This is a genomic window from Rhizobium sp. 3T7 (assembly GCF_020166565.1).
Classification (GTDB): Bacteria; Pseudomonadota; Alphaproteobacteria; order Rhizobiales; family Rhizobiaceae; genus Rhizobium.
In genome coordinates, this window is the sequence record NZ_JAIQXS010000014.1 from 57,062 (window position 1) to 112,923 (window position 55,862).

General features: G+C 60.0%; 54 protein-coding genes and 1 riboswitch (1 of these 55 cut by a window edge). Of the genes, 30 read left to right on the plus strand and 24 right to left on the minus strand.

Features of this window, described 5'->3' with window-relative positions; genetic code table 11:
* The first annotated feature begins 410 nt into the window (after positions 1-410).
* Positions 411-1,166: an adenylate/guanylate cyclase domain-containing protein gene (locus K9B32_RS19245; RefSeq protein WP_224565071.1), complete on the plus strand. Its 756-nt coding sequence runs from the start codon at positions 411-413 to the stop codon at positions 1,164-1,166.
* Positions 1,167-1,421: 255 nt separating this feature from the next.
* Here K9B32_RS19245 and K9B32_RS19250 read toward each other — a convergent pair whose 3' ends face one another.
* Positions 1,422-1,682 carry a YMGG-like glycine zipper-containing protein gene (locus K9B32_RS19250; protein ID WP_007791316.1) on the minus strand — a complete coding sequence of 87 codons (261 nt, stop codon included), beginning with the start codon at positions 1,680-1,682 and terminating at the stop codon, positions 1,422-1,424.
* A 185-nt stretch (positions 1,683-1,867) separates the two neighbouring features.
* Between K9B32_RS19250 and K9B32_RS19255 the strand changes: the two genes are divergently transcribed.
* Positions 1,868-2,167 (plus strand): DUF2934 domain-containing protein, encoded by a 300-nt coding sequence (locus K9B32_RS19255; RefSeq protein WP_007791319.1) that lies wholly within the window; start codon positions 1,868-1,870, stop codon positions 2,165-2,167.
* Positions 2,168-2,297: 130 nt separating this feature from the next.
* Here K9B32_RS19255 and K9B32_RS19260 read toward each other — a convergent pair whose 3' ends face one another.
* The 3 genes from K9B32_RS19260 to rpsU all read right to left on the minus strand — a co-directional run bounded on the left by K9B32_RS19260 (position 2,298) and on the right by rpsU (position 3,173).
* The gene (locus K9B32_RS19260; protein WP_007791322.1) at positions 2,298-2,555 is read right to left on the minus strand and encodes a DUF982 domain-containing protein; all 258 of its coding nucleotides are present in this window, start codon (positions 2,553-2,555) and stop codon (positions 2,298-2,300) included.
* Between the two features lie 123 nt (positions 2,556-2,678).
* Positions 2,679-2,873: a hypothetical protein gene (locus K9B32_RS19265; RefSeq protein WP_007791326.1), complete on the minus strand. Its 195-nt coding sequence runs from the start codon at positions 2,871-2,873 to the stop codon at positions 2,679-2,681.
* 63 nt (positions 2,874-2,936) lie between these two features.
* Positions 2,937-3,173 carry a 30S ribosomal protein S21 gene (gene rpsU, locus K9B32_RS19270; protein ID WP_007791329.1) on the minus strand — a complete coding sequence of 79 codons (237 nt, stop codon included), beginning with the start codon at positions 3,171-3,173 and terminating at the stop codon, positions 2,937-2,939.
* Positions 3,174-4,047: 874 nt separating this feature from the next.
* On the opposite strand from rpsU, the gene K9B32_RS19275 reads away from it, so the two are divergent.
* Positions 4,048-5,136 carry a DUF3095 family protein gene (locus K9B32_RS19275; protein WP_224565073.1) on the plus strand — a complete coding sequence of 363 codons (1,089 nt, stop codon included), beginning with the start codon at positions 4,048-4,050 and terminating at the stop codon, positions 5,134-5,136.
* Positions 5,137-5,419: 283 nt separating this feature from the next.
* Here the strand turns inward: K9B32_RS19275 and K9B32_RS19280 are convergent, their stop codons facing one another.
* Together K9B32_RS19280 and K9B32_RS19285 are read right to left on the minus strand one after the other, a co-directional pair.
* A complete protein-coding gene (locus tag K9B32_RS19280) occupies positions 5,420-6,553 on the minus strand; it encodes an FAD-dependent oxidoreductase (protein WP_224565075.1) in 1,134 nt (377 codons plus the stop codon).
* Between the two features lie 536 nt (positions 6,554-7,089).
* Positions 7,090-7,596: a MarR family winged helix-turn-helix transcriptional regulator gene (locus tag K9B32_RS19285; RefSeq protein WP_224565077.1), complete on the minus strand. Its 507-nt coding sequence runs from the start codon at positions 7,594-7,596 to the stop codon at positions 7,090-7,092.
* 150 nt (positions 7,597-7,746) lie between these two features.
* On the opposite strand from K9B32_RS19285, the gene K9B32_RS19290 reads away from it, so the two are divergent.
* The 11 genes from K9B32_RS19290 to fabI all read left to right on the plus strand — a co-directional run bounded on the left by K9B32_RS19290 (position 7,747) and on the right by fabI (position 19,553).
* Positions 7,747-8,142, plus strand: a complete 396-nt coding sequence (locus K9B32_RS19290) for an organic hydroperoxide resistance protein (protein WP_132593015.1) — start codon at positions 7,747-7,749, stop codon at positions 8,140-8,142.
* Between the two features lie 128 nt (positions 8,143-8,270).
* Positions 8,271-9,560, plus strand: a complete 1,290-nt coding sequence (locus K9B32_RS19295) for an epoxide hydrolase family protein (RefSeq protein WP_224565079.1) — start codon at positions 8,271-8,273, stop codon at positions 9,558-9,560.
* Between the two features lie 100 nt (positions 9,561-9,660).
* Positions 9,661-10,143, plus strand: a complete 483-nt coding sequence (msrB, locus tag K9B32_RS19300) for a peptide-methionine (R)-S-oxide reductase MsrB (protein WP_224565081.1) — start codon at positions 9,661-9,663, stop codon at positions 10,141-10,143.
* A gap of 224 nt (positions 10,144-10,367) precedes the next feature.
* A complete protein-coding gene (locus tag K9B32_RS19305; protein ID WP_224565083.1) occupies positions 10,368-10,715 on the plus strand; it encodes a hypothetical protein in 348 nt (115 codons plus the stop codon).
* Between the two features lie 21 nt (positions 10,716-10,736).
* Positions 10,737-10,966, plus strand: a riboswitch (cobalamin riboswitch).
* A gap of 178 nt (positions 10,967-11,144) precedes the next feature.
* Complete coding sequence (locus tag K9B32_RS19310) at positions 11,145-12,158, plus strand: ABC transporter substrate-binding protein (protein WP_224565085.1); 1,014 nt, start codon at positions 11,145-11,147, stop codon at positions 12,156-12,158.
* On the plus strand, positions 12,155-13,195 hold the full coding sequence (locus tag K9B32_RS19315; protein WP_224565087.1) for a FecCD family ABC transporter permease: 1,041 nt from the start codon (positions 12,155-12,157) through the stop codon (positions 13,193-13,195). The genes K9B32_RS19310 and K9B32_RS19315 overlap by 4 nt, the downstream gene beginning before the upstream one ends.
* Positions 13,192-13,956 (plus strand): ABC transporter ATP-binding protein, encoded by a 765-nt coding sequence (locus K9B32_RS19320; protein WP_224565088.1) that lies wholly within the window; start codon positions 13,192-13,194, stop codon positions 13,954-13,956. The genes K9B32_RS19315 and K9B32_RS19320 overlap by 4 nt, the downstream gene beginning before the upstream one ends.
* 313 nt (positions 13,957-14,269) lie before the next feature.
* Positions 14,270-16,519: a DUF3141 domain-containing protein gene (locus K9B32_RS19325; RefSeq protein ID WP_224565089.1), complete on the plus strand. Its 2,250-nt coding sequence runs from the start codon at positions 14,270-14,272 to the stop codon at positions 16,517-16,519.
* Between the two features lie 58 nt (positions 16,520-16,577).
* A complete protein-coding gene (locus tag K9B32_RS19330) occupies positions 16,578-17,546 on the plus strand; it encodes a phosphate acetyltransferase (RefSeq protein ID WP_224565090.1) in 969 nt (322 codons plus the stop codon).
* A gap of 4 nt (positions 17,547-17,550) precedes the next feature.
* Positions 17,551-18,723: an acetate/propionate family kinase gene (locus K9B32_RS19335; RefSeq protein WP_224565091.1), complete on the plus strand. Its 1,173-nt coding sequence runs from the start codon at positions 17,551-17,553 to the stop codon at positions 18,721-18,723.
* Positions 18,724-18,770: 47 nt separating this feature from the next.
* Positions 18,771-19,553 carry an enoyl-ACP reductase FabI gene (fabI, locus tag K9B32_RS19340; protein WP_224565092.1) on the plus strand — a complete coding sequence of 261 codons (783 nt, stop codon included), beginning with the start codon at positions 18,771-18,773 and terminating at the stop codon, positions 19,551-19,553.
* Between the two features lie 103 nt (positions 19,554-19,656).
* Here the strand turns inward: fabI and K9B32_RS19345 are convergent, their stop codons facing one another.
* The 3 genes from K9B32_RS19345 to K9B32_RS19355 all read right to left on the minus strand — a co-directional run bounded on the left by K9B32_RS19345 (position 19,657) and on the right by K9B32_RS19355 (position 21,813).
* A complete protein-coding gene (locus K9B32_RS19345; protein ID WP_224565093.1) occupies positions 19,657-19,896 on the minus strand; it encodes a tautomerase family protein in 240 nt (79 codons plus the stop codon).
* 131 nt (positions 19,897-20,027) lie between these two features.
* Entirely contained in the window at positions 20,028-20,741 is a 714-nt protein-coding gene (locus tag K9B32_RS19350) for an SDR family NAD(P)-dependent oxidoreductase (protein WP_224565094.1), read from the minus strand.
* 139 nt (positions 20,742-20,880) lie between these two features.
* A complete protein-coding gene (locus tag K9B32_RS19355) occupies positions 20,881-21,813 on the minus strand; it encodes a LysR family transcriptional regulator (RefSeq protein WP_224565095.1) in 933 nt (310 codons plus the stop codon).
* Positions 21,814-22,044: 231 nt separating this feature from the next.
* Here K9B32_RS19355 and K9B32_RS19360 point away from each other — a divergent pair, with 231 nt between their 5' ends.
* The 6 genes from K9B32_RS19360 to K9B32_RS19385 all read left to right on the plus strand — a co-directional run bounded on the left by K9B32_RS19360 (position 22,045) and on the right by K9B32_RS19385 (position 27,662).
* Entirely contained in the window at positions 22,045-22,722 is a 678-nt protein-coding gene (locus K9B32_RS19360) for a type 1 glutamine amidotransferase domain-containing protein (RefSeq protein WP_224565097.1), read from the plus strand.
* 134 nt (positions 22,723-22,856) lie between these two features.
* Complete coding sequence (locus tag K9B32_RS19365) at positions 22,857-24,623, plus strand: cytochrome c biogenesis protein DipZ (RefSeq protein WP_224565099.1); 1,767 nt, start codon at positions 22,857-22,859, stop codon at positions 24,621-24,623.
* A 13-nt stretch (positions 24,624-24,636) separates the two neighbouring features.
* Positions 24,637-25,377 carry a peptide-methionine (S)-S-oxide reductase MsrA gene (gene msrA / locus K9B32_RS19370; RefSeq protein ID WP_224565100.1) on the plus strand — a complete coding sequence of 247 codons (741 nt, stop codon included), beginning with the start codon at positions 24,637-24,639 and terminating at the stop codon, positions 25,375-25,377.
* Between the two features lie 232 nt (positions 25,378-25,609).
* Entirely contained in the window at positions 25,610-25,792 is a 183-nt protein-coding gene (locus K9B32_RS19375) for a hypothetical protein (protein ID WP_224565102.1), read from the plus strand.
* An 11-nt stretch (positions 25,793-25,803) separates the two neighbouring features.
* Complete coding sequence (gene maiA, locus K9B32_RS19380; protein WP_224565104.1) at positions 25,804-26,436, plus strand: maleylacetoacetate isomerase; 633 nt, start codon at positions 25,804-25,806, stop codon at positions 26,434-26,436.
* Positions 26,437-26,609: 173 nt separating this feature from the next.
* Positions 26,610-27,662 carry an alpha/beta fold hydrolase gene (locus tag K9B32_RS19385; RefSeq protein WP_224565106.1) on the plus strand — a complete coding sequence of 351 codons (1,053 nt, stop codon included), beginning with the start codon at positions 26,610-26,612 and terminating at the stop codon, positions 27,660-27,662.
* Between the two features lie 418 nt (positions 27,663-28,080).
* Here K9B32_RS19385 and K9B32_RS19390 read toward each other — a convergent pair whose 3' ends face one another.
* The 3 genes from K9B32_RS19390 to K9B32_RS19400 all read right to left on the minus strand — a co-directional run bounded on the left by K9B32_RS19390 (position 28,081) and on the right by K9B32_RS19400 (position 31,411).
* Positions 28,081-29,415: a sensor histidine kinase gene (locus tag K9B32_RS19390; RefSeq protein ID WP_224565108.1), complete on the minus strand. Its 1,335-nt coding sequence runs from the start codon at positions 29,413-29,415 to the stop codon at positions 28,081-28,083.
* Positions 29,415-30,152 carry a response regulator gene (locus K9B32_RS19395; RefSeq protein ID WP_007791399.1) on the minus strand — a complete coding sequence of 246 codons (738 nt, stop codon included), beginning with the start codon at positions 30,150-30,152 and terminating at the stop codon, positions 29,415-29,417. Before K9B32_RS19395 ends, K9B32_RS19390 begins: the two co-directional genes overlap by 1 nt.
* Before the next feature lie 353 nt (positions 30,153-30,505).
* Positions 30,506-31,411, minus strand: coding sequence for a universal stress protein (locus K9B32_RS19400; protein WP_224565110.1), 906 nt, complete (start codon positions 31,409-31,411; stop codon positions 30,506-30,508).
* A 264-nt stretch (positions 31,412-31,675) separates the two neighbouring features.
* Here K9B32_RS19400 and K9B32_RS19405 point away from each other — a divergent pair, with 264 nt between their 5' ends.
* Positions 31,676-32,704, plus strand: coding sequence for a CorA family divalent cation transporter (locus tag K9B32_RS19405; RefSeq protein WP_224565112.1), 1,029 nt, complete (start codon positions 31,676-31,678; stop codon positions 32,702-32,704).
* A 33-nt stretch (positions 32,705-32,737) separates the two neighbouring features.
* Here the strand turns inward: K9B32_RS19405 and K9B32_RS19410 are convergent, their stop codons facing one another.
* Positions 32,738-33,364, minus strand: coding sequence for a hypothetical protein (locus K9B32_RS19410; protein WP_224565114.1), 627 nt, complete (start codon positions 33,362-33,364; stop codon positions 32,738-32,740).
* 284 nt (positions 33,365-33,648) lie between these two features.
* Between K9B32_RS19410 and K9B32_RS19415 the strand changes: the two genes are divergently transcribed.
* Positions 33,649-34,143, plus strand: coding sequence for an RrF2 family transcriptional regulator (locus K9B32_RS19415; protein WP_224565116.1), 495 nt, complete (start codon positions 33,649-33,651; stop codon positions 34,141-34,143).
* Between the two features lie 158 nt (positions 34,144-34,301).
* Here K9B32_RS19415 and K9B32_RS19420 read toward each other — a convergent pair whose 3' ends face one another.
* Both K9B32_RS19420 and K9B32_RS19425 read right to left on the minus strand, forming a co-directional pair.
* Positions 34,302-35,333 (minus strand): porin, encoded by a 1,032-nt coding sequence (locus K9B32_RS19420; protein ID WP_224565118.1) that lies wholly within the window; start codon positions 35,331-35,333, stop codon positions 34,302-34,304.
* Between the two features lie 349 nt (positions 35,334-35,682).
* A complete protein-coding gene (locus K9B32_RS19425; protein ID WP_224565120.1) occupies positions 35,683-36,744 on the minus strand; it encodes an NAD/NADP transhydrogenase subunit alpha in 1,062 nt (353 codons plus the stop codon).
* Between the two features lie 275 nt (positions 36,745-37,019).
* Here K9B32_RS19425 and K9B32_RS19430 point away from each other — a divergent pair, with 275 nt between their 5' ends.
* From K9B32_RS19430 to K9B32_RS19440, 3 genes are read left to right on the plus strand one after another with little or no spacing between them, the layout of a single operon-like run.
* Positions 37,020-39,071 carry an NAD(+) synthase gene (locus K9B32_RS19430; RefSeq protein ID WP_224565123.1) on the plus strand — a complete coding sequence of 684 codons (2,052 nt, stop codon included), beginning with the start codon at positions 37,020-37,022 and terminating at the stop codon, positions 39,069-39,071.
* 13 nt (positions 39,072-39,084) lie between these two features.
* A complete protein-coding gene (locus K9B32_RS19435; RefSeq protein ID WP_210294262.1) occupies positions 39,085-39,357 on the plus strand; it encodes a hypothetical protein in 273 nt (90 codons plus the stop codon).
* A 51-nt stretch (positions 39,358-39,408) separates the two neighbouring features.
* Positions 39,409-39,666, plus strand: a complete 258-nt coding sequence (locus tag K9B32_RS19440) for a hypothetical protein (RefSeq protein ID WP_224565125.1) — start codon at positions 39,409-39,411, stop codon at positions 39,664-39,666.
* A 9-nt stretch (positions 39,667-39,675) separates the two neighbouring features.
* Here K9B32_RS19440 and K9B32_RS19445 read toward each other — a convergent pair whose 3' ends face one another.
* Positions 39,676-40,578 (minus strand): LysR family transcriptional regulator, encoded by a 903-nt coding sequence (locus K9B32_RS19445; RefSeq protein WP_224565127.1) that lies wholly within the window; start codon positions 40,576-40,578, stop codon positions 39,676-39,678.
* A gap of 134 nt (positions 40,579-40,712) precedes the next feature.
* Between K9B32_RS19445 and K9B32_RS19450 the strand changes: the two genes are divergently transcribed.
* From K9B32_RS19450 to K9B32_RS19460, 3 genes are all read left to right on the plus strand, one after another.
* Positions 40,713-41,879 carry an HlyD family secretion protein gene (locus K9B32_RS19450; protein ID WP_224565129.1) on the plus strand — a complete coding sequence of 389 codons (1,167 nt, stop codon included), beginning with the start codon at positions 40,713-40,715 and terminating at the stop codon, positions 41,877-41,879.
* A 118-nt stretch (positions 41,880-41,997) separates the two neighbouring features.
* Positions 41,998-43,617, plus strand: coding sequence for an MDR family MFS transporter (locus tag K9B32_RS19455; protein WP_224565130.1), 1,620 nt, complete (start codon positions 41,998-42,000; stop codon positions 43,615-43,617).
* A 28-nt stretch (positions 43,618-43,645) separates the two neighbouring features.
* Positions 43,646-44,851, plus strand: coding sequence for an adenylate/guanylate cyclase domain-containing protein (locus K9B32_RS19460; RefSeq protein ID WP_224565132.1), 1,206 nt, complete (start codon positions 43,646-43,648; stop codon positions 44,849-44,851).
* A gap of 2 nt (positions 44,852-44,853) precedes the next feature.
* Here K9B32_RS19460 and K9B32_RS19465 read toward each other — a convergent pair whose 3' ends face one another.
* Entirely contained in the window at positions 44,854-45,015 is a 162-nt protein-coding gene (locus K9B32_RS19465) for a hypothetical protein (protein WP_411969726.1), read from the minus strand.
* Between the two features lie 195 nt (positions 45,016-45,210).
* Between K9B32_RS19465 and K9B32_RS19470 the strand changes: the two genes are divergently transcribed.
* On the plus strand, positions 45,211-45,675 hold the full coding sequence (locus K9B32_RS19470) for an RrF2 family transcriptional regulator (protein ID WP_224565134.1): 465 nt from the start codon (positions 45,211-45,213) through the stop codon (positions 45,673-45,675).
* Between the two features lie 3 nt (positions 45,676-45,678).
* Here the strand turns inward: K9B32_RS19470 and K9B32_RS19475 are convergent, their stop codons facing one another.
* Positions 45,679-46,779: an acyl-CoA dehydrogenase family protein gene (locus K9B32_RS19475; protein WP_224565136.1), complete on the minus strand. Its 1,101-nt coding sequence runs from the start codon at positions 46,777-46,779 to the stop codon at positions 45,679-45,681.
* A gap of 159 nt (positions 46,780-46,938) precedes the next feature.
* Here K9B32_RS19475 and K9B32_RS19480 point away from each other — a divergent pair, with 159 nt between their 5' ends.
* Positions 46,939-47,676, plus strand: a complete 738-nt coding sequence (locus tag K9B32_RS19480) for a metallophosphoesterase family protein (RefSeq protein ID WP_224565138.1) — start codon at positions 46,939-46,941, stop codon at positions 47,674-47,676.
* On the opposite strand, the gene K9B32_RS19485 is transcribed toward K9B32_RS19480, so the two are convergent.
* The 6 genes from K9B32_RS19485 to K9B32_RS19515 form a co-directional block, all read right to left on the minus strand.
* A complete protein-coding gene (locus tag K9B32_RS19485; RefSeq protein WP_224565139.1) occupies positions 47,677-50,034 on the minus strand; it encodes a polysaccharide biosynthesis tyrosine autokinase in 2,358 nt (785 codons plus the stop codon).
* 4 nt (positions 50,035-50,038) lie between these two features.
* Positions 50,039-51,046: a glycosyltransferase family 2 protein gene (locus K9B32_RS19490; protein ID WP_224565141.1), complete on the minus strand. Its 1,008-nt coding sequence runs from the start codon at positions 51,044-51,046 to the stop codon at positions 50,039-50,041.
* On the minus strand, positions 51,043-51,969 hold the full coding sequence (locus K9B32_RS19495) for a glycosyltransferase (RefSeq protein WP_224565144.1): 927 nt from the start codon (positions 51,967-51,969) through the stop codon (positions 51,043-51,045). The genes K9B32_RS19490 and K9B32_RS19495 overlap by 4 nt, the downstream gene beginning before the upstream one ends.
* Positions 51,966-52,964: a glycosyltransferase family 2 protein gene (locus K9B32_RS19500; protein ID WP_224565192.1), complete on the minus strand. Its 999-nt coding sequence runs from the start codon at positions 52,962-52,964 to the stop codon at positions 51,966-51,968. The genes K9B32_RS19495 and K9B32_RS19500 overlap by 4 nt, the downstream gene beginning before the upstream one ends.
* 1,265 nt (positions 52,965-54,229) lie before the next feature.
* Positions 54,230-55,024, minus strand: coding sequence for a glycoside hydrolase family 16 protein (locus tag K9B32_RS19510; protein WP_224565146.1), 795 nt, complete (start codon positions 55,022-55,024; stop codon positions 54,230-54,232).
* Positions 55,025-55,027: 3 nt separating this feature from the next.
* Positions 55,028-55,862: the 3' portion of an acyltransferase gene (locus tag K9B32_RS19515; RefSeq protein ID WP_318013353.1), read on the minus strand. 284 nt of this gene lie beyond the right edge of the window; the window shows 835 of its 1,119 coding nt (coding positions 285-1,119); its start codon lies beyond the right edge, outside the window — the gene reads right to left on this strand; its stop codon occupies positions 55,028-55,030.

Below are 55,862 nucleotides of genomic sequence, written 5' to 3' on the forward strand. Positions count from 1 at the left end.
TTTTCCATTATGACTGACTGGACAGTCAGTAACATCATGTGTGGTTTTTTGCAAGAGAATATTGAGCACGCAAGTGTTCCTGGGCCCACGAGATCGGCGCTTCAAAGAGGGGGAGAGCCGCCGATGCGACTGCAGCGCGCCAATGTGCGCCGACCTATCCTGATGCAGGTTTCGACGCCATGATCTGGCCGTTCGTCCGGTTGGCGAAGGAATGACGCTTATTCCACGCGCGGCGGCGGCCTCGAGGATGGAAAAGATCTCGCCAAGCGGGGGCTGTGGCAGCCAACAACGCAGAACTTGTCGCTGCTGCGGTTGCGATCTTTCGCGGTTAGAACTTCACCCGAGTTGCAAAATGCCGGCAAATATTAGAAGTTTGTTTTCAACTAGGCTTTTGCTGGAGGTCGCGGACCATGCCAACCTCCCATCCGATGGATCCGGTCAGTCACAGGGATGCCCAAATCTGCCGGGGTTGTTGGGATCAAATGCATGTCCCCATTCCGATTCGTGGCGCGCTTGCGCTGCCGTTCCGCATGTTTGGTGTCACCCGCAGCAAGATGAACCCCAACATCTGCACGATTTGCGAGCGGTCGTTTCGTTACGTCAAGAAGCAGCGCCATGTTACCGCGACCGCAACCATCTTGTTTGCTGATATCAGAGGGTTCACTGCCCTCTCGGAGCAGATCGAGCCGATCAGGTTGAGTGAGATTGTCAGCCTGTTTCATGACCGATGCGCGCAGGCGATCTGGGCTCACGACGGTATCGTCAACAAGCAGATGGGCGATGGCTTGATGGCGATCTTCAATTTTCCGATCCTGAGAAAGGATCATGCCGCCGCCGCGGTTATGGCGGCGCTCGACATACAGCAACACTGCACCGCGGTATTCGAAAGCCTTGATCGTGATCACAGCTTCGGTGTCGGTGTCGGTATTCACACCGGCGAGGTCGAGATCGGTGAGTTTTCGAGCTTCCGTAGCGATTTTACGGCAATTGGTGGTGCTGTTAATCTTGCGTCGAGGCTGGAATCGCAGGCAGGCGCAGGCGAGATCGTCATGTCGCCGGAATCTGCATCTCAGGCTGCGCATCTCACAGCCGCAGCGCATGCCCGTGCGCTGTCGCTGAAAGGCATAGAATTGCCGGTACAGGCGAGCGTGCTGGTTCGGAGATGATTTTCCGACCACACAGCGGCAGAATAGATCGAGGCCGTCGCCGACTCTATCGCGATAACATCTCGCTTTCGATCAATAGGGACGGCTAATCCATGCACATTGGCCTCGAAAGGGTAAGCTTTTTCCAAACGGAGCGAACGCGGCGAACAAGAGAACTCGTTACCGCCGCGATAGCGATCTTTCGCACTTGAGGTTGAGCGCGACGCCTCCGGAGATCGGTCTCGCGTTGCCGCGCCCTGAAAGGCTAGCGCGCAATCAGCGTGGGCAGTTGGCGACGTATCGCCGGCCGTATCGATCGCGGTAGTAGCACTGGCCGGGCTGCCCGGCGACATTGCCGATGACGGCGCCAGCGGCGCCACCTATGGCCGCACCCACAGCGGCGCCGCGCACATTGCCGGTCGCTATACCGCCAATGACCGCGCCCGAGGCTGCACCAATTCCCGCTCCTTGCTGGGTCGGCGTGCATCCGGCCATCGTGGCTCCTGCTAGAAGCAGCAAAATCGACATGCGTTTCATCTTGTTTCCTTCCTGCTGAATTCGTTCGCGCGACGGTAGATAGAGGCATTTCGGAAAAGACAATCGCTGCTTTGCGTTCGCTTCTGTTGCCGGCTTCTTTCGATCAATCGATGCCGGTGTCTCCATTGCCTATTGGACCGCTTGCGCCAATTAAGATTGGTTTCAACAAGGAGCAGGGTCCCGTCATGAACGAGCATGAAGAGAACATTCGCCGCCGTGCCTATGAGATCTGGGAGCAGGAGGGCCGCCCACACGGGCAGGATATGAAACATTGGCTACAGGCGTTCAAGGAATTTGGCGAGCGCGTCGATGCTGCGACAAAGCCGACGGTGAAGGTGAAATCCGCGAAGCCGCGAGCCGCAGCGAAATCCGCGGCTGAAAAGCCGGCGACGAAGAAGACAAAAGCGGCTGGGGTCGCAATAGCCGCGTCTTCCCAAGACAAGCCCCGTCGCTCACGCTCTCCGAAGTCCGTCACGACGCATTAGATTTTCATTCCGGCTTTGGGCCGAGTTATACGACGCGGTGCGTCCGTATGTTTGGGCGTAACGATTTGAGTCGCGCGCAATTGGGCGGGCGACGAAGACGGCCATGACCGCAAGCAGCCTTCGGAGTTGTTTAGGCCAACACCTTGGCCTCCACAGCGGCTGCGACGAAGGCATCTCTGGCGGCTTCCAGGTGCGCGAGGTGGTTCATGGCCTCCACGCACCGGCGCTTGGCCGCCTCAACGTGCATGCTGCTTTGGAGTGGCCATCTGTGCTCCAGATACTCAACCGCTTCGGCCGGACCATGGATATATTCAGAGGGTCGTGTCCCAATCTGAATTGCCACGGGCGCCGCCCATGTTGGTTCAGTTGCGTGGCCGATCGTGTTCATGACGAACCTCCTCTTTGCCAACGAGCGATAAGCGGGATGTAGGTGTTTGTGTGAACCGATCAACCCGTCGTGAGACCGTGACTTGATTGGCATTTTCATCCGTCGATCAGCCACGCGGGCCAATCAGTGAACGCTCGGGAACTTGGCCAACACGGCGTAGTCCTCTGCGACGAGTTCACTGATTGCAATCAGAACCTCTTCGGCTGAGAAGCCGGAGGCGATTGTCGTTCGAATGAGCTCCTGGAGATCCGGTTCGATCACCTCCCGGCAGTCCTCGAGCCGTTCATCGGAAACAGTCAGGCTGTGCAGTTCTTCCATAGTTGGTCCTTTCTCGGGATGGGGCTGCCGTTGAGAACATCGCACGGCAATATTTTTGACAGCCTATCGGCTGGAGGAGCGTCGCCTCGGCGAGGCCAGGAGACCTTCGCGCTGCAACTTCTTCCGGGCAGCCTTGCGCTGCCTGGCGATTGCCTGCGCCCGTTCACGGACTCTCCGCTCGGATGGTTTCTCATAGGATCGGCGTTCCTTCATTTCGCGGAACAATCCCTCGCGCTGCATCTTCTTCTTCAGCGCGCGCATGGCCTGCTCGACGTTGTTGTCTCTGACGATGACCTGCATCTTTTTCTCCTGGCTTTGAGGATGGGGTGCGTCTCAGCCAAGCTGCTGAGCGATCAGGTCCTGCAGTTCTCGCAGCGTGAGAAGGCAGGGGTAAGGTTTCCAGTTCTTGTCCGGGCTGCGAGCGGCGTCATCGCGCTCGCGCGGACCCGCCGTGATGCGACGGCGATATTGGGTTTGTTCAGTTGAAATCCTTCGCCGCACTTGCTGCATGCTCAACACGGCGCCGGTTTTTCGATCACGCAGACCGAAGGAAAGCGAAGATACGACGCGCGAGGCATCGGCCGTGCCAGGTTCGTATTTTTGGGTGTCCGCATAAGATGGGAATGCGAGCGACCCGTTGCAAGGCTTCGATCGCCGCACACCCCGTTCCGGAGCGTCGCGCTTCGTCAGCCGTCACATGCTTGATGTCGTGGAGGTCGAGAGACAGGATCCGCCGCTCGCGGATTTTTGGCGAGGTCACCGCAAAACAAACGATGTGAGTTTTGCAGTGACCTCTTGATGACTAGGAATGTAATCATCCAAGCACATGCTACCTGAAGTGCAGCGATATGGAATTTATCACATACGGTAATCCACATGTACTTTGGGAGCGGGTGCCTATTGCGTGGATGACGGCTATGAGCCTTTCGGGGGAATATCGGGTCTGAACGGTGATACTGCGGTTTGTAGCCGCCCCTATTTCGTATGATGCGTCAACCGGGCGAAAGGTGATTCGGCCGTTTCCGGACCACCATCTTTGATAAATAAATCGCATCCGATTAAATCGGATGTTGACGTCTGTGCTCGGCCCGCGTATTTAAAGCGTATCCGAGTTATTCGCGCGCGAAACAAATCGAGCGGAAAGGACTTCGCTATGTGGCACGGGAACAGATTCATGCAGTCGGTACAATCGGTCGTCAGTGTGACGAAGGCCAAGGAACGCTGGATTGTCAGCGATCATCCAAACACACCCCAGGCCTATGGCGAATTTACGCGGGTGCTCGACCCATCCGTCTATGAGGGGCTCCCCGATGATTGGTTGATCGGGATAACCGACGTCGTCGACTCGACGTCGGCGATCAAGTCAGGGCGTTACGAAGACGTCAACTACGCCGGCGCATCGGTGATCGCCGCCGTTGGAAACGCCTGGGGCAACTTCGATTTTCCCTTCGTGTTTCGCGGAGACGGGGCTGCGTTCGCGCTGCCGCCCCATGGGATCATGACCGCGACTTCCGCGTTGCGGCAGGTGGTCGCCTTTGCCAGTGCCAATCTCAACCTGGCTCTTCGGGCCGGTTTGGTGCGCGTGGGCGCGATACGTGCCAATGGACGTGACGTGCGCATCGCGCACTATGCCGCCTCTGAAAACGCGACCTATGCGATGTTTGCCGGCGGCGGCCTAAAATGGGCGGAGCGTCAGATCAAGAATGGTCGATACCTAGTGAAGCCGGGCAGCTACACGACGAAACCCGATCTGACCGGCCTGACCTGCGATTGGGAGCCGTTTCCCAGCCAGAGGGGCGAGATCCTGTCGCTGCTGGTCGAGCCAGCCGAAGATAGGAGCCCGGAGGTCTTTGCGTCCTTGGCGAAGTGCGTGCTTTCGGTTCTCGACGCCGGCACGCGGCTAGCCCAGCCGGCATCGCGGGAGACCGCCATCCCCAGGGACAGTGCCAGGTCGGTCGACCGCGAAAGCTGGTTGGCCGTCGCCTCCAGCTCCGACTTCCGCAAATATGATGACGGCCTGCGTCTCACACTGGATTGCACGAGCGAACAGATCGAAGCGGTCGAGGCCATCCTCGTTGCGGCCAAGGCGCGAGGTGAGGTCAACTTCGGACTCCACCGCCAGTCTCATGCGCTCATGACCTGCTTCGTACCTTCGGGAAAGCCGGATTGTCACCTGCACTTTCTCGACGGTATGGGGGGCGGGTATGCCAAGGCAGCCGAGATGATGGAGGCAAACGAGCTTCCGATGGTGTCATCACGGTAGGTGTGGCTCTGTTGGAATCGGGCGACATTCGGAATAATATCCGGTGCTGCCCGATCGGCTTTGCGATTTCCAGGGGCTTCGGGTGATTCCGGTGCTCGGCTGTTCGATCAGCCGAATCTCTCTTCAAGGGTTGCGCCGCGGCTCGTAGCCAGCGGTGCTTCTCTAATCGGCGTGTCGAGGTCAAGCGCTGTTCGCGTTTTTTCCTGGGGGCGCTCTCGGCGGGACGAGATCACACCGTCGTCTGCAGTCGGCCCGAAGCCGACTTACCCGGACCGGCTAACGCCTACTTTCCGCGATGTTTGCTAAAGAGAGCGACTACGCTGTGAGGGGCATTATCACCAAGAAATCGGCTGAGGTTCTGTGCGGTTTCTTCGGCGACCTTCATGCTTCTGGGAAAGAGGTTCATTTCATAGAGCGCAAGCGCGGCTTCCACATCATCGGGCGTCGAGATGAGCACATTTGCAAGCTCGTAGCCATCATACAGGGCAAGGTTGGCACCTTCTCCCGCGAACGGCGACATCAAATGTGCCGCATCGCCAAGCAACGTCACGCCGGGTACTCGTCGCCATTGGTGCTCGACTGGCAGCGCATAAATTGGGCGAAGCACGGGATCGGCCTCACCCTCTGTGATAAGGGCGGTTAGGTGGGAAGCCCATCCTTCGAATTGCTCGGCGATACGAGCCAAGCCAGCCTTCGGGTGGGTGAAGTCGATTGAATTCGCCCAGTCTTCCGGCTTGTTCAAGGCCGCATAGGTATGCAGCATTCCGTTTGCATAGCGGTGCGCCAAGATGGCCTTGCCCGGAGCGACTGCCATAAGCGTGCCACTTCCTATTGCTTCCGCGCTTGCCTTATGGCGCGTGTGGCCATCGAAAAGGATGGTTTCGATGAACAATGTGCCTGAGTAGAGGGGCTTAGCAGGGGACAAAAGCGGACGAACTTTCGACCACGCGCCATCGGCACCCACAAGCAGATCAGAAAGGACGGTTGAACCGTTGGCAAAAGCGACCTCGTGCTGATCTGCGCCATGCGGGGCTATCGATGTGACCCTGTGGCCCCACTTGATCGTTTCCGGGGGAAGCGAGCCGATAAGCATGTTCCGAAGGTGGCCTCGATCAATTTCAGGACGATTGGCGACGTTGTCGCCAGGACTGTCGAATAGGATATGACCGTCCTTATCAACGACCCGTTTTGCATCTTCGCCGTGGCGGACGAGGCCAAGGAAGGTCTCAAAAAGTCCTGCGGCCTTAAGGGCAATCTGGCCGTTGTATTCATGGATATCCAGTAGCCCGCCCTGCGTTCTCGCGCTCGCCGAGGCTTCGGATTCGTAGATGACCGAGGGGATGCCGTGAAGATGGAGAACACGGGCTAGCGTAAGGCCACCGAGACCAGCACCGATGATCGTAATTGGGTTTCGCATTGCAGCGCTCCTATCAAATGCAAGCATGCAGCGTCCGCAGCGCTGATGATTGCTGTAGCCTGATCGTATCAGGCGATTGCTTCGGGAGACGCTGGCCGAGCCGGAGCTATGTGCTCGTCCGACTTGTATTCGGCGGCTGAAATCGGCCTGCCGTTTTTCGCGACGGCATTACCCTTTATTAAAAGCCTGAGTGATGCAACCCTGCCTTCTGCCATTGGCAATCGGACGCCATTGTCGGATGATGACCGCAAATGGCTCATTCCAGCCGAAATCGCTGCTCTAAGGAGCAAAAGTCTTCTGACAGCCACTCCAACTTGTGCAGTGTTCAACGTCTTTTCGCGGCGCGCGCTTCTCTTCGGGGTCGGCTTGGTGAAGATGGGGAACGAAGCCGAATAGCCCATCTATGCTCTGCCGCCACCACCAATCCTGCCCGCCGGTTGGTCGCGGATTGTTGCCAGCGCGCCAAATGCGCGACGCTCTCGTCCCGCGTGCCAGGCGAGCGCCGCATATATCGACGCTTATAGCAGTGAGAATGATCAATCTTTCGCCGGCCCGTCTTGCGTTGCCTTTAGGAGGTTGTCGCGCAGCCGTACCACGGATTTCTGCACGACCGGAAAGTCCTCGCCGAGGCCGGTGGCTTCCACCAGTGGCGCGCCGGGAACCGCCTCAACCAGATTGCGTCCGGCCGGCGTCAGGCTCAGTCGTACCTGCCGCTCGTCAGCGGGATCGCGTTTGCGTTGGATATAGCCCAGGGACTCAAGTTTCTTGAGCATCGGCGTCAGCGTGTTTGATTCCAGGAAGAGCTTTTCGCCGAGCGTTCCCACGGTCTGGTCGTCCTTTTCGGAGAGGGCGACCATTGCGATGTACTGGGTGTAGGTCAGGTTCAGCTTGTCCAGGATCGGCTTGTATGCGCGGCCGAAGGCCAGATTTGCCGAGTAGACCGCGAAGCATAGAAAGTTGGAGAGCTTGTTGCTCTTGCTGTCGCTCTCGCCGGAAGAGGGCGCCCCTGTCTCCAGGTTCTTGGCGGCTTTGGATGCGGACATGGGAGATCCTATTTGGTTGTTCGTCATGCTTTTTATATAAATCGCATCCGATTAAATCGCAATGGTATTGACAATGCATTTTCATCGGCCTATTTAGCTCGCATCCGATTAAAGCGGATACGATGCACAAACCCCAGAAAGGATTCTACCATGACCGAGAAACTCCTCTTTACCGGCAAGACCCACAACAAGGGCGGTCGCAATGGTTTCACACGCAGCAGTGATGGCGAGCTTGACCTTCAGTTGTCGCAGCCGCACCCGGCCGCCGAACGCCTCTTCGGCGCTGCATGGTCGGCTTGCTTCATTGGTGCCATTGAGGTCGCTGCAGCGCAAAGAAAGATCAAGCTGCCCGTTGAGCCCGAGATCGACACGGAAATCGATCTGAACGCCGACGGTGGTTCCTACTTCCTCCGCGCACGCCTGAACGTCAGCGTGCCGGGCATTGAGCGTGATGTCGCCGAAGAACTCATCCACGCAGCGCATGAGATCTGCCCGTATTCCAAGGCAACGCGCGGCAACATCGACGTGGCGCTCAACCTCGTTTGAAGGGATGAGAACGCTCTCGGCGAGAACCAATCCAAAGGTATCGCCAACACCATCATGCAACGGGATGCGCGCCGCCTTCGGTGAAATCGTGCCCGCATCCCGAGCAACCTCAAGCACAGGAGGATATCATGACAGCTCCAGTATCATCGATCACACGGCGTAGCCTGCTTGGCTCCGCGGCGGTTGCCGGCGTCGTCAGTCTCCTGCCGGTATCATTCGCTAGAGCGGCTGACGACGGCAATGCAATCCACCCCTTCCGATTCAAGGCCTCTGATCAGCAGCTTGCCGCTCTGCGCCAGCGGATCAACGCAACCCGATGGCCGGAGCCGGAAACGGTGACCGACAGTTCGCAAGGTGTACAGTATGCAACGACCCGGAAACTCGCTCGCTACTGGGCAAACGAATATGATTGGCGCAAGGTCGAAGCCCGGCTGAATGCTCTGCCGCAGTTTACGACGACGATCGATGGGGTGGACATCCACTTCATTCACGTTCGTTCGAAGCACAAGGATGCGCTGCCGCTCATCGTCACACACGGATGGCCGGGCTCTGTCATCGAGCAGTTGAAGATCATCGAGCCGCTGACGAACCCGAGGGCGCACGGCGGCACGGCGTCGGATGCCTTCGATCTGGTTATCCCGTCGATGCCCGGTTACGGCTTTTCCGGTAAACCAACCACGACCGGCTGGGACCCGATCCGCATTGCGCACGCCTGGATCGAATTGATGAAGCGGCTTGGCTACACCAGATACGTGGCGCAGGGCGGCGATTGGGGCGATGCGGTAACCGAACAGATGGCTCTGATCGCTCCTCCGGAATTGATCGGCATTCATGTCAACATGCCGGCGACCGTTCCAGCCGATATCGCCGCGGCGCTTCAACCCGGCGGCACGCCACCGAAAGGCCTCTCGCCCGAAGAACAGCATGCCTATGATCAACTGGACGATTTCTACAAGCACGGGCTTGGCTATGCGATCGAAATGGCGAACCGTCCGCAGACGCTCTATGGGATCGCGGACTCGCCGGTCGGTCTGGCAGCATGGATGATCGACCACGATATCCGCAGCTACGAGATGATCGCACGCGTCTTCGATGGAAAGGCCGAAGGCCTGACGCGGGACGATATCCTGGACAACATTACACTCTACTGGCTGACGAACACGGCCGTCTCGTCGGCGCGGCTCTACTGGGAAAACAAGCTGGCGTTCTTTGCCGTCAAGAATGTCACCATTCCGGTCGCTGTTAGCATTTTTCCGGATGAGATCTATGCGGCTCCGCGCAGCTGGACGGAACGCGCCTATCCGAAGCTCATCCACTACAACAAGCTCGACAAGGGCGGGCACTTTGCTGCCTGGGAGCAGCCGAAGGGCTTCGCTTCGGAGCTCAGAGCAGCCTTCCACTCGCTGCGGTCGGCGTAGGGGCGGTTAGGACGGCGCTTCAGCGGCGCCGTCTCTTTGGTGACGGTAATCTGCGCGAAGAAGGTCTCGGGAAACCGCCGGGATCGAAGGAGAACCAGGAATGCGTGACGTCGTCGAATTGCAGTTCGATCTTACCCCTCCCACTCGGGAACAGATGGAGCAGCTTGTGGCGGACCTCAGCGAGGAGGATCGCCATCTGCTTTTGGAGCATGGTGAGGAGGCGCCATTCTGTGGCGTGTTCCTCCACGAGCGACGCGAGGGGTTCTTTACCTGCCGGCTCTGCGGCCTTCCGCTGTTCAAGGCCATTGCGAAATTCGAAAGCGGTACAGGCTGGCCGAGCTTCACGGCCCCGGCAGCCGACAATCACCTGCGGCGCGTTCGTGATACCCGCTACGGCATGCTCAGAACGGAAATCGTTTGCGCGCGTTGCGACGCGCATCAGGGGCACGTCTTTCCCGACGGCCCGCCGCCGACAGGCGAGCGCTTCTGCATCAATTCTGGGTCGCTCGAGTTCACCCCGAAAGGGCAGCCGCTTCCCGACAAGCTTGGCCACGGTGGCCCAGAAGGAGAGCCAGCACGATAGATGCTGGCCGTGCCGGAGCGCAATCGTCGGCGTCGAGACGGCGAATGCTCCGGCCCACAGGCGAGTTTTAACCGATCATCAACGCTGATGGGCGACTTCCTTGCGATTTGTCGCAACTGGCGTGCGGCCCAGTCTGTTGATGATTGCGCAATGCACAGGTCCGTCTATTTTGGCCGCATCAACTCGGCGCTTCAACACTTCGCGCGCAACCGGGGCAGGGGATCATGAAAGCGGCCTTCCATACGACCTTGGGGATCTTCGTGGTCCTTCTACCAGCAGCGGCCTTTTGTCAGTCAGGCGGTTGGCAATCCAACGGCAGTGGTACGAGCACCTGGCATGTGTCGCCATCGGAAGGCACCTGCAACGTCAGTCAGGCGCAGAACCGGGCCCGCCGCGCTGGCATCTACCGCACCGACCTTGTCTATCGTGACGAGAACGTTCTGACGCTGAGGGGACTGACCGAATGGGGCGATCGTCGGGAGATCACCTTTGCCAACATCCGAGGATGTCCTGAGGTCGGGTTTCAAGATATGCAGCAGAGCCAACCCGCACGAGCGCCAACCAATCGATGACTTGACGTCGCACGGCTCGCCGGCGTAACTGAGCGCGACGGTTCCCCAAGGACGACTCTAAGGGGATTAATAGGGAACACGGTGAGGACGACCCAAGAGGGACCAAAACCGTGGCTGCCCCCGCAACTGTAGGCGGATTGTCGCTCATCCGAGGTCGATTAGGACCATGTCACTGCGAACCAAATCGCGGGAAGGCAGATGAAGGCATATATCCGTGAGCCAGGAGACCTGCCGTCAATCACGATCCAATCACCCGGGCGGGGATGCCCGGAAAGGAACAGCCATGATTGACCTGAGCCTTCACCGATATAGAGCCTACATCCGTCTCGATTGGGTTTTCCGCCGCTAGCATTAACTCGGCGTGCCGTCATTCCATGCGGTTACGCCGGCAATAGACGCTGGCCCCTTTCCTCCTAATCGAGATTCCCTATGCGTAGATTTCTTGCAGCCATTGCGCTTGCCTTCGGCTTTGGCTTGGCAGCGCCAAGTCTTGCCGCCACCCAGTATCCATTGACCATCAACAATTGCGGCCGCGAGGTCGTCTTCAATAAGGCGCCGGCGAAAATCGTATCGGTCGGTCAGGGCATGACCGAAGTTCTTTTCTCGCTCGGGCTGGCGGACAGGATTGCCGGAACGGCAGTCTGGGTCGGCCCGGTTTTGCCGCAATATGCCGAAGTCAACGCGAGGATCAAACGGCTTGCCGACAACGATCCGAGCTTTGAATCCGTCGTCGGTCAGGAGCCGGATCTGGTCGCCGCCGAGTTTGAGTGGCACGTCGGTCAGCAAGGGTCCATCGGCAAGCGGGAGCAATTCGCCGAACTCGGCATCAATACCTACATCGCGCCGGCGGATTGCGTCGCCAAGATCAATGCCGACAGCGGCGACGGCGTTCGCAAGGAACTGTTCACGATGAACCTGATCTATCGGGAGATCGCTGAGCTGGCCGAAATCTTCGACATCACGGACCGCGGCAATGCGCTCATCGCCGAACTGCAGCAACGCGAAGCGCGGGCTGTCGCATCGGTTGCCGGTACCGCTGCGAAGAACCTCCCGGTCGTCTTCTGGTTCTCCAGCAAGGAAATCAACGGCGATGCATTCATCGCCGGAAAGAACAGCGCCCCGGCCTATATCCTGAAGATGCTCGGTGCGAAGAATGTGGTCGCGACAGACGAGGAGTGGCCGCTCGTCGGCTGGGAGACGATTGCAGAGGCCAATCCAGCTGTTATCGTCGTAGCCACGATGGACCGGCGCCGCTATGGGGCGGATGACCCCACGGTAAAGCTCAACTTTCTGGCAAAGGACCCGGTCACGAGCCAACTCGATGCCGTCAGGAATAAGCGCTTCGTCATGATGGATGCCCAATCGATGAACCCGACGATTCGGACGATCGACGGGATCGAGATACTGGCGAAGGGCATCAGTTCCTTCGGTCTGGCGCAGTGAGCGGCGCCATTCTCAGGCAGTCGGTACGGTGGGCGCATGGTGCGCTCGCCGTTGCTGCATTCTCCCTGCTTGCTCTAATGATTGGTCTCGCCGTTTCGATCGGGGAGATATCGATCCCGTTGGCGACGACCGCGAAAGCGGTGTCGAACCGCCTCCTCGGTACGACTTTCGAGCTTAGCCGCATCCATCAAGGCATCATCTGGGACTATAGATTGAGCCGAGCCTTGGTGGCCGCAAGTGCCGGGGCGTCGCTCGCGCTCAGCGGCGCGGTTCTGCAGGCGTTGCTGCGCAACCCGTTGGCCGAACCCTACGTGCTCGGCGTTTCCGCAGGAGCCTCGACCGGCGCTGTTGGCGTGATGCTGCTCGGCTTCGGCTATGGTGTTCTCAGCCTGTCCAGCGGCGCCTTTATCGGCGCCGTGATCGCCTTCCTGCTCGTTGCCTTTCTTGCGGCAGGCGCCGGAGGCACTAGCGAGCGCATCATTCTTTGCGGCGTCGCCGGATCGCAGCTCTTCAATGCGGCCACCTCCTATATCGTCACGACCTCGGCAAATGCCGAGCAGGCGAGGGGCGTCATGTTCTGGTTGCTTGGCTCGCTGAGCGGTGTCCGCTGGCCTGACGTCTATCTGGCCGTGCCGGTGACGGTGCTCGGCTTCATCGTTTCGCTGTTCCATGTGCGGGCGCTGGATGCCTTCGTCTTCGGAACGGACGCGGCGGCATCGTTGGGTATTGCGGTCAGGCGTGTGCAGGTGGTGCTTCTTGGAACAACGGCGCTGATGACAGCAACCGTGGTCAGCATGGTTGGCGCAATCGGTTTTGTCGGACTGGTCATCCCGCATGCCGCGAGGTTCCTCGTCGGGCCCACGCATGATCGCCTGCTTCCGGCGACCGTGCTCGGCGGCGCGATCTTCATGGTCGGCGCCGATATCATCTCGCGGATCATCATCCCGCAACAAGTCTTGCCAATCGGGGTCGTCACGGCCTTGTTCGGCGCGCCTGCCTTTGCGGTCATCCTTTATCGCGCTCGGAGGACGGCATGAGCATCAGCCTCGACAATGTGAGCTTTACAGCAGGCAACTCGCTGATCCTCAACGGCGTCAGCCTGACGGTGCAGGCAGGAACGGTTCTCGGGCTGCTCGGGCCCAACGGATCCGGCAAGTCGAGTCTGTTGCGGCTGATCTGCCGGTTGCGGAAGGTGCGCAGCGGCATTGTTCGTTTGGGCGAGAGCGACGTTTCGACTATGGCGCGGAGCGATCTCGCGCGCCGTGTTGCTTTCGTCGAGCAGCAGGCGACAACCGAGACGCAGTTGACCGCAAAGGATGTTGTGCGCCTCGGGCGCACGCCTCATCGCAGTCTCCTGTCGCCCTTGGGTGCAAAGGATGATGCTGCCGTGGATGAGGCGCTCTCGCGCGTCGGCATGGAAGGCCGAGCGAGGCAACTTTGGCAGACGCTCTCCGGCGGCGAGCGGCAGCGTGTCCATATCGCGCGTGCCCTTGCGCAGAGCCCGACCGAACTACTCCTTGATGAGCCTACAAACCACCTGGACATCCAGCATCAGCTCGAGATCCTGGGCCTGATTTCCAGGCTCGGCGTCACCTGCATCGTCGCGCTGCACGATCTCAATCTGGCCGCCATGTTCTGCGATCAGCTGGCTGTGCTCCAGCGGGGTAAAATCGTTGCGACGGGGACGCCGCAGCACGTGCTGACGCGGGATCTGATCGGCGACGTGTTCGGCGTGCAGGCGCATGTCGAGACGTCCTTGATCCATGGGCGGTGCAACATTCAATACATTATCGCCTGACGATGCTGCTGTTGGGCCCAAGCATGGCGGGCTGAACGAACGCCCGAGGTACGGTGCCCTTCGGGCCTGTTGCTCATCGACAAATACCTCACCAAGAACCGGCACCGACCATCCGTGGCGCTGTCAAGGAACGGCGTATGCTACCGTAAAATACGTTGGGTGCTCCACCGAATGCGCTTATGCTGCGTCTGCTAACAAAACATGTGTCTTACGGCGCGAGCTGTCCATTCACAGAGCGGACGTGGACCGAGAATACTATCCCGGGCATAGGACTTTGATCCCTCGCTGAGAGGGTGGATGCGGGAGCTTTGGCATGCGGTACTCTTCCTATCTTCCGACGACCAGTTTTGCCGCTCAGTTTGGCCCAGCCGGTCTTGCTTTCGACTATGCCTTGGATGCTGCCCAGCGCAGCGTGTTGTTCTGGGATGTCATGCGCAAACGCGGCAACCAATATAGGGCTAATGCCGAAGCGACGGCGCCGCATGTGCTAAGCTTCACACCCGAAATGGTGCTCGACGGGCGTACGTTCGAGCGGCCCGTCAACTACGCGCTGGTCCGGATCGTCCCGCCTGATGGAATAGAGGTTGACCAGACACGCCGAGCTTTCGTTGTCGTCGATCCGAGAGCCGGGCACGGACCGGGCATCGGCGGGTTCAAGGCGGACAGCGAAATCGGCGTCGCGCTGAGAGCCGGGCACCCATGCTATTTCATCGGCTTCCTTCCGCAGCCGGTGCCGGGACAGACGATCGAAGACATTGCTCTGGCGGAAGCGGTCTTTCTGGAGAAAGTCATTGCGCTGCAGCCGCAGGCGGACGCCAAGCCCTGTGTGATCGGAAATTGCCAGGCGGGCTGGGCCGTCATGATGCTCGCCGCCATGCGCCCGGAACTCTTCGGATCGATTATCATTGCCGGTGCGCCGCTTTCCTATTGGGCCGGTGAGCGCGGCAAGTTCCCGATGCGTTATACGGGCGGGTTGCTGGGCGGCACCTGGCTCACCGCGTTGACGAGCGACCTTGGCCACGGACAGTTCGACGGCGCCTGGTTGGTTCAGAATTTCGAGAACCAGAACCCTGCCAACACGCTCTGGACCAAGCAGTATAATCTCTACTCGAAGATCGACACTGAGGCGCCGCGCTATCTCGGCTTCGAGGAGTGGTGGGGCGGGCACGTCAGCCTGAACGCCGACGAGATCCAGTTCATCGTCGACGAGCTCTTCGTTGGCAACAATCTCGCGGCAGGCCGCATCGAGGCATCCAATGGTGAGGCAATCGATCTTCGCAATATTCGTGCGCCGATCGTGGTCTTCTGCTCCAAGGGAGACAACATCACGCCCCCCGCACAGGCGCTCGGGTGGATCCTGGACCTCTATGATGACGTGAACGAGATACGGTCGCATGGGCAGACGATCGTCTACACCGTTCACGAAACCGTTGGCCATCTCGGGATCTTCGTGTCCGCGAGCGTTGCCCGCAAGGAGCATGGAGAGCTCTCCAGCAACATCGACCTGATCGATGCGTTGCCGCCAGGCCTCTATGAGGCAATCTTCGAGGCAAGGACCGATGAGACCATCGGCGGGGATCTCGTCGAGGGCGATTGGATTATGCGCTGCGAGGCAAGGACGCTCGATGACATCAAAGTACTGGGCTGCAATAGTGCCGAGGACGACCGCCGCTTTGCAACTGTCGCAAAGGTGTCGGATATCAACCTCTCGCTTTATCGCAGGTTCCTCCAGCCTGTTGTCCGCGCGATGGTGCCCGAATGGGCGGCCAGTCACTTGCGCGAAGCGCATCCGCTCCGGCTGCAGTACGAGCTGTTTTCTGACATCAATCCCCTGATGGCACCGATTGCAGACCTTGCCGTCGATGTTGAGGACGTGCGGCGCCCCGTTGCTGCGGACAATCCCTTCCTGGCGTTGGAACAGGCATTCTCTCGGCAGATTGTTGCGGGACTGGATGCGTGGCGCGAAGGAATGGAGGCCCTAGGCGAGGCGACGTTCCTCTCTGTCTATGGCTCTGCGCTTTTGCAGGCGGCCGTTGGTATCGATCCGTCCGACGCAAAGCCGCATCGGCGCGCGAGCAAGACCGGACTTCATCGTCAGGTCCTTGAGACGAAGGTCGAGGAACTCAAGGCGCAAATCGGCAATGGTGGGCTTCGCGAAGGCCTGGCGCGTAGCCTGCTTTACGTCGCCATGGCGAGCGGCGCAGCCGATGAGCGTGGATTTGCCGCGATCCGTCGGATGCGCGACGCCGAGGACGGAATGCCGGCAATGACGCTGGCGGAGTTCAAGGCGTTGATCCGCGATCAGTTCCTCATGCTGGTGATCGATGAGGAGGCTGCCGTCAATGCAATACCCCGCCTGTTGCCGGCGGAAGAAGATGTTCGCCGAGAAGCCTTGTCGTCTCTCCAGCAGGTCTTGAATGCGCGTGGGCCGCTTTCGGAAGAAGCCGAGCGGCGCTGGCGGAGGGTCATCGGGCTCTTCGATCTCTCCGGAGAGCCGCTTGCCGGACCCGTATCGCCACCGAGGAAGCCCACGCCGCTCAAGGCGGTCAGGCGCGCAAACTGAACGAGAGTTGCCTACGGTCGAAAACTTTTACTCGTCCTTCAACACGGAGCACGTGCAGATGCCGGATTTGGACAACATCGGGGAAGAAGCCGGGCGTCATGAAAAGTATGAACGGCTGATCGCAAAGGCAAAACAGGTCCCACAGATGCGGACGGTTGTCGCCCATCCCTGCGATGAGACGTCGCTGCGTGGAGCAGTCGAGGCGGCCGAGGTTGGGGTGATGCGTCCGATCCTTGTCGGGCCGAGAGAAAAGGTGCGCGCGGTCGCCAAGTCGCACGACCTTGATATTTCGCCATTCGAACTGGTCGACACACCACATAGCGATGCAGCGGCGGCGAAGTCGGTGGAGATCATCCGGGAAGGCGGTGCCGATCTCCTGATGAAGGGAAGCCTGCACACGGATGAGCTCATGCGGGCCGTCACCTCATCCGCCACGGGGCTGCGGACGGCGCGCCGGATCAGCCATGTCTTTGTGATGGATGTGCCGAACTATTCGGAAACGCTTTTTATCACCGATGCCGCAATCAACATTGCGCCGGATCTCGATGCCAAGCGGGATATCATCCAGAACGCGATCGATTTGTTCACACAGGTCGGCCTTGGCGTGCCCCGGGTGGCAATCCTTTCGGCTGTCGAGACCGTCACGTCGAAGATACCCTCGACCATTGACGCAGCCGCCCTCTGCAAGATGGCCGAGCGCGAGCAGATCACGGGTGGCATTCTCGACGGGCCGCTTGCCTTCGACAACGCAATCGATCCGGAAGCGGCCCGGATAAAGGGCATCAAGTCGCCGGTTGCGGGACGCGCCCAGATCCTCGTCGTTCCCAATCTCGAGGCCGGCAACATGCTGGCGAAGAACCTGACCTTTCTGGCAAGAGCGGACGCAGCAGGCATCGTGCTGGGTGCGCGCGTGCCGATCATTCTGACATCGCGGGCCGATTCGGTGCGGGCGCGCCTTGCCTCCTGCGCTGTCGCGGTCTTGCTCGCCGATGCGCGCCGTCGCACGGCACCGATACAAGGCGGCTGATGCCATGGACACCATCCTGGTCGTGAATGCCGGTTCGTCCAGCCTGAAGTTCGAGGTGTTTTCGGTCGCGAACTCATTGGCGCGGCTGGTCAAGGGACAGATGGAGGGGATCGGAACGACGCCGCACCTTTCCATCAAGAGCAGTGACGGAGAGCGACTGGCGAACGAAAACTATCCACCCGAAGCCGTTCCCGACCTGCCGGCGGCGATGCGCCTGGTGGGGGAATGGTTGCGGCAGCGCCAGCAGGGCCGGCTGATTGCCGTCGGTCATCGCGTCGTTCATGGCGGACCGAACCATTCGCGTCCGGCACGTGTCGATGACGATTTGCTGCGTGAACTGGAACGGTACACGCCGCTGGCGCCGTTGCATCAGCCCAACAATCTCGCGCCGATCCGTGTCCTGCAGGAACGCCAGCCGCAACTTGCGCAGGTCGCGTGCTTCGACACGGCCTTTCATCGCGGCCATGACCCCATGACGGACCACTATGCCATTCCGGCGCGTTATTTTGATGAGGGTGTCCGGCGCTACGGCTTTCACGGGCTGTCCTACGAATATGTGGGTGGAAGACTGGCCGAGATCGCACCCGCTGTCGGCAGGGGACGGGTTATCGTGGCGCATCTCGGGAGCGGCGCATCGATGTGCGCGCTGTATCAAGGGTTAAGCATCGAGAGCACCCTCGGATTTACCGCTCTCGATGGTCTCCCGATGGGCACGCGATGCGGACAGATCGATCCTGGCGTGCTTCTCTACCTCCTCCAGCAATATGGCATGACGGCACCGCAACTGCAGGACCTTCTCTACAAGGAGTCCGGCCTGAAGGGGCTTTCCGGCATTAGCAACGACGTGCGCGACCTGCTTGCCAGCGGCGAGGCGGGCGCAACGCTCGCCCTTGATCATTTCGTTCACCGCATCGGCCTGAATGCGGGTGCGCTTGCTGCCGCCCTCGGTGGACTGGACGCCTTCGTGTTCACGGCGGGCGTAGGCGAAAATTCGGCCGTCATGCGGGCACGGATTGCCAAAAAGCTGGGCTGGCTCGGAGCGTCGCTTGACCCCGAGCGAAACGACGCCGGCGACCTGCTCGTCTCGAGCGACGACAGCAAGGTCGCCATCTATGTCGTGCCGACCGACGAGGAGCTGATGATCGCACGACATACGGTCGCGCTTATCGCTGCGTAGAGAGATTGCGCGATACAGAGAGTTTTGATGCTGAAGAGAGGGCTAATATGATTCCCGAGGTCAAGGCCAAGCTTCTCGAAGGAAAGCGCGGGCTGGTGGTCGGCATCGCCAATGACCAGTCGATCGCCTGGGGTTGTGCCAGGGCATTCCGGGCCTTGGGCGCGGAGCTGGCTGTCACCTATCTCAACGACAAGGCTAAGCCCTATGTTGAGCCGCTAGCTGAGGCACTGGAAGCACCGATCGTCATGCCGCTCGACGTCGCGGTGCCTGGACAGTTGGAGGCCGTGTTCGACCACATCACCGAGCAATGGGGCGCACTCGATTTCGTCGTGCATTCGATCGCCTTCTCGCCGAAGGATACGCTGCAAGGACGTGTGGTCGATGTACCGCGCGACGGGTTCCTGAAGACGATGGACATCTCTTGCTGGTCGTTTATCCGCATGGCGCATCTCGCAGAACCCCTGATGAAGCGCGGCGGCACCCTGTTTACCATGACCTACTACGGCAGCCAGATGGTGGTGAAGAATTACAATGTCATGGGGGTGGCCAAGGCGGCGCTGGAAAGCGCGGTTCGCTACATCGCCGCCGAACTTGGACCAAAGGGCATTCGCGTTCATGCCATCTCGCCTGGCCCGCTGGCGACACGGGCGGCGTCCGGCATCCCGGAATTCGATGAGCTCCTGAACAAGGCGCAGGAAACGGCACCGACTCGCAGCCTCGTCTCGATCGACGATGTCGGCATGGCAACCGCCTTCCTTGCCCATGATGCGGCGCGATTGATTACTGGCGATACGATCTACATCGATGGCGGTTATCACATCATAGACTAAAGCGACGCGGGCTGGCGCTCTTCGAAGTGCTGTCGAGGCACAAAACGCCCGGACGCGTCGCTCGCAATGTGAGCAACGGGTCCGGGCGCAGGCATCGACAGCTTCAGGATTTTGCTGCCGCGGCGCGCTGTTTGCGGTATTGCACGGTCGGCAGGCCGCCCCAGCCCCAATTGTCGAGATCGACCTCCTCGATGACGACATAGGTTGATTCAAGCGGTTTGTTGAGCACATCGAGCAGCACCTGGCTGACGCCCTTGATGATAGCGGCCTTTTCCTCGGCCGTTACCGAATTGCGGTCGGGTGTGCTTCCCTCGCGGGTAACCTGTACATTGACGATAGGCATTGCAGTCTCCTTTCTCGGGTTCGATTGAAATGACGCTATGCGGCGAGCAGGGCGCTTATTTCGGGTTCCAATGTTTCGACATGGGCATATCCGTTGCCGGCCGGCGCTAGGCCGAACCGGTGTCGCGCGCCCTACCAGCGGCCAGCGTTCTGACCGCCATCGACATGGAGAATTTCGCCTGTGACGAAGCTTGCCGCCTCGAGGTAAAGGACGGCATCGACGACATCGCGAATTTCGCCCATTCGACCGACCGGATGCAGGGTCGAAAGCGCTGCATGCGTTTCCTGCGGATGCATCGGCGTCTTAATCACGCCTGGCGAGACTGCGTTGACGCGAACGCCGGTCTTTGCGTACTCGATGGCCAGCTCCTTGGTGACCGCGTTCAAGCCGCCCTTGGTCAAGGAGGCGAGGGCAGCGGGTACACCGGCGATCGGCTGATTGACCAGGCTGGTGGTGATCGTGACGATGTGGCCCGAGCCCTGTTTCAGCATTTCAGCGATTGCGCGCTGCGTGATGTGAAAGAAGCCGGCGACATTGACGCTCATGTTGTGGTCGTAGTCTTCCTGGGTGAACTCGGTGAACGGCTTAGCGAGGAAAACGCCGGCATTGTTCACCAGTGTGTCGATACGGCCGAAGCGCTCAAGCGCCTCGCGGCCGACGCGCTCGGCAGTCTCGGGCTTGCTGATATCGCCGGGGACGGCCAGGACGCCGGTGTCCGAACCGGGCTCGATCGACCGGGAGGTGGCGACGACGCGATAGTTCCGGTCGCGGTAGGCCCGCACCAATTCTGCGCCGATGCCTTGCGATGCGCCTGTTATAATGGCGACCTTCTGTTGCGTGCTCATGATGTGATCCTTTCAATTGTCGCGGCCGCTACGTTGGGGCCGCCCTACGCCCTCGGCGTTGGTGCAATTGATTTAGATCCATTCGACATTTGGGAGAATTGCCGCTGATTGGGCGACAATAAACCATATTTCGGCATAATCAGACGAAAGTGCCTGCCGCTGCTGCCATGCGCGCGAATTCGGAGCGCAGGCGAGGAGTTGCGAAATCCACGAAGGCGCGGACCTTCGGCACCGACATACGGCCCTGCGGCGCGAGTAGGTGCACCGGCAGCGGCGGGTGCTCGGCGTCGGCGAGCACGATCTTCAACCGTTCGTCACGCACATAAGATGCGACATGGTAGGAGTAGAGCCTTGTCAGGCCGCCGCCCGCAGCAGCGGATGCGGCGGCGGCGCGAACGCTGTTGACGATGCACCGCGGCGTGAAGTGAACCGTGCGCGGGATGGAGGAGCCCTTCGCCGGCGTGAAGCTCCAGGAATCCAGGCCGAAGTTACTGAACGCGATGATCTGGTGCTTTGCCAGGTCTCCGGGTTCGTCGATGCGCGGATGGCTGGCAAGATAACGAGGAGAGGCGACCACGACGCGTCGCACGTCGCCACCGAGACGGGTGGAGACATGCGAGGAGTCCGACAGGTGGCCGATACGCACGGCAAGGTCGACGCCTTCATCGACCAGGTTGACGAACCGATCCAGCATGAGAAACCGCACGGAGACCGTCGGGTGAAGGTCAAGGAAGTCGTCCAGTATGGGGCGCAGCACCTCTTCGCCAAGGATCGGCGGCGCCGAAATTGTCAGCGTTCCGCGCGGGGCCGCCCGCTCGCCGCCCGCCAGCATGTCGGCTTCCTCAAGATCCACCAGCACGCGCCGACAGGCAGCCGCATAGCGTTGACCCGCCTCGCTCAGCTTCAGCGTCCGGGTCGTCCGGTGTAGCAGTTCGACACCGACATGTGCCTCCAGGAAGCTCAGGGCGCGACTGACTGCCGTCGGCGATCGTTTGAGATTGCGGGCTGCTCCGGCGAGACTGCCCTCATCAATCGCCGTCACAAACACCTTCATTGCGTCGATGCGATCCATTCTGCCGCCTCGCGGAATAGTGATTGTCCGGCGGCAAGTATTCACCCGAAATCGGCAGGAAGTAAATACGGAGAGGTGAAGCAAGACAGGTTGCGCTACCGCTCTATCTGTTGGGTAAGCCGGCAGCTGTTCAAGGTTCGATGACGAGAGCCTGGGGCGCGAAGTGCTCGCGGGTGCGAGGATAACCGGCCAAGCCGCGTCTTGCGTTCGCTCAACAAAGGGAGACTGACGATGAAGATCCTGATGGTTTTGACATCGCATGATCAGCTCGGGAATACCGGCAAGCCGACGGGCTTCTGGCTCGAGGAGTTTGCTGCACCCTACTATGTGTTCAAGGATGCGGGTGCCGAGATCACCTTGGCGTCGCCGAAAGGAGGGCAGCCGCCGATCGATCCGAAGAGCGACGAGCCAGCCAACCAGACGGAGGCGATGGCACGCTTCAAGGGCGATCCGGCAGCTCAAAAGGAGCTTGCAAACACCGTACGGCTAAGCGAGGTTAAAGCGGATGGTTTCGCCACGGTCTTCTATCCCGGTGGCCACGGCCCAATGTGGGATCTCGTCAACGACCAGCACTCGATTGCCCTGATCGAAAATTTCTACAATGCGAGTAAGCCGATCGCCTTGGTCTGTCACGCCCCCGGGGTCCTAAGAAGGGTAACCTACCAGGGGCAGCCCCTCGTCAAGGGCAAGCGCGTCACCGGCTTTGCGAACAGCGAGGAAGAGGCTGTCCATCTCACCGAGGTCGTGCCCTTTCTCGTCGAGGATGAGTTGAAGCGTTTAGGCGGGCACTACGAGAAAGCCGGCGATTGGATCGATTTTACGATTGTCGACGGACGGCTGATCACGGGGCAGAACCCGGCTTCATCAGGCTCGGCTGCCAAGAAACTGCTGAAGCTCTTGGACGCTTGAACCCTTGGTTGGCGTCGTTTGCATTCTGATACAAATCCGGCGGAACGCGACACATCCGGGATACTTCGGACTGATCCCCTGCAGTCACCATCAACGACCAGTGCGCGAGCATTGGTTAACTGCAGGGGATGACAATGATCCTATTCCTGATCGCCTATCTAGCAGGGGTGCTGACCATCGTCAGCCCCTGCATCCTTCCGGTCCTGCCCTTCGTGCTGTCACGAGCAGGTCAGCCGTTCACAAGAAGCATCCTGCCGATGCTGATCGGCATGATCGTGACCTTCGCGGGCGTGGCAACGCTTGCCGCAGTCGGGGGAAGCTGGGCAGTGCATGCGAACGAAATCGGCCGATACGTTGCCATTGCATTGATTGCCGGCTTCGGCGTGACGCTGCTTTCGCCGCGTATCGCGGCGGTGGTAACGCGGCCAGCCGTGGCGCTGGGCAGCCGCTTGTCGCAGCAAGCGAGCGGGAAGAAGGGGAGTGTCGGCACCTCCTTCCTTCTCGGCGTCGCGACCGGTCTTCTTTGGGCGCCCTGCGCCGGCCCGATCCTCGGACTGGTCCTCACCGGTGCCGCCCTGCAAGGGGCAAACGTGCAGACCACGCTCCTGCTGACGGCTTACGCCGCAGGTGCCGCTACCTCGCTCGCAATGGCTGTTCTTGCCGGGGAGAAGGTGTTTGCCGCGATGAAGCGATCGCTCGGCGTCGGCGAGCGTCTGCGGCAGGGCCTTGGCGTTGCCGTACTGGCCGGCGTCACGGCCATCGCGCTCGGGCTCGATACCGGACTGCTGGCGCGTCTCTCCTATGCCAGCAGCACCGGCATCGAGCAGTCGCTGCTGGACAGGCTGCGCGGCGCTGGCGGTACTGTTGGGAAGCCGGCAGGCAATGCGATGGCACTCGCTGCGAGTGATGCGCGCAAGGGATACCAGAGCGACTTGCCGGTGCTGGGCCGCTTCCAGTCGCTTGACGGTGCTGTGGAATGGTTGAATTCGAAGCCACTCACGGCTGAAGAATTGCGCGGCAAGGTTGTTCTGGTCGATTTCTGGACCTACTCCTGCATCAACTGCATTCGAACGATCCCTTACCTTCGGGCATGGGCGCAGAAGTACCGGGACCAGGGCCTTGTCGTGATCGGCGTCCATTCCCCCGAATTTGCCTTCGAGAAGCGGATCGACAATGTCCGTCAGGCGATCGACAAGTTCCAGATCGGCTATCCCGTCGCGATCGACAACAACTTCAAGATCTGGCGGGCATTCGGCAACAACTACTGGCCGGCTCACTATTTCATCGATGCGAAAGGCCAGATTCGGCACACGCAGTTCGGCGAGGGAGACTACGAACAATCCGAACGGGTGATCGAGGATCTGCTGGCGGACGCCGCAGGCAGCAAAAAGGTCGACACCGCTACTGTCGTGCTGAACGCCACAGGTGCCGAAGCGGCGCCCGACCTTGCGCGGCTGCAGTCCGGCGAATCCTATATCGGTTATCTCCGAGCTGCGAACTTCATCTCGCCGGAAGGGGTCGGAGCAGACGTTGCACGTGATTACACGGTGGGAAAACCAAGCCTCAATGAATGGGGTCTATCGGGCAAGTGGACAGTAGGGGGCGAGCAGGCCTCGCTTGAGCAGGTCGGCGGAGGCATCACCTACCGGTTTAGTGCACGGGATCTCCATCTCGTCCTTGGGCCTGGAACGGGCGGCAAGAAAGTCCGCTTCCAGGTGACGGTGGATGGCGCAGCGCCGGGGGTAGACCACGGCTCTGATATTGACGCCGAAGGCAACGGTACCGTTTCAGAAACGCGCCTCTACCAACTGGTGCGCCAGTCGAAACACGTGCGGGAACGGACCTTCGAGATCCGATTCCTCGATCCCGGTGTCGAAGCATTCGTCTTTACCTTCGGATGAAAGGGACAGGATCATGAAAAATCGAGAGAAAACCCGTTTGTCGCCGCTCGGTCGCATCGCGCGCCTCGGTCTTGTGGCCCTGGCGGTGATCGGTGGCGGCGGCCTTGCACTGAAATTGACTGGCGGATCGGCGCCTGAAAAGGCCAGGCTCGTTCCCCCGGCCCTGCATGACGTAGCTGCGACATCCGGAACGCAATCGCTGGTGCTTGCCGGCGGCTGCTTCTGGGGCGTGCAAGGGGCGTTTCAGCATGTTGCCGGCGTTGTGAGCGCCACGGCAGGGTATGCCGGCGGGAGTGCCGCGACTGCGACCTACGAGATAACCGAGACCGGGCAGACCGATCATGCGGAGGCGGTGGAGATCGTCTTCAATCCGAAGCAGATCACCTACGGTCAGTTGCTGCAGATCTTCTTCTCCGTGGTTCACGACCCGACGCAGGTGGATCAGCAAGGGTCCGACGTCGGGAAACAATACCGCTCGGCGATCTTTCCGCTGAGCGACGAACAGGCAAAGGTCGCTTCCGACTACATTGCGCAACTAGGCAAGGAAGGCGCGTTTGGTCGCCCGATTGCGACTTCAATCGAAATCGGGAAGACGTTCTATCGCGCCGAGGCCTATCACCAGGACTACGTCTACAACAATCCCAGCCAGCCCTATGTCTACATCTACGAGCAACCGAAGATCGAAGCACTGAAGCGGCTTTTCCCGGTGCAGTACCGGGAGCGTCCAGTTCTCGTTGCAGAGCAGGCAGGCTGACTTTTGCCACAGCAATGCCGCGGGGGTGTTGCCTGCGGCATATGGAGGGTCAATACAATGCGGGATCGGGGGTCGGTCGAACCAGTCCGCGCCTACACAGCGATACAGTTCTCACCGTGTCAGAACACATTCGGGATACGCGCAGCCATCAGGCTGCATTCAATCCGCTCCCCGGAAAAATCAGAGCTTGCCGGGATTGGCTTAAACGGACCAAGCAATTGAGGAGAAAGCAATGCGCATTCTAGTCACCACTTTTGCCATGCTTGCGTTGGCCGCCGTGCCTTGCGCCTGGGATGCCGCTCCGGGTGAACCACCCCCGATCGCGGCACTCTTCTCCCTATTGTCGCCTCCAGCCGATGCTGCCTTCGTGACGACGTCGGCCGATAAAGCACTGCAACAACGCGCGAATTACTGAGGAGATCCACGATGAAACTCTTCGAAGACAAGATTTCGTCGGCAGCATCCCGTGTCAGGATCGCGCTGGCTCTGAAAGGGCTCGACGTCGAGCGTGAGACAATCGGTATCCTCGGTGCGGATGCCATCAATCGGAAGCCCGAATATCTGCAGGTCAACCCACAGGGGCTTGTCCCGGCTTTGCTGACGGATGAAGGCGTGCTCCTGACGCAGTCTCTCGCCATCATCGAATATCTCGATGAGCGCTACCGCGAACCTCCACTCCTGCCCGGAAAGCTTGAAGATCGCGCCTTTGCGCGGACAGTCGCCTTGGCGGTCGCCGCGGATATCCATCCGCTTCTTCCGCCCCGGGTGACTGCGCACCTCGGGAGTATAGGCCTCAAAACCGAGGGCATCGCTGACTGGAGTCGCCACTGGATCCGCGTCGGACTGTCGGCAGTCGATGAATTGCTCGCACGGCGACGGACAGGTCGATATGCCGCCGGCGATGCGCCGTCGCTGGCCGACATTTGTCTTTTCCCGCAGGCGGTGAATGCCGAACGGATCGGCCTTTCGCTCGACCAGTGGCCTCGCATCGCAGCGGTTATGGCCAGACTTCGGGAGATTCCCGCCTTTGCCGACAATGGCCCGGCCCCCCGAACCTGAGCGTCCTTGAGCTGAACATTCACCTCAGGTCGCTCAGTTATGACCGAATGTATACCAATGTATCTCTCGACCTGATCCCCACACCGGCATTCAATTCCCGCCATCGGGCACACATTGGATATACACGCGTACCGGCTTTTACGAATGTCTTTAACGCAATCTGGAGAACATCGATGGCTGAGGAAATCAATCAACAACGGCGGCGGTTCATGGGCGTGACGGCCCTGACTGTCGCTGCCGCGCAACTGGGCGTCATCGGGACGAGCGTTGCACAAGCGGCGACGCCGGCTGCCGTCCGCATTCCCACCATCGCGCCAGGCACCAACACATCCTTCGGCACGATCAAGCAGATCGATGCAGGTCTGCTCAACGTCGGTTATGCCGAACTTGGAGCGAGCGACGCGCCTCCGGTCATTCTCCTGCATGGCTGGCCCTACGACATCCACACCTATGTTGACGTCGCACCGCTGCTTGCAGCGGCCGGCTATCGCGTCATAGTGCCCTATCTGCGTGGCTACGGCACGACGCGATTCCTCTCCGAGAAGACGATGCGCAACGGTCAGCAGTCTGCAATTGCTTCTGATATCGTCGCACTCATGGATGCGCTGAAGATCGAGAAGGCGCTGATCGCTGGTTGTGATTGGGGAGCCCGGACGGCCGACATCATTGCGGCTCTTTGGCCGGAGCGTTGCAAGGCGCTGGTTTCCGTCAGCGGTTATCTTATCGGCAGCCAGGAGGCCAACAAGGCGCCGCTGCCGCCGAAGGCGGAGCTTGCCTGGTGGTATCAGTTCTACTTTGCCACCGAACGCGGTCGCGAAGGCTATCAGCAATACCGGAGCGAGTTCGCCAAGCTCATCTGGCAGCTTGCGTCACCGAAGTGGAATTTCGACGACGCGACGTTCAACCGCAGCGCCGCCGCCCTCCAAAATCCCGATCACGTCGACATCACCATCCACAACTACCGTTGGCGCATCAGCGCGGCCAAGGGCGAGCGGAAGTATGACGAGTTCGAAGCGCGGCTGGCCAAGTTCCCGGTCATTGGCGTGCCTGCTATCACGCTGGAAGGCGATGCCAATGGTGCGCCTCATCCGCAGCCGGAGGCGTATGCCAAGAAGTTCTCGGGAAAGTACGAACACCGGCTGATCACCGGCGGTATCGGTCACAACCTGCCACAAGAGGCGCCGCAAGCCTTTGCCCAAGCCGTGGTTGACGTCGATCGCTTCTAATCGTTTTCCCGGCGATAGCGCAGCGGCTGACCGCGACGTCCTCCGATTTCACTTTGGTTTGAATTCTGCGGTGTTCGTGGCAAATCCTACCAACCGCAGCTGTCGGCCCATAACCGCTGTTGGAGTAGTCTCGACGGGCCTATGTATCCCCTGAGATAGCCAAGAGGGAGGACGTTCCGCCGGGATTTCTTGATGGCGTACCGCGAGGTCGCCTGGAGCCGGAGACCGTCATCCGTCTCCTCAGGGACGTTGCGATGAGGACGGATATCGTCGGCTTGGCCATCACCGAGTACATCTCATGGGACGCCATCCAGAAACGGCAGTTCTTGGCGGGACTCCCTTTGATACTCGGATGACCATTTTTGAGCGGCGGCCGTCAAGGGCTGCCGCTTTTTCCACAGTGCCGACGGTGCGTAATTCAAGCCGCCGTTTGATTGATCGCGATTTCGGCCACAAGGCCGCCGCCGTCCCGATTGCGCAGCGTCAGCGATGCACCGATCGCGGTCGCCAGCTGTACAGCAATGGCGAGGCCAAGCCCGGTTCCGCCGGTGTCGCGATTACGCGACTGCTCAAGGCGGAAGAATGGCTTGAGGACGGCTTCCAGCTGGTGATCGGGAATGCCGGGCCCATGATCCATCACCTTGATGACGATGGCCTCGTCGGCCCGACGTTCCACTTCGATCTCAGCGCTGCCGCCGAACTTCAGCGCGTTGTCGATGAGATTGGCCAGAACGCGCCTCAAGGCGTGCGGCCGTGTCATGATCGCGCCGCCACGCATCTCCGTTATCGCAACGTCCTTGCCGGTGTCCTGATAGTCGTAGACAAGGCTCTCGATGAAGGAAGACAGGTCGATGCGCGAGGCCTTCTCGACATTGCCATGGGCGCTGCGAGCATAGGCGACACCTTCCTTGACGAGTCGTTCGATCTCGGCGAGATCCTGCATCAACTTGTCTCTATCACCGAAATCCTCGGCCATCTCTGCCCTGAGCTTCATACGCGTGATTGGTGTTTGCAGATCGTGCGATATGGCCGCGAGTATCTGTACGCGCTCCTCGAGATATTGGGCGATGCGCTCGCGCATTGCGTTGAAGGCGGTTGCGGCATAGGCGACTTCGCTTGGCCCTGTCTCGCTGAGGCGAGGGGCCTTCACATTCGGATCGAGCGTGTCCGCGGCTCTTGCGAGATTGACGAGAGGGCGAATGGCCTGGTGCACGGCAAACCAGCTGCAGAGCACCAGCAACGCGAGTTGTGTGACGAGCACATAGGGCAGCCAGTCGGCGAGAGGCATGATGCCAGCGGGATTGACGTCGATCGTCAAGGGCGTGCCATCGCTGAGGGCCAAATGCGCCTGGAGGCGAAAGTTCGGACCGGGGATGGTCTCGACCGTGATCGGATATTTCGGCCCGATCGCCGCCCGAATCTTGGCGGCAATTTCGGTGCTGCGCGCGTCGAACGCGGGCTGTCCCGGCAAGCCCGGCCCAAGAACAAATCTGTAGCTTCCCCGATCAAGGCGATCGAGCCAGTCCGCGCGCTCGTCCGGTCGGAGGCGATCAAGGATGGCGATCGAGGTCGAGATATCGTTTTCGAGGGTGTTGAACATCACCGACTTTGCCGCCGTATAGCGCTCGAAGAACAGCACCGTGAACGACATGGCATGCGCGATCGCGAGACCCGCAAGCAGGATAAGAAATAGCCGCGCTCCGAGAGTGCGCGGCCACAGACGAAATCCATTCAGAAGGGCGTGCGTCGCCATCAGCGGGCCTCGGTGATCTCGATCGGCATGGAAAAGACATAGCCCTCGCTGCGGACCGTCTTGATGTAGGTCGGCTCTCGGGCATCGTCGCCGAGGCGCTGGCGGACACGGCTGACGAGAAGGTCGATCGAACGGTCGAAAAGCTCAGCGTCGCGGCCCTGCGTCAGGTTGAGAAGCTGGTCGCGGTTGAGCACGCGCTGGGGATGGTCGATGAAGACGCGCAGCAGGCGATATTCGGCGCCGCTGAGTGCGATCACCGTTCCATCTGAATCGACGAGATGGCGTGCCGTCGTGTCGAGCTTCCACTTGCCGAAGCTCAGCAGCTGGCCGGCTTCTGACACCTGCAGATTGGGGGGCAACATCCGGGTGCGCCGAAGGACAGCCTTGATGCGGGCCAGCAATTCGCGCGCCGAAAAAGGCTTGGCGAGGTAGTCGTCCGCACCCATCTCGAGACCGATGATGCGATCCATTTCGTCGGTGCGGGCCGTCAGCATGACGATGGGAATGGCCTTGTGTCGGCCGGCACGCAACTCGCGGCTCAGAACGAGGCCGTCGTCGCCGGGCATCATGACATCCAGGATGATGAGATCGACTGAATTTGCTTCGAGGAAGGAACGCATATGCCGCCCGTCGGCAACGGCGGTGACGCGCAGGCCATTCTTCTGCAGGTAGCTCGATACGAGCTCCCTTATTTCGCGATCGTCGTCGACGATCAGGATGTGGTCGATGTGCTCCATCGCGCGATCTTCCTTATTGCACTGTTAGTGACGCCCTTGATGTATCCGCCGTATGTTTGCGGCATCCAGGCTTGCATGTTGCCGTATCCTGCGGTTCGTTGGATACATTCGGATACAATGTCTGCATTTTGAAAGGCTGTCCGATCGAACCCATAGCGGGCCGGCAGCCGAAGCCGCGATCACGGGCTCGGGCGGTGATCGCCCTCTTTGATTGCGACGTCTATCAAAGCACAATTTCCAAATGGCGAGGTTGATCAATACAAACTTCAATGTCGACAATGGGCCCGAAAGCAGCCGTCGACGGCATTCTCTGCAATATCGGAGTTCCGTCAATAGTGCGCTTCGCCGCTCTATCAATGGCTCATCAGCAGGGGAACAGTGGCGTGGGACAGCAGGCGATAGGTGACGCGGCCGAGAAGCAATTCGAGCAGATAGCCGTGCTTGAACGCGCCGATCAGAATGCAGGTCGCGTTCACCGATGCTCCAAAGTCGAGAATCGTGTTGCCGACTGAGCGGCCTGTTGACGAGGTCACGACGATCTCGGCATCGAGTCCCAGCTGACGGCAGATTTCCCTCGCGGTGGTCTCGTAGTGCCTGTTCGGCTTGTCGTCGACGCAGAGGACGGTGACGCGGTTGGCGGCAAGGAGCCAGCGCCTTGCTGCAACCATTGTGCGCCGCGCATGGTCATGCGGCTTCCAGCCGATCAGGACGTGGTCCAACAGACGTCCGCGGTAGCCACCGGCCGGTGGGACGAGCACAAGCTTGCCTTCATGAAAAAGGACATTGTGGAAGACATCACGTGCATCGAGGTTGCCCCTGTAGGGCGTGATGACAAGCGACGCATTCTGACAGACCTCGCCGACGCAGCGGCGCAAGTCACCCTGGCAATCGCCGAGCACCAGGCTTTGCCGGTGAGGAGCGCCGAGTTTCCATTCGCCAAAGAGCCGCTTGACGCGCTCGAACCGCTCGTGCGTCGATCCTTCCTCGAGGTCCCGCAGCATCTGCAGTTCGATTTCCTCAGCCGACACAAGCATCGCCAGTGGGTCGGCACCGATATGTACGGCGGCGATGCTATCCTGCACGGCATCGGCAGCGTCGTCGGCCAGATCGAGGCAGGACTGTGCCGAGGCTGGATCGGGCAGCAGCACGATAATATCGGCATCCTGGGTGAGGTCCCGAACGTTACGCGGCGCTGCGCCTGGGTTAGGTGCGTTGAAGCCTTGTGACCAATTTTGGTGATCGCTGGTTGTCGTGGTCAAGCTGGCCCTCCTTCTTGGATCGGCCTCGCAAAGTTACTCGGGAATAATACGCCAATATAGTCGTTGTTGAAATCGTCTCGGCAGACGAAGGCGACCTATTTGAGAATTCGTCGGCTGGCGGAGCGTCGTATCATAGGCTGCGTGATATCGATGGCGCTGTTTCTGGCGGTCTTGCGCCCTGATCGCGACCTGTTAGAATTTTGGGTTGCCAAGCTTTTGTGTTGGCTGCATTTTTGGGTTCCCTCTGGCTGTATGCGGTGCGCGATGGAGAGGACAGTTATCTCTAGGCTGAGTTACGGCGCGGAGCCCGGGTTGCGCTTCGCCCTGCTCTTGGATGGGCAGGGCGGCTGCAGGCAGCTGGACATGGCTCAGGCACGACGATGGAGGCCGGACGATGGGATCATCTGGCTGCATTTCGAGCGAGACCATGCAGTGGCGGCCGATTGGGTCAAGGGAGAAAGTGGCCTCGATAGCTTCGTGACGGAAGCGCTTCTGGAAGAGGAGACGCGGCCGCGCGTCGAGCCAGTCGACGATGGCCTGTTGATCATCCTTCGGGGCGTGTGTGCGACTGCGCCGGACGAAGAGCCGGAGAAACAGACTGACATCGATCTCGTGCCGCTTCACATGTGGGTCGACGCCAACAAAGTCATCTCGCTACGGGACAGCGGCCATTACATCACCGCACTTCGCGACATTCGCCTGGCGCTAGAGAAAGGCAAGGGCCCGCATCGCACCGGGGATCTTTTGGCGCTGATCGGCGACAAGCTCGTCCGTGACCTGGAGCCCGTATTAGACTCCATGGATGAGGAGGTGGACGAACTTGACGAAATGATCTTTCACGGTGAGGCAAGCGAGGTCCGCGAGCGCCTCAAGCTCTTGCGCCGGCGTTCCGTGCAGCTTCGCCGCTACCTTGCACCGCAACGTGATGCTTTGAACCGCATCGAGCATGACGACGCACCATGGCTCTTTGAGCGCGACAAGCTGCGGATGCGCGAGGTGATCGACAAGCTGATGCGCTTCATTGAATACCTCGACGCTATCCGCGACCGCACGGGCATTCTGCACGACGACCTCTCGACGGTGATCAGCGAGCGCATTGCGCGCAACTCCAACCGGCTGGCGGCGCTGGCGGCGCTGCTGCTGCCGCCGAGCGTGGTGGCCGGCTTGTTCGGGATGAACGTCGGAGGCATTCCGGGGGTCAACGACACCTGGGCGTTCGTCATCATCGTCGTGTTTGTGACGGTCACATCGGTAGCGACGCTCTGGCTGCTTCGGCGGATCGGCTGGCTTTAGCCAGCGATCCACCGTTCCGTAATCCCTTGCCGATCAATTGGCCGCGAAGCAGTAGAACAGGCCGTCACCTCCGGTCCCGTTGAAGGCCTTGACCGTGCAGCCGCCGCGTGTCGCGTGCGAGGAATTCCATGATTTGGCTTCCGCGGAGTCATTCAGGCCCGTTCGGTCGCTGTGACCTACGATCGCGGCACCCTCTTCGCCGCCCATCGTCCAGTTGCCGCATGTTTCCGGCGCGGCAGTACCATCGGCTTTCGAGCCGGTCAGGATGTCGTGTCGGTTCGGTGTATCGCCGCGGCCACTAATGACTTCACCCTTCTCGTTCAGGGCGGTCTGCTTGGTCAGGTTGTTTTTGTCGCTGTGCAGCGAGGCCACGTCGTCGGCGACTTTTTCGCCCTTGGCGTTGTGCCACGGCCCGGAACCGATGCGATCCTTTGCGTTTTCAGTGTCGGTGGACAGATAGGCTTTCCAGGTCTTGCCGGGCACACCTGCGGCTGTGGCAAGCGTGTTGCAGTATGCGTCGGCACCGGCGAGGCCGCCAAGATCGCCGCCCTTGCCCGGATTTACGCTGGTCACGAAGAAGCTCATGGCGGTGTCCTGAGCATGGACCCCAACTGCTGAAAAGGCCAAAGCGGCCGCGATATAGGCAAACCTACGTCTCATGGCGTCTCTCCCTGGTTGAAGTTTCTAGCGGGGCGAAGCGTATTGCAGGTAAGTGCCGGCGTAAAATCGAAATCGCGTGATGGGGCACTGAAGCTGGATGTGGTCTGAAGGGCTACGGCCCCGTTACCCTGGGCTTCGGCTTCATTTCGCGGTGCGTCGCCGATGTACGAGCCTTACCCGAGGCTTCAGTCACGTCGCCGTGATTTCAACCAAGCGTTCTTGACAATGAATTCGCGCGGCAAATATCTGTGAGCTCTGGCTTCAGACGCAAGGCCCAGCTCAGCATGATCGACACGCGCTTTTCGACTGCTTTACAGATTGTCATCAGTGTGGCCGTCAACGACGAGGCAAATCTCCGCACCACAAGCCAATCACTTGCGCAAGGGCTCGATACAAGCGCCAGCTTCGTCCGCAAGCTGCTGTTGCCGCTCAATGAAGGCGGCATCCTCGCCACCGCCCAGGGCGGCAAGGGCGGCATCCGCTTGGCGCGACCGCGTGACCAGATATTGCTCAGCCAGATCTATGCTGCCGTGACTGGCGACAAGAAAATCTGGGCGACCCGGCACGACATTCCGCATGAGGGCCTTGTTGGCGAGAATATCGGCGATCTCTCGGAGTTTCTTTGCGATCGAGCCGAGCAGGCCGTCGTCGACATGCTCGGTTCGGTGACCATCGAAGACAGCGTGGCGGAGCTACGCCGCCTCGAGGCACAAAAATCTGCCGGCCATCCGCAGCCGGTGGATGCCGGCCTCGTGCGCGATCGCCACGCCGCCGAATAGCTTCATCGTCAAAATGAAAGGGGCGGCCGGGCAGGGAACCCGAGCCACCCCTCCTAACTGATCGGAGGTCAATCTGATCAGAAACTTTCAAGCGCGGCGCCGCGCTGCCTCCGTGACTTTAGCCGCAGAGAGAGGCGAAAACGCGGCGCCGCTTCTGATTAGAATGCGCGCTGGAGGCGGAAGAAGCCCGACGTTACGTCGTTGCCCTGGTCCGGATCGAGGTAGTTGACGGTCGCCTTGGCATAGAGGTTGTCGACGATCTGATAGTCAACCGTCAGACCAACCTTCCAGGCGTCGTTGTTGTCGTTGAAGTCGCCAGCGACGATGCCGTAGTTGCCGTAGTACTGGGCAGCTGGGGTGATCTTCAGCTTGTCGGTAGCCTTGATGGCGTATTCGGCGGCGATAGCCCATTCAGCAGCCTGATAGTAGGAGTTCGGGCCGCTGGAGTAGACTGCTGCGAGGCCGAGGGTGCCTGGGCCGATGGCAACAGTACCCATGGCGCGAACGGCGCCTTCTTCGTTGTCGGTGTCGTAGCCAGCCGTGATCTGGTAGCCGAATACGCCGGCCTTGCCGCCGATGCCGATTGCTACGCCAACGTTGTTCGGCTGTTCGCCGGTGCTGTAGTAGCCGTCTTCCAGCTCGTCAACGCTGATGCCAGCGTAGAAGTTGTCGGCTTCGTACTGATAGCGGATCGAGTTATGCAGCGTAACCTTGCTGCCGATGTCGTCCGTTTCGCCCGACAGGCCATCGTCCCACCAGCTGTAGAACAGACCGGCGCGGATGCCGGCGATGTCGATGTAAGCCGAGTCGAGCTTTGCGATCTGTCCGGACGCATTGTCGGCATTCGTCTGAAGGACAATGACACCCGTCAGCGGACCGTATTCGGTGTCGCTCTTGGCAGTGAATTGGAGCTGACCGCGGGTAACGGCATCCCAGTCAGAGGTGCCGGAAGTGGAAGCGCCGCCCGTTACAGCATTAGGGGAAGCGTTGACTTGGAAACGGATGTAACCGCTGATCTTCAGGCAGGTTTCCGTGCCCGGGATGTAGAAGTAGCCGCTGCCGTAAGCGTCGCAGACGCGGACGTATTCAACCGGTTCCGGTTCAGCAGCAACGATAGCGTCAGCAGCCTGCGCGCTCGAGATAGCAGCCAAGGCTGCCGCCGAGCTCATGAGGATCATCTTAATGTTCATAATCAGTCCAATCTTCTGTCGATTGGGCACAGGTCATTACTGCCGAAACCGGCTCTACCTACCCCAAATTGTTTCGTACAAGCCCTTGCGGGAAACGCGGTACGTCCGCGGCGCCAAATTACATTTCCGATTAAATGTATCAATAATAGATACAGTCAAAATTGAGTTCTGCTGCAAGGCGGAATTCCGGTGTTGCACAAAGGCAACTGTCGATTCTTGCGCAAGGATGCATTTGCTACCGCAGGCTATAACTGATTGTTACTCAACACGTTTTTGTAGTTGATGTTATCCGGATAACAATGTTGCGCTGCAGCATATCGTCACGCGGTTCTTCAGTCGCGTGCCGGAATCATAGCACGATGCGCCTCACTGGATTCGCTTTATCCGTGAGCGCGGCCACCACGGGATCACCGGAATCGAGCCTGAGAACGCCATGCTCGTCGATCAAGTATTCCAGCAGATTTCTCAGTCCATCACTGAAGTGGCGGCTCGCCTCGGCAGCCTCGTCGCTCGCAAGTATCGTGGAGCCGATGATTCGAATGCCGAAGACGTTGATGGTTTCGTCGGTTCGCGTCAGTGCGCAATTCCCGCCACTTTCGGCGGCGAGATCGACAACGACCGTTCCCGGGCTCAGCTGCGAAAGCATGTCCTCATCCAACAGCACGGGAGGAGTTTGACCGGGAATCACGACGTTGGTCGTGATCAATTGCATCTTGGACAGAGGAACGGAAAGCTCTTGGCGAAGCCGTGCCAACTCCGAGGACATGCCGAGGAATTTAGCACCGAGCCGTTCGATTTTCTCCTGCGAATTCTTGGCAAGGCTGAAGCCATGGGTCAATGCGCCGAGGCGGCGCGCGGTGGCCAGTGCCTGCAGGCTTGCTGCGTCGCTGCCCAAAGCGGCCATTTTGACCGGCCGGACAAAGCTTTGGTCCACCATCAGCATCGGATGCGAAATGCCGAACTGCCTGGCCGCTTCCAGTACTGCGGCGTGGCCGGTAATTGCTGCCTGCCTCGATGAAATGTCCGCACCCTTGATACCCTGCATCCCGGAGAGCCTGGCAATGTCGAGATGGAGCGGCCGTTGTCCAGCTGGCAGACCGGCCACCGGTGCTGCGTTCGAGCCAAGGAAAATCAGAACCGCTGTCGCTGGGAAAATCCGCGTGGCTGCTGGTTTTCGCACACTGACGAATATATCCGATGAGGACACCATGTCAGTGAACTCGGCGGGCTCGGCCCCCGCGACGATATAGGCGTCGTCGGCGTGGCCAGCGCCGACGCCGCAGCCGCGCTCGAAACGAATCGACATACGCTGCGAAAGGCGCCGCACATCGTCCGGCGTCAACGCAACGCGACGCTCACCGGGATGTGTTTCCCGAAGCAGCCCGGCACGGACGCGGATAAGGTTAGACATTCATCGCTCTGGAAGAGGGGTAAATCGAACTGTGGCGCGCGAGCGATATAGGCTGACTCTTCCATAGTTTTATGACAGTTTCGCAATTTTTGTTTGGGCAGTTTCGCGGGTTTTCCCTTTCGCAACTGTTGGTAAGCCCTTCATTTTACAGGATACTGTTTGCAGCTTGCATGAGCGATGTCGGATAAGGCTGTTCGCAGTGCGAGATCAGGTTTTGCCTGGAGGCATTTGGATGTAATGGTCAGTCATCAGGCGCTTGGCTGCTGGAGGCATTGGTGAATTTCTATTCGGTTTATGATCAAGGTTTTGTCCGCGTGGCGGCCTGTACGCCGAATTGCGAGATCGGCGATCCCGATTTCAACGCGCGGGCAACATTGGAGCTGGCGCGCCAGGGGCATGCCGAGGGCGTTGGCCTCATGGTGTTCCCCGAACTCGGAATCTCGAGCTACGCGATCGACGACCTTTTGGGGCAGGACGCGCTTCTCAAGGGTGTGGATGCTGCGATCGCCGAGGTTGTCCGGGCAAGTCGCGATCTCACGCCGGTACTTCTAGTCGGTGCGCCACTGCAGACCGGCGGGCGGCTCTACAATTGCGCTGTCGCCATTCATGCGGGCCGTGTTCTCGGTGTCGTTCCGAAAATGCACCTCCCGAACTATCGCGAGTTCTACGAGAAGCGCTGGTTCGCGTCCGGGCGAGGCGTCCGCGGCGAAAGTATTCGTGTCGCCGGCGAGAAGGTGCCATTCGGCACGGACCTCATCTTCGCAGCCGAGGATATGGACGATTTCGTCTTCCATATCGAGATTTGCGAAGATCTCTGGGCTCCGGCGCCACCAAGCGATTTCGGCGCGCTGGCGGGTGCGTTGATCCTCGCCAACCTTTCGGCCAGCAACATAACGGTCGCAAAGGCCGACACTCGCAAGCTTCTGTGTTCGGCGCAATCGGCGCGCAGCCTGTCGGCCTATGTCTATTCGGCCGCCGGCCCGGGCGAATCAACGACTGATCTCGCATGGGATGGTCAGGCCTGCATCTACGAACTCGGCGGCCTCCTTGCCGAAACCGATCGCTTCCCGACGACGTCGCAGATGTGCGTGGCAGATATCGATGTCGAGCGGTTGCGGCTCGAGCGGTTGCGGACCGGCACGTTCAATGATGCGGCGACGCTCAACCTCACGGCGGGGCACGAATTCCGGTGGGTAGCGTTCCAGTTCAGGAAGCCGAAAGGCGATATCGGCCTGAAGCGCGACGTTGCGCGCTTCCCCTTCGTGCCGGCTGATGAAAGCCGCCTCGATCAGGATTGCTACGAAACATTCAACATCCAGGTGCAGGGGCTGATGAAGCGGCTGCGCTCGACGGGCATCAAGCGGCTTTGCATCGGTATTTCGGGCGGTCTCGATTCCACCCATGCGTTGCTCGTTGCGGCGCGCGCCTTCGACCAGCTCGGCTGGCCGCGCTCGGATATTCTTTGTTTCACCATGCCGGGATTCGCGACGGGCGACGCAACCAAGTCGAACGCCTGGGCGCTGATGCGGAGCATGGGCGTCACCGCGGAGGAAGTCGACATAAGACCGTTGGCGCTGCAGTTGTTGAAGGACCTGAAGCATCCATTCGCAGGCGGCAAGCCTGTCTACGATACGACCTTCGAAAATGTTCAGGCCGGCCTGCGCACGGACTTCCTGTTCCGTGCCGCAAACCAGCGCAATGCGCTGGTGCTCGGTACGGGAGACCTGTCGGAAATCGGTCTCGGCTGGTCGACCTACGGCGTCGGCGACCAGATGAGCCACTACAACGTCAATGCATCGGTGCCCAAGACCTTGATCCAGCACCTGATCCGCTGGGTGATCCGTTCCGGTGATTTCGATGCGGAAGCAAATGCGACATTGGAGCGTATTCTTGGCACGCTAATTTCGCCCGAACTGGTTCCCGCCGATGAGAACGGCGTCATGCAGAGCACGGAGGACAAGATCGGGCCATATGATTTGCATGACTTCGCGCTCTACTACACGACGCGCTTCGGCCTTCGCCCCTCGAAAATCGCCTTCCTCGCCTACAATGCCTGGCGGGATGCCGAGGCGGGCGTCTGGCCGCCGCATTTCCCCGCCGACAAGCGCCGCAGCTTCGATCTGCCTGTGATCAAGCACTGGATGGAGGTTTTCCTGTTCCGGTTCTTCACGATCAGCCAGTTCAAGCGGTCGGCATCGCCGAATGGCCCGAAAGTGACGTCTGGCGGTTCGCTGTCTCCGCGTGGGGATTGGCGTGCACCATCAGACGGTAACGCCCGGATATGGCTAAAGGAATTGAAAGCCAATGTTCCTGACGTAAAGGGCTAGGCCAAAGAGTGCCTTGCAAAAGCGGCGCATCGCGGCAGATAAGATCCAGGAGAACACTGAGGGAGCGGTGAAAAACGTGACGGATGAACCTTGTCCATCTGAAGATCTCCCCCGCTACGAGATCCGTCAGGAATTGCGTGGAAGGTGGACGATCATCGATACCTTGACGTCGCTGCCGGCGGCAACGGACGGAAGGGATTTCGTCGGCCTGAGCAAGAGGGATGCAGAGGACATCGCTCGCGAACTGAACCTCAGCGTCGCCCAAGGCCGCGATCCTCTGATTTGATCTCCTGGAACTTGCCGAACACCGGCTGCGTTTCGTTGCCGAGGTGCAACGATGACCGAAAATGACAACAGGCCGGACGATCACTCCACTGATCAGCACACTGCCTACGAAGCGCAGGAAAGGGCCTTGTCCAAGGAAGGGCGAAGCGTTTCCGCCTGGGCGTTGTTTGGTGCCGTCGTCTTCGTGGTGGCGATGGTCGTCTTGGCACTCAGCGTTTGGAGCGGCGGCAGCACCGGCCCCGCGCCAAGAGCGCCGGTGGGGGTTAGCAGTCCGAACGCCGCGCCGCTCCCGACGCAAAACTCGAACTGAGCCAACCCTTCACGTCATCCATTTCCGGTGCTCCGCAAAGCGTTCCGCGAGCAGGTCAATGAACAGGCGAACTTTCGTCGGCAGGTGACTGCGGTTCGGATAGACGGCGTTGATGCTGAACTCGACGGCGCGATAGTCGGGCATCATCCGGATGAATCTTCCGGAGGCGATGTCGTCGAACACAACGAAACTCGGCGCCAGGAAGATGCCCTGGCCCGTCGTCGTGAGGTGCCGTAGCGTCTCGGCGCTGTTCGATACGACGTTGCCGCCGATCTTCACGCTCGCCTGGGCGCCATCGGCGCCTTCGAAGCGCCACTCGTCTCCGTAGGGGTAGTAGGTATATTGCAGGCAGTTGTGGTTGGCCAAATCCGCCGGTACCTGCGGCATCGGATGGCTCTCAAGATAGTTTGGCGAGCAGACGAGGAGGTGCCTCCACGGTGTCAGCGTCCTGGCGACGAGGCTCGAATCCGGCGGCGGCACGGTGCGGATCACCAGGTCGTAACCCTCCTCGACCATATCGATCATGCGTTCCCCGACATTCAAGTCGAGGGCGATCGAGGGGTAAAGTTCAAGATACTCGCTGACAAGCGGCAACAGGAAACGGACGATGGCTGCGCTGGTATAGACCTTGAGCGTGCCGCGCGGCGTCGAGCTCATCGCTCCGGCGGTGTTATCGGCTTCCTCGAGGTCGGCCAGGATCTGAGCCGAGCGTTCGTAGTAGTATTTACCGGTTTCCGTGAGGCTGACCTTGCGCGTCGTGCGGTTGAGTAGCCGGACGCCCAGCCTATCCTCCAGGGACTGCACGTGGTTGCCAACCATTGTCACCGACATGTTGAGACGGCGCGCCGCCGCGGAAAAGCCGCCGCACTCCACCACGCGACCAAAGACTGTGAGGCTTGTCAGCCTGTCCATTGCGTTCCCCGATTATCCGCTCTGAGTTGATGATCCTTCCCGATTTAAGCAGATTATCAGAACGTGCGTAACAACGCATTGTCCGTCTCATCGAATTGGGCCTCGCTGACGAGGCAAACCACTGGAGAAGGACAATGGTCGAATTACCTCGCAAGGAAGCGTTCGAGGCTGCCGGCGACCCCCAGCTGGCACGGGTCACCGAAGCCCCGGCTGCGCCGGCCGCGGATGTCGCCCCTGCCGTCGAAGCCAAAGGCCACAACAGGCGCAAGATCGTCAAACGGACGATCGTTGCGGCTGCGCTTCTTGCCGGTGTCGCGTTTGCAGTCGACTATGGTCATCACTATTGGACGGTGGACCGCTTCATCGAATCCACGGACGATGCCTATGTGAAGGCTGATTATACGACGGTTGCGCCGAAGGTCTCCGGTTACGTTGCCGAAGTTCTTGTCAACGACAACGATGCGGTGAAGGCTGGCCAGGTGCTCGCCAAGATCGATGATCGCGACCATCAGGCCGCATTGTCCCAGGCAAAGGCCGACGTCAAGGCTGCCGCAGCAGCCCTCACGAATCTCGATGCGCAGATCGAACTGCAACAATCGATCATCGGCCAAGCCAGGGCGACAATCGATGCATCACAGGCGACGCTGGATTTTGCCCGTTCCGATGCGGCCCGCTCGCAGCGGCTGATCAGCAACGGCGCCGGGACCCAATCGCGGGCCGAACAGAGCCAGTCTCTTCGCGACCAGGCGCAGGCGGCGCTTCAGCGAGACCAGGCTGCACTGGTTGCCACAGAAAAGAAGATTCCGGTGCTGCAGACTCAGCGCGATCAGGCTGTCGCCCAACGCGACCGCGCAGCCGCTGCCCAGCACCAGGCAGAGCTCAATCTTTCCTACACACAGATCGTTGCGCCGGTTGACGGCACCATTGGCGCCCGCACCATTCGAGTCGGACAGTTTGTCACTTCGGGCACACAACTGATGGCCGTCGTGCCGCTGCACTCCGTCTATGTCGTCGCCAACTTCAAGGAAACGCAGTTGACCAACGTCCGTGCCGGGCAGCCTGTCGAGGTCAAGGTCGACAGTTTCCCCGATGTGGAAATCAAAGGCCATGTCGACAGCATTTCGCCGGCGAGCGGATTGGAGTTCTCGCTGCTGCCGCCTGACAATGCGACCGGCAATTTCACCAAGATCGTCCAGCGCATCCCGGTCAAGATCGTCATCGACGACGAGGGTATGAGCGGTTTGTTGCGCGCCGGGATGTCCGTCGAGCCCGAAATCGACACCAAAGCCGCCACCCGGTAGGCCGTCCTCTTAGGGAAGGATTATCCAGCCTGACTGGATGATCCTTCCCTCCTTTCCCGAATTATCAGCCGAACCTCGTCATGAGATTGTTTTCCGCAAAGCCGGAAGGAGAAACGTCATGGCTACTCTTCAGATCGTCGCCAACAATTCGGGCCGCTATCCTGCGGCCGCAGCGGCTTCGAAGCCTGCTGTCGCGATGAGCGCCTGGCGCATGTGGAGCGCAGTTGTCGGTTCGACGCTCGGCGCTTTCATGGCCGTCCTCAATATCCAGATCGTCAACGCTTCGCTCGCGGATATCCAGGGGGCGATCGGCGCAGGCAAGGACGATGGCGGCTGGATTTCGACTTCCTACCTCATCGCGGAGATCGTGGTTATCCCTCTCAGCGGCTGGCTCGCTCAGGTCTTTTCTGTGCGTAAATATCTTCTGACCAACGCCGTTCTCTTCCTAATATTCTCGGTCGCCTGCGCTTTCGCAACGAACCTCCAGCAGATGATCGTGCTGCGTGCTATCCAGGGCTTTGCTGGCGGTGTCCTGATTCCGATGGCGTTTACCATCATTATCACGCTGCTTCCCAAGCCCAAACAGCCGATCGGTCTGGCACTCTTTGCGCTCTCGGCGACCTTCGCTCCGGCCATCGGGCCTACCATCGGCGGATATCTGACTGAGAACTATGGTTGGCAGTTCATCTTCTACGTCAACCTGGTTCCCGGTTTGCTGATGGTGGGAATGCTCTGGGCTTCGCTCGATCGCGCTCCAATGAAACTGGGCCTGCTCGCCAAGGGCGACTGGCCCGGCATCATTACCATGGCAATTGGCCTTGCCGCCTTACAGACGGTGCTGGAGGAGGGCAACAAGGAGGATTGGTTCGGATCGGACTTCATCGTCCGGCTGTCGGTCATCGCTGTCGTCTCGTTGACGCTGTTTCTCATTATCGAGCTGAAGACGGCTCATCCGCTCCTAAACCTCAGGCTTCTCGTCCGTCGCAACTTCGGCTTCGGCATTGTGGCGAACGTCCTTCTCGGGGTCGCCCTTTATGGCTCTGCCTTCGTTCTTCCAATCTATCTGTCGCGCATCCAAGGGTACAACTCTGAACAGATCGGCATGGTACTCGCCTGGACGGGCATCCCGCAGCTGCTGTTGATCCCGCTGGTGCCCCGTCTGATGAAACGCTTTGACGTCCGTCTACTGATCGCTGTCGGTTTCTCGCTGTTTGCCGCGTCGAACTTCATGAACGTCCACATGACCGGAGACTATGCGAGCGATCAGCTCTTCTGGCCAAATGTCATTCGCGCCGTCGGACAGGCGCTTGTCTTCGCGCCGCTCTCGGCCATCGCCACGGCAGGCATCGAACAGGAGAACGCGGGCTCCGCTTCCGCGCTCTTCAACATGATGCGCAACCTCGGGGGCGCTGTCGGCATCGCCAGCCTGCAGACCTTCCTGACCAAGCGCGAGCAGTTTCACTCCAACATCTTGACCAACTCGGTCAGCGTTTTTGAGGAAGCAACGCGGGATCGCGTCGCAAAACTGACCGCCTACTTCATGAACCACGGTGTCAGCGATCAGGCCGTTGCCACGCACAAGGCCGTCGTCGCCATCGCGCTCAAGCTCCGCAGGCAGGCCAATATCATGGCCTTCAGCGACACATTCTTTCTGCTCGGTGTCGCATTGCTCGTCGCACTGCTTGCAACGCTCTGGTTGAAGAAGCCGGGCCATCTGTCCGAGAGCGGCGCCCACTAGCGCCTGCGCCCGTTTCCGGGAGAATGCCATGAACCGTATCGTCGAATTAGAAAAAACCGAAACTCGGGTGATGAGCGGCGACCGCGCAGCGGGTTCCGCCAGCTCTCTGCTTTCATTGATCGAGTGGGTCTCTGGCGATGAATGCCACGCCCTCGATGAGCCCGGCCTGATCTCCACCCTTGGTCGCCGCCTGCGGGTGCTTGGTCTGCCGATCGATCGCTTGACGCTTCACCTCATGACGCTTCATCCGGAGCTTATCGGCCGAACGCTTGCCTGGGCTCCGGGCGATCCAGTCGAGATTCACGATCGCGAGCATGGTGCGCGCCAGATTTTTGCCAATAGCCCGCTGCGCAAGGTCATGGACAGCCGTGAGCCGCTTGTTGTCTGGTCTGGCGACAGCGCGCACGGACGCTGGCAGGACATCGATGTCTTTGCAGGTCGTGGGCTTCAGCAATTGATGATCGCGCCGCTCTGCAATGCCGATGGGCCAGTGAGCGCGGCCGCCTTCGGTACCCGGCGGGCGGGCGGCTTCACGCCAGCTGAAATCCAAGTTCTGGAGCGGATCCTGCCGGCGTTGCGCAACACCTGCGAGTTGCGGGTGATGCGTCAGGTCGAACTCAGTCTGCTCGATACCTATGTCGGCCCCCTGACGGCCCAGCGTATCCTTGCCGGGCAGATCCGACAGGGCGAAATCGAATCCATTGAGGCAGCGCTGCTGCTTTGCGACCTGCGTGGCTTTACCGAGATATCGAACCAGCTCGCTGGCGACAGGGTGCTCGAGTTGCTGAACGCCTATTTTGACAAGGTGATTCCACCCATCACGCGCGAGGGCGGCGAAGTGTTGAAGTTTATGGGCGATGCCGTTCTTGCGTTCTTTCCAGGGTACGATGCGGGCCGCAGCAGCGCGTCGGCATTGACCGCCGCCAGGGACATCCTGCGTGAAATTGACGGGTTCGAGTTCGACGAAATTGCTCTCAATGTCGGCATCGCCCTGCACCACGGCGAAGTCAGCTACGGCAATATCGGCTCCGGCCGTCGCCTCGATTTCACGTTGATCGGCCCCGATGTGAATCTGGTCAGCCGCATCCAGACGGCGTGCGGAGATCTTCGCGTCCCGCTCCTGATGTCCGACGCCTTCCAGCAAAAGGCGTGCGCCGAAGCCGTCTCGGCTGGGCGGCATGCGCTCAAGGGGTTCTCGGAGAAGGTCGAGTTATTTCGCCTGCAGGAGCCGTGAATCTAGCCGAAGCTCCCGTCAAAACGCTCGGCCAGCCGGTCCTTCTGGAAGCGGTCGGTGATGAAGTCGATGAAGGCGCGGGTCTTTGCCGGCAGCAGGGTCCGATTTGCATGGTAGAGCGAAATCGGCCCGGCATCGGGTTCCAGATTTGCCAGCGTTTCCATCGGGTTTTCAACGGTTGCTTGAAACCGAAAAAGACCATTGCGCCGAGAAATCGAGCGCAAGCGCCGACACGTCTTCAGCCGAGCGGAAGGCGAATATAAACTATATAAATAATAGCTATTTGTTGTGTGTTCACGCTTTTGGCGTTATTTGCTGAATAATGGGGATGGAGTACTGGGGGCGTAAGGCAAAAGAAAATGCTGACGAAAAAGGGAAAGTATGGTTTGAAGGCGCTGGTCGACCTGGCGCGGCTCGCGCCCGGTGAAACTGCCTTCATCAACGACGTTGCTTCGCGCAACAACATTCCGAAGAAATTCCTCGACACAATTCTCTTGGAATTGCGAAATGTCGGCATTCTTCGATCGAAGAAGGGCCCGGGTGGTGGTTACTCGTTGTCGCGCCCGGCATCCGAAATTCGGATCGGTCATGTTATCCGCACACTCGATGGCCCGTTGGCACCTATTCGCTGCGCCAGCCGAACGGCCTTCGAAGCCTGCGACGACTGTTCCGATCCCGAGAACTGTCAGGTGCGGCGCTCCATGACCGAGGTCCGGGACGCGATCGCCGACATTCTCGACAACATGACGCTCGAGCAATTCGTCGCATCCGGCAACACGCTGGACGATGCCGACGAAGAAGCGGCTCTCTCGGTCGCCAACTAAGCGTTAGCCGCCGAAATAGTGCGCTGCCGCCGCTCGGTAGAGATCGTCAGCGGCCGCGTCGTTGGCGCGAATGCGTGCGTTTCTCCAATGTCGATCGAGATTGCGGCCGATGCTTGTCGCTCCGTTGCCCGACAGTTCAAACAGTGCGTTGGCGACATCAAGGGCCGTCCGGCTTGCGGTGATCTTGGCGGCGCACGCAGAAAAGAACGCGGCATCAACCGTGCCGGCGGACGGGCCGACCTGCGAAAAATCGAGTTTACCGCCGGCACTCTCGACAAGTGCGGCAGTCGCTTGCACGGAGAGTGCAAGCCTGCCGATGCTGACTGAGCGCGGGGACTCCCGAAGGTTGGCGAGCGCGGCTCGAGCAATACCGAGGTCCGTGCCTGCATGGAGCAGAGCAGCCAGGGCCGAAGCCGTTGTGTGACGTTGCGGTCCATCGTCCGTTGCGGCTTTCGCGTCGCCGGTGACGCCCTGGGCGACGGCCGTGCCGGCACCATTTGTCCTCTGCCCGAAACCATCCCAGTCATCGATGATTTGCAGGCCTTCGCTCTCGCGGGCAAGATAGAAGCGAACCCGCTCGCCCTCAGCATCGATTGCGTCGGCCACGATCCAATCGACGAAGAGAAGGCCAGGGGACCGCAGGCTCCGTCCCGTCAGCTCATAAGTGGCGCCAAGCGGACTGGCAGCGCCCACTTTGTCGAAGGCCGTCGCCGTGAAGTGATCACCGGCCAGCGCGCGAGCGAAGAGCAAGTCTCTTCGCTCTTCGCTCGGGTCGTTCCGGAGCTGTTCGAGGACCGTGAAATGATGCTCAAGGCACTCGGCAATCGAAGAATCGCCCTCGGCGATAATGGCGACGATCTCGCCGAGAAGTGCGTTGGCGACATCCAGCCCCTCGTTCTCCGGGGGAACTGTGACGGCTGTCAGTCCCGACTGAAAAAGGGCGTCGAGTTCTGCGCGAGGAAAGACCCGATTGATATCCCGCTCGCTCGCCTGCAGCGCGAAGTCCGCAGCAAGGCGGCGTGCGGTCGCTATCGCCTCTTCCTCGCTTTCGATACGGTGCGCCGCGGGTCTTGTCCGGTCATGAAACCGCGATACGGTTCCCATCACTCCTCCCATCAGTTGTGCCTCTAGGATTGATGGATCGCAGGTGCAATGATAAGGCGCGTTTTTCTACGAATGCACGAGCGATTGAATTTTATTGTCGTTTGATTGCACCAATGCGAAGCGTTGTGATGCTTCGACGCACTCAATGAGAGGTTCAACATGCCTTCGACCGTCCGTGAGCGGCTGAAACTGGATCCCGGCGATATTCCGATCTACGCCATTGGCGACATTCATGGCAGACTTGACCTGCTGCAGAAGGCGGAGCAGGCGATTATTGATGATGCTGCCGCGATCCCGGGGCGAAAGTTGATCATCACGCTCGGCGACTACATTGATCGCGGGCCGTCATCGGCACAGGTGATCTCGCACCTGATGGCGCTTCCGCCCGAAAATTTCGATCGCATCTGCTTGACCGGGAACCATGAGACCACGATGCTCGACTATCTTGACGGTCTGGTTTCCTTTTCGGATTGGATGCGAATGGGCTCGGATGCGTTGCTGCGCTCCTACGGGCTCGATCCGGAGCAACTGCCTCTGGTTTTTTCGACTGCCGCCAAGCTCGATGGCTTCATCAAGAAGTCGATTCCGAAGCCGCACGTGAATTTTCTGCGTTCCCTGCCGATTTTCGTCGATACGCCGAATGTGCTCTTCGTGCATGCGGGCATCGATCCCATGCTGCCGATCGATGCACAAAGCGACGAGGACCTTGTTTTCATCCGTCATCGCTTTTTCGAGAGTCGTCAGCCACTGCCGAAGCTAATCGTTCACGGCCATACGCCGAACGACGAGCCGGAGGTTCTGCCGACAAGACTAAACCTCGATACCGCGGCCTTCCACACTGGCAAACTCACGGTTGCCAGGCTATGGAAAGGGCGCGTGCATCTATTCCAGACCTGATCAGGCGCCGGCTTCTGCCGGCTCCCGCTTCTTTGACGTCTCTTCGGTGTAGTAGCTCACATATTTGTGGCGGTAGCGTTCGGTGCCGCCGAAGTTGGTGAACTTGCCGAGCTCGGTCATGTCGGTCTTGTTCAGGATCACACCCAGAATCTTGGACTTGATCTGCGGCTCGGCGTTTAGAAGGTCGCGCACGACACTCGTTGGCGTCGAGCCCCATTCGGTCACGAACAGGAAGCCGTCGACCTGCGGGGCAAATGCCTTGGCGTCGATGACAGGGCCGAGCGGCGCAAGGTCGACGACGATGTAGTCGAACATCTTGCGTGCATTTTCCATGAGGTTGAACATGCCCTGCGAGGCAAGCAACTCGCTGGTGTGCATGAGGTGATCGTTCGGCAGAACCGGTAGGATTGCCAGCTTCGTCACAGGATCGACCTTGACGGCACTCGCCCACGGAACCTCACCGAGAACAGCCTCGACGAGCCCCTGCTGCGGAGGGGTTCTCAGCATGCGCGTCAGGCCGGGGTTGCGAAGGTCGGCGTCAATGAGCAGCGTGCGCTTGCCGCTGGAGGCGAGAAGCGCCGCGAAGTTGGCCGCCGTGGTCGACTTGCCTTCTCCCGGCATCGCCGAGACGACGCCGATGACGCGGTCCGATTTGCCCTGGAACATGACGTCGCTCGCAAGCTTCGCGTTGCGCAGGGTTTCGGCGAAGACCGAGCGCGGCGCTTCGAGCACGACACGCATGATGCGTTCGAAGGTCGCGCCGGAATCGGCGGCCGCTTCGGCAGGGGCCAGCGCAGGATTGGCACGGGGCCGGAAGATCTTGCCCTCGCGCGGCGGCTTGCCGATCAGCGGCAAATAGCCGAGGAATTTGAGGCCAAGGATCGTCCTGACGTCGCCTTCAACACGGAAGAAGCGCTCCCGGAATTCCTGGAAGGCCGTGAGCGCACCGCCGGCCATCAGGCCGAGGACAATGGCAAGGCCGAGTGTCATGGTCTTCTTCGGGCTGGATGGCGAAACCGGGACGCCAGCCTCAGAGATCACGCGGGCCTTGGCAATCGGGAAGGACTGCTGCTGCGACGCCTCCTCGTACTTGCCGAGGTAGGATTCGTAGAGGGTCTTCAAGGCAGTTGCCCGCTGCTCGAGATCATTGAGCTGGACAATCGACTTGTCGGCCTCCGAATTCTTGCCTGTCAGGTGTTCGATGTTCTGGCGCAGCGAGGCTTCCCGCGAGCGGGCGACTTCGAACTCGTTGCGGTAGCTGGAGGTCAGTTGTTGCAGTTCCTGATAGATCTGGCGAGTCAAATCCTGCTTTTCGGCACGCAAGGCGACGGCCTGCGGGTGGTCCTCACCGAAGTTCGTCGTGACCTCCTGTTCGCGCTTGTTCACCGAGATGTAGCGGGTGCGCAGGTCCTGGATCACTGTGTTGTCCGTCTGACCGGACGAGATTGCCGCGTTGTTGACAGCGTTGTCGGGGCCCAGGTCGACGATCGACTTGAATTGGTTGTAGCGGGCCGAAGCGCTGGCGCTGTCGGCCTGGGCGACGATCAACTGCTTGTTGAGGTCGGCAAGCTGCTGTTCCGACATCAGCTCACCATTGGCGGACGTCAGGCCATTCTCGGCCTTGAACTTCGCGACATCGAGTGCTGCCTGCTGCGACCGTTCGCGAAGATCTGCGAGGCGCTGCTGCAGCCACACTGAGGCGCTTTCCGTGGCATCGAAATTGGCGTTCAGCTGGTCATTGAGGTAGGCAGTGGCGTATGCCTTGGTGATCCGTTGCGCGAGAAGCTTGTCGGTCGAGCGGAAGGAAACGGCGAGAACGGAGCTGCGATTGACCCGCGATACCGCCACGGCCTCCTGTAGCAAGGCTGCCGCCTTCTGGCGACGACCGTTGCGAGCATCGTCTTCTGTTACCGGCGGGCCACCAGGCGCCAAAGCGGTGACAATCAGCTTCATCCCGGACTTGATCAGCGCGGCGGGCGATTTCGCAGGATCGAGGATCGTCTCATTGTCCTGAAGCTTCTCGGCATCGACCACGCGAAGCGCAAGCTCGTTCGACTTCAGGATTTCGACGGCGCTGGCGATCTGCATGTCGACCTGCTGTGCGCTGGCCGCCGGCGTCGGATCCTGCGCGTATTTCGCAATATCGTCGTCGAGCAGGATCTGCGTCATCGACGTGTACTGCGCCGTTGCGAAGAGCAGATAGACAACGGCGAGCGTCACTGTTGCGGCAACGCAGAGTGCAATCGAGCCGGCGCGGCGGATAACAATGGCGATCAGGCGATCGATGTCGATGAAGGAATCGGAATCGTCGGCCGCTTTGGGCAGAGAACTGTGCAAGGTCAGGTTCCGTTGGTTCATGGCTCTATCCTTTGCGGGAGCGGGTCACGCCATCGATGGCTGTGAGGTCGGTCTGCGGGCTTACCAGTTGGCGAAGCGGCGCGAGTGCGCGATGGATCCGCATGGCAATCGGCATCCTGAGATGCGCCACTGCCGACGGATTGCTCCAGGCCGTCTTGATCGCTCCGGAGATCGACCGGTCTTTGATGTTCTGTACGAGGATGAGGAATGCGCGGCCTCGGCGGAGGCTTCGTTCGCGAAACTCCTGTGCGGCGGCCGCCTCCGCATCCAGCGTGTGATCTCGAAGGAAAGCCTTATCCCCCTCGATCATGGCATCGATGTGGTGAAGGGCGAGAACGCGTGAAATCGACCCCTCGCGGATCTGATAGTCGTAGCCGGCGATTGGCTCGATCACGCAGCGCCCACCAAGAGCCATGGCCGAGGCGAGGAACAGATAGTCCTCGCCGACTTTCAGGGATTCGTTGAAGCAAAGTCCATGCCGCTCGATGAAGGCGCGCTGAAAGATCGGCTTGAGATAACCAAAGTTATGCGTTGTCTGAAACAGGGCATTCGATCTTATGAATACAGGAAGCGTCAGCTCCGGCGTGTCCGCCAGCGATTGTTCGGTAAACATTGTTTCAGGCGGCGTGCCGTCGGCGCGAATGACTCGGAGATTGTCGACGGCAATCTCAGCATCAGCCTTCTCGGCGCGCTCGATCATGCGCCGCAACCGCTCCGGTTCGACCGTGTCGTCGGAATCGAGCACGGCAAGCCAGCGGCCGGTCGCGGCAGACAACGCCGCATTGCGCGCTGCGGCAGGCCCGCCGTTGCGCGCAAGCGCCAGCAGCTTCACGTTTCTGTCGGCGTAGCTTTCTGCAATGGCTCTCGTCTCGTCCGTCGAGCAGTCATCCGCAACGATCACCTCGACCGAAACGCCCCGTTGTGCAAGCGCGCTATCGATCGCATTGGCGAGCGTCTGCGCCGCGTTGTACGCGGCGACGATGAAGCTGACGTCGGGCTGGGTTTGCATCATGCAGCCTCCGCCGTTCCGTACTGACGGATTTCGCGAACGCCCAACAGACCGCTGACGACCCCGGTATGCATGAGGCCGCGAAGGACGTAGCGATACCGTGGGATCGGGGAAAAGATGCAGGCAAGTGCCGCGCCGTAGCAAAAGATTGCCTTAGCGGCGGCAAGGCCGATCTGTTTCAGTCTCTGCAAGCCGGTGTTCTTTTCCTGAAGCAGCCGCCCATGTGTCTGGCCGAAACGGAAGCGGCGCTTGGCAAGCCAGGACAGGCCGGCGCGGCTTTCAGTCACCGGTTCATAGACGTAGGCCTCGGGCGCAAAGGCGATCCCGCCGCCCTCGGCATGCATGTGGCTGAAAAATTCCGTGTCCTCGCCGCCGGTACGTCCGAGCGCGAGGTTGAAACGACGACCGGCCACATGGGGCGAATCCAGGCGAAGGAGGACGTTGCAGGTGTAACCGGTGCGGATTTCGCCGCCGACCCAGACGGGCAGGGTCGAGTGGAAGTCACCCTCGCGCATCCAATTCGGCGCCGTCGAGGAATAGACACTGCGGACAGGGCCGAGCACGGCATCCGCCTTGGTCTTGCTGGCAACGGCAAGCAATTCCACCAGCCATTCCTCGCTGGCGTCCTCATCATCGTCGATGAAGGCCAGGAAGTCGCCGGTCGCGTTGTCCAGGCAGGCGTTTCGCGCAATCGAGATGTTCGACGCCGGGCAATGCACATAGGCAATTTCATGCGGAATGGTCGGGCGAAGCGCATCGATCCGTTCCTTCGCACTCGCAACCTTGTCGTTGTCAGCAACGATGATTCGCAGCGTTGCTCCATCAGGCACGGCGAGGACCGCAAGCGAAAGCAGCGCTTCGTCAAGCGAAGGGCGGCGATAGGTGCAAACGCCAATGTCGATCTGCATGGGTTTCACGTCGCTCATGAGGAGACCTTTCTGCCGCGGAAGCTCAGAAGCTCCATCCAGAAACCGGCTGACCAGGCGAAGTGCATCACCATTGCCGAAACGGCGGCAAGCGGGCCGTAGGGGTTCCTGTGGCCGATGGCCATCCAGAAGCCATAGCCGACGCAGGCAACGGCCCAGAGGCTGAACGGGATGACGGCCGCCCAGTTCAGGACGGCAAGAAACGCGCCGATGAAGACCGGCACGACGAGAAGCGGAAGCATCTGGCGAAGATTGGGCATGCTGCCGTGCTTGAGGATGTTCTTGGCCCGACCCCTGCCATAACCGAGGTACTGGCGAAAGAGTGTCGAGATGGTCGAGCGCGGATAGTAGGTCATCCGCGTCTTATCGGTCATCCAGATGCCGAAGCCTGTCTGCTTCAAGCGGTAGTCGAGTTCGGCATCCTCGTTATGGCTGAAGGTTTCATCGTAGCCGCCGACAGCGTCGAAGGCTGCGATGCGCATCAGTGCATGATGGCCGTGATTCGTCCAATGCCCCTTGGCGCCCTCGCGATGCTTGGAGCCACCGTTCCCGAGCTTGGAATTCTGAGCAAAGGCTGTTGCCTTCTGGAAGACGCCAAAGCCGACGGTTTCCATCGCGACCACGACGGAGTCCGCCTGGGTCAACACGGCCTCCTGCACAAGGCGACGGCAGTAGTCGTCCGGGTAGTCGCCGTGCGCGTCGATGCGGATCAGGTAGTCGTAGTCACGGCCAAAGGTTTGCACTGCGAGATTAACGGCCGCACTCTGGATCCGCCGCGGATTGTGCAGCAGGACGATTCGTGGATCGGCGGCGCTGATGCGGGTGACGATTTCGCGAGTTGCGTCCGTACTGCCCCCATCGGCGACAACGATCTGGGCATTCATGTGATCGAGTTCGAGGCTTAATTTGGCGAGCAGAGCCTCGATGTGCTTCTCCTCGTTCAGGCAGGGAATGATGATGAGACTGGAGACGCTGGCACCGACATCAGGCTTCATGTTTGTCCACCCTTCTGGAGATACGCTTGTGGGAACAATTGCGCCGGCGCCGCCCCTCTCTGCGGTTGCCGGAACAAGGCGGGAAAGGCTTGCGACGAGCGCCACGCAATCGCTGCGGTCGGCAAGCCAGGTCTTGCGATCCTTCGCGGCGACGGCCTCACTCAATGCGCGGTAACGCTCGCCGGTCATGTTTTCGAACAGGTACTCGAGCTGCGTAACGGCCGCTTCCGAAAGCGCGAGGCCTATGTCGCGGGTATCGAGGAAGCGTGCCGTTTCCGTACCTTTGAGCGCGATCGGAACCGCTCCGTACAGGCAGCCCTCGTAGAGCCGGTTCGGCAGGAGCCAGCTCGAATTAAGGCCCTCCTCGAAGAAATCGATGGCCCAGGAGAAGTGGACGTCGTCGTAGATCGCCCGCAAATCTTCCGGGTTGCGGTAGGCGCCTTCGAAACGGAGGTAGGGCTCGTCGCGCACGAAGGCGTCGAAATCCTCGAATTCGGAGTAGGCGGGACGACCGCGCAGCACGATCTCGACCTTGCCTTCCATGCGGCGCGAGAAATCGGCAAGCAGGCCGAGCGACTTGCGGCAGCGAAGCGCACCAAACCAGCCGATTTTCCACGGCTCACCCGGTTGCTTCAGGGGTCGTCCGAACGCCGGCTCGATAGCTGCTTCGTCAAGGGAGATGACCTTGTTTTCAATCAGAAGCGTCTCGGCTTTGACGCCGGACCGAGGACTGAAATAGTTCTCGATGAAGGCCGGAGAACTGGTCAGGATGAGTTTTGCATTCTTGCCGAAATGCGCCTCGGCGCGGCGGATCGCCTTGCCGACCATGTCGTCGCGTAGCAAAAGGCGATGGATGTCCAGGCATTCATAGACAACGGGAACGTTGCCGCCGAAAAGCGCGTTGGCTTTATGCGCGACGGCCAGCGCTTCCAGATTGCGCCCGATGATGAGATTGGGCTTCTCTACGTTCTTCAGCAAAGCCTTGAGGCCCGCCATCGCCTTTGCGACAGCACTCATGCGTTGCCCAAACTTAGCGTCTGCGGTGCGGCCGAGTTCGATCGGATTGACCCCATGCACTTCGGCAAGCCGATTCTCTCCACGCCGGAAACCAGCCAGCACGACGTCGGCGCCTCCCTCGCGCAGCATAAGCACCCGCCGTCGTACGGCAGGGTCTGCCAGGTCGTGCACGAGGTAGAGCACTTTGAGCATCGAGGTTCCTTTTCGTGTGACGGCTTCGGCCGCGCTGAATTTTTGCGGGATGCTGGTCAGTTGAGCGTGCATGCGATCGATTCAGGGAACTGGCACTTGTCGCCGAGCGCGGTGAAAGCCACCCGATCGACGCTGAGAACGGCCGGCTTCGTGTAGTCGAAGCGACCCATCCAGTTCGAAAGCGTGTCCGAACCCCAAAGACTGAAGAAGATCTTCTGTGGGGTGGACGGTATCTTCGATGGATCGGTAACGTCCTGAACAAGCTTGCCGTTCAGGTAATAGCGCAAGCGATCCTTTTCCCAGATGAAGGCATAGTCATTGAAGCCCTCATCGGCTTTGCTGCCAACCGGAACGAGTTTCTCGTTACCGCCCTTGGCCTGCACGTATTGGTTCACCTGCACCTCGCCGGTGTTCTTACCCAGCACTTCGAAGTCGATCTCATCGTGCTTCTGCTTGTCGGCAGGGCCGATGTAAGTGAAGAACGCTGAGTTTAAGCCCGAGCCGGTACCCGCCTTGATGCGCGCTTCATAGGTGCCATAGCCGTAGCGCTTGGTCGTCTGGATCTCGCCACACGAATAGTTCCGGTCCTTGGATTTTCCGTCCGCGAACGAGAGCTGCAGGGCACCGTTCTCGACCTTCACATTGTTCTTCGACCAGGTGCAGTTCTGGTGGGCGCCGTTGTTCCAGCCGTCCGAAACGTACCAGAAGCCACGGTTGATCTTGTCGAAATCATCGACAAAGGACTTTCCGGATGCCTGTTGCGCCGAAGCCGGCAGCGCTGAAGCGCAGGCCGCCGCGATAGTGATGAGGCTGAGGCAAAGTTTTCGCGCATGGGCGATTTGTGTCGTCATGTGTCACCTTTGCTGTGTAACGAGTTTGCGAGAGACGTCCTGGGGCGACGCCGGCGTCGCCGACCGTTTGGTTCGGCCGCCTGTCAAAATTGCGTAGAGGCGCGGGAAATTCTTCCGGCACAGCCCGTTCGACAGAGTGAGAAACGGAAACAGCAGCGCGAAAGACAGGACGAAGAAGAGCGGATAGAAGCTCAAGTCCGCCTTGCCCCAGAGGATCCAGAGAAAGACGAGCAGCGGGTAATGGGCGCAAAAGATCCAGAAGCTCAGGCTTCCCGTCTTCGAAAGCCGCTGGCCGAGTTGCGTCTTGATCAGCGGAGCCGACAGCAGCCAGAAGCCGAGCGCGCCGACGATTGCCAGGGCATTGCGGAAGAACTGCACCCAATCCGGTAGGGACGGGCCAGTGAAGAAGATCGCCGTTGCCAAAAGTGCCGAGGCGGCGAGTAGCAAGAAGACGCCAATCGGCGCAAAACGGTCGAGAGCCTTCAGGTCGAACTGCTGCAGGGCAATGAAGATGCCGAGACTGAAGCTGAAGAGGATCGAGCGCTTCAAAACGATGTAGATCGTTAGCTCCGGAACCAGTGAGATCACCAGCAAGGCGGTCAACGTCAAAATCGGAGCGCGACTGATCAGCCATGCCAGGATCGGCGAAAGCAGGATGCAAACGAAGAGATCACGAAGGAAATAGAGCGGCACGTTGGCCGGAAAATCTTCCACCGCCAGCACTTGCGTCATCAGATCGCGGCCGGACGCACGGAGTGGATCAGGCAGATAGCCGTCGCCGACCCCGACACTGGTGGCCAGAATGATCGCCGCGATGAACGCGCAGTTCCAAAGCAGG

Excerpts from the sequence above, each read along its gene's own strand:
- K9B32_RS19245 (WP_224565071.1), top strand. The coding sequence starts at position 411 with ATGCCAACCTCCCATCCGATGGATCCGGTCAGTCACAGGGATGCCCAA.
- K9B32_RS19250 (WP_007791316.1), bottom strand. The coding sequence starts at position 1,682 with ATGAAACGCATGTCGATTTTGCTGCTTCTAGCAGGAGCCACGATGGCC.
- K9B32_RS19255 (WP_007791319.1), top strand. The coding sequence starts at position 1,868 with ATGAACGAGCATGAAGAGAACATTCGCCGCCGTGCCTATGAGATCTGG.
- K9B32_RS19260 (WP_007791322.1), bottom strand. The coding sequence starts at position 2,555 with ATGAACACGATCGGCCACGCAACTGAACCAACATGGGCGGCGCCCGTG.
- K9B32_RS19265 (WP_007791326.1), bottom strand. The coding sequence starts at position 2,873 with ATGGAAGAACTGCACAGCCTGACTGTTTCCGATGAACGGCTCGAGGAC.
- rpsU (WP_007791329.1), bottom strand. The coding sequence starts at position 3,173 with ATGCAGGTCATCGTCAGAGACAACAACGTCGAGCAGGCCATGCGCGCG.
- K9B32_RS19275 (WP_224565073.1), top strand. The coding sequence starts at position 4,048 with ATGCAGTCGGTACAATCGGTCGTCAGTGTGACGAAGGCCAAGGAACGC.
- K9B32_RS19280 (WP_224565075.1), bottom strand. The coding sequence starts at position 6,553 with ATGCGAAACCCAATTACGATCATCGGTGCTGGTCTCGGTGGCCTTACG.
- K9B32_RS19285 (WP_224565077.1), bottom strand. The coding sequence starts at position 7,596 with ATGTCCGCATCCAAAGCCGCCAAGAACCTGGAGACAGGGGCGCCCTCT.
- K9B32_RS19290 (WP_132593015.1), top strand. The coding sequence starts at position 7,747 with ATGACCGAGAAACTCCTCTTTACCGGCAAGACCCACAACAAGGGCGGT.
- K9B32_RS19295 (WP_224565079.1), top strand. The coding sequence starts at position 8,271 with ATGACAGCTCCAGTATCATCGATCACACGGCGTAGCCTGCTTGGCTCC.
- msrB (WP_224565081.1), top strand. The coding sequence starts at position 9,661 with ATGCGTGACGTCGTCGAATTGCAGTTCGATCTTACCCCTCCCACTCGG.
- K9B32_RS19305 (WP_224565083.1), top strand. The coding sequence starts at position 10,368 with ATGAAAGCGGCCTTCCATACGACCTTGGGGATCTTCGTGGTCCTTCTA.
- K9B32_RS19310 (WP_224565085.1), top strand. The coding sequence starts at position 11,145 with ATGCGTAGATTTCTTGCAGCCATTGCGCTTGCCTTCGGCTTTGGCTTG.
- K9B32_RS19320 (WP_224565088.1), top strand. The coding sequence starts at position 13,192 with ATGAGCATCAGCCTCGACAATGTGAGCTTTACAGCAGGCAACTCGCTG.
- K9B32_RS19325 (WP_224565089.1), top strand. The coding sequence starts at position 14,270 with ATGCGGTACTCTTCCTATCTTCCGACGACCAGTTTTGCCGCTCAGTTT.
- K9B32_RS19330 (WP_224565090.1), top strand. The coding sequence starts at position 16,578 with ATGCCGGATTTGGACAACATCGGGGAAGAAGCCGGGCGTCATGAAAAG.
- K9B32_RS19335 (WP_224565091.1), top strand. The coding sequence starts at position 17,551 with ATGGACACCATCCTGGTCGTGAATGCCGGTTCGTCCAGCCTGAAGTTC.
- fabI (WP_224565092.1), top strand. The coding sequence starts at position 18,771 with ATGATTCCCGAGGTCAAGGCCAAGCTTCTCGAAGGAAAGCGCGGGCTG.
- K9B32_RS19345 (WP_224565093.1), bottom strand. The coding sequence starts at position 19,896 with ATGCCTATCGTCAATGTACAGGTTACCCGCGAGGGAAGCACACCCGAC.
- K9B32_RS19350 (WP_224565094.1), bottom strand. The coding sequence starts at position 20,741 with ATGAGCACGCAACAGAAGGTCGCCATTATAACAGGCGCATCGCAAGGC.
- K9B32_RS19355 (WP_224565095.1), bottom strand. The coding sequence starts at position 21,813 with ATGGATCGCATCGACGCAATGAAGGTGTTTGTGACGGCGATTGATGAG.
- K9B32_RS19360 (WP_224565097.1), top strand. The coding sequence starts at position 22,045 with ATGAAGATCCTGATGGTTTTGACATCGCATGATCAGCTCGGGAATACC.
- K9B32_RS19365 (WP_224565099.1), top strand. The coding sequence starts at position 22,857 with ATGATCCTATTCCTGATCGCCTATCTAGCAGGGGTGCTGACCATCGTC.
- msrA (WP_224565100.1), top strand. The coding sequence starts at position 24,637 with ATGAAAAATCGAGAGAAAACCCGTTTGTCGCCGCTCGGTCGCATCGCG.
- K9B32_RS19375 (WP_224565102.1), top strand. The coding sequence starts at position 25,610 with ATGCGCATTCTAGTCACCACTTTTGCCATGCTTGCGTTGGCCGCCGTG.
- maiA (WP_224565104.1), top strand. The coding sequence starts at position 25,804 with ATGAAACTCTTCGAAGACAAGATTTCGTCGGCAGCATCCCGTGTCAGG.
- K9B32_RS19385 (WP_224565106.1), top strand. The coding sequence starts at position 26,610 with ATGGCTGAGGAAATCAATCAACAACGGCGGCGGTTCATGGGCGTGACG.
- K9B32_RS19390 (WP_224565108.1), bottom strand. The coding sequence starts at position 29,415 with ATGGCGACGCACGCCCTTCTGAATGGATTTCGTCTGTGGCCGCGCACT.
- K9B32_RS19395 (WP_007791399.1), bottom strand. The coding sequence starts at position 30,152 with ATGGAGCACATCGACCACATCCTGATCGTCGACGACGATCGCGAAATA.
- K9B32_RS19405 (WP_224565112.1), top strand. The coding sequence starts at position 31,676 with ATGGAGAGGACAGTTATCTCTAGGCTGAGTTACGGCGCGGAGCCCGGG.
- K9B32_RS19410 (WP_224565114.1), bottom strand. The coding sequence starts at position 33,364 with ATGAGACGTAGGTTTGCCTATATCGCGGCCGCTTTGGCCTTTTCAGCA.
- K9B32_RS19415 (WP_224565116.1), top strand. The coding sequence starts at position 33,649 with ATGATCGACACGCGCTTTTCGACTGCTTTACAGATTGTCATCAGTGTG.
- K9B32_RS19420 (WP_224565118.1), bottom strand. The coding sequence starts at position 35,333 with ATGAACATTAAGATGATCCTCATGAGCTCGGCGGCAGCCTTGGCTGCT.
- K9B32_RS19425 (WP_224565120.1), bottom strand. The coding sequence starts at position 36,744 with ATGTCTAACCTTATCCGCGTCCGTGCCGGGCTGCTTCGGGAAACACAT.
- K9B32_RS19440 (WP_224565125.1), top strand. The coding sequence starts at position 39,409 with ATGACCGAAAATGACAACAGGCCGGACGATCACTCCACTGATCAGCAC.
- K9B32_RS19445 (WP_224565127.1), bottom strand. The coding sequence starts at position 40,578 with ATGGACAGGCTGACAAGCCTCACAGTCTTTGGTCGCGTGGTGGAGTGC.
- K9B32_RS19450 (WP_224565129.1), top strand. The coding sequence starts at position 40,713 with ATGGTCGAATTACCTCGCAAGGAAGCGTTCGAGGCTGCCGGCGACCCC.
- K9B32_RS19455 (WP_224565130.1), top strand. The coding sequence starts at position 41,998 with ATGGCTACTCTTCAGATCGTCGCCAACAATTCGGGCCGCTATCCTGCG.
- K9B32_RS19460 (WP_224565132.1), top strand. The coding sequence starts at position 43,646 with ATGAACCGTATCGTCGAATTAGAAAAAACCGAAACTCGGGTGATGAGC.
- K9B32_RS19465 (WP_411969726.1), bottom strand. The coding sequence starts at position 45,015 with ATGGAAACGCTGGCAAATCTGGAACCCGATGCCGGGCCGATTTCGCTC.
- K9B32_RS19470 (WP_224565134.1), top strand. The coding sequence starts at position 45,211 with ATGCTGACGAAAAAGGGAAAGTATGGTTTGAAGGCGCTGGTCGACCTG.
- K9B32_RS19475 (WP_224565136.1), bottom strand. The coding sequence starts at position 46,779 with ATGGGAACCGTATCGCGGTTTCATGACCGGACAAGACCCGCGGCGCAC.
- K9B32_RS19480 (WP_224565138.1), top strand. The coding sequence starts at position 46,939 with ATGCCTTCGACCGTCCGTGAGCGGCTGAAACTGGATCCCGGCGATATT.
- K9B32_RS19485 (WP_224565139.1), bottom strand. The coding sequence starts at position 50,034 with ATGAACCAACGGAACCTGACCTTGCACAGTTCTCTGCCCAAAGCGGCC.
- K9B32_RS19490 (WP_224565141.1), bottom strand. The coding sequence starts at position 51,046 with ATGATGCAAACCCAGCCCGACGTCAGCTTCATCGTCGCCGCGTACAAC.
- K9B32_RS19495 (WP_224565144.1), bottom strand. The coding sequence starts at position 51,969 with ATGAGCGACGTGAAACCCATGCAGATCGACATTGGCGTTTGCACCTAT.
- K9B32_RS19500 (WP_224565192.1), bottom strand. The coding sequence starts at position 52,964 with ATGAAGCCTGATGTCGGTGCCAGCGTCTCCAGTCTCATCATCATTCCC.
- K9B32_RS19510 (WP_224565146.1), bottom strand. The coding sequence starts at position 55,024 with ATGACGACACAAATCGCCCATGCGCGAAAACTTTGCCTCAGCCTCATC.